Annotated in this window: 52 protein-coding genes and 4 tRNA genes (2 of these 56 cut by a window edge); 14 read left to right on the forward strand and 42 right to left on the reverse strand. The window is 57.1% G+C overall.

Going from position 1 to position 57,127, the window contains the following annotated elements; translation table 11 throughout:
- Both fadB and fadA read left to right on the forward strand, forming a co-directional pair.
- On the forward strand, positions 1-1,901 hold the 3' portion of the coding sequence (gene fadB / locus PU624_RS21560) for a fatty acid oxidation complex subunit alpha FadB (protein WP_283546563.1). Its footprint begins 283 nt before the window's first position; 1,901 of the gene's 2,184 nt are visible here — the last part of the coding sequence; its start codon lies off the left edge, out of view; its stop codon occupies positions 1,899-1,901.
- A gap of 10 nt (positions 1,902-1,911) precedes the next feature.
- Positions 1,912-3,075: an acetyl-CoA C-acyltransferase FadA gene (gene fadA / locus PU624_RS21565; RefSeq protein ID WP_283546564.1), complete on the forward strand. Its 1,164-nt coding sequence runs from the start codon at positions 1,912-1,914 to the stop codon at positions 3,073-3,075.
- Positions 3,076-3,155: 80 nt separating this feature from the next.
- Here the strand turns inward: fadA and fre are convergent, their stop codons facing one another.
- A complete protein-coding gene (fre, locus tag PU624_RS21570) occupies positions 3,156-3,857 on the reverse strand; it encodes an NAD(P)H-flavin reductase (protein WP_283546565.1) in 702 nt (233 codons plus the stop codon).
- 41 nt (positions 3,858-3,898) lie between these two features.
- Positions 3,899-5,383 carry a 4-hydroxy-3-polyprenylbenzoate decarboxylase gene (ubiD, locus tag PU624_RS21575; protein ID WP_283546566.1) on the reverse strand — a complete coding sequence of 495 codons (1,485 nt, stop codon included), beginning with the start codon at positions 5,381-5,383 and terminating at the stop codon, positions 3,899-3,901.
- A gap of 240 nt (positions 5,384-5,623) precedes the next feature.
- Here ubiD and rfaH point away from each other — a divergent pair, with 240 nt between their 5' ends.
- Positions 5,624-6,112: a transcription/translation regulatory transformer protein RfaH gene (rfaH, locus tag PU624_RS21580; RefSeq protein ID WP_090966337.1), complete on the forward strand. Its 489-nt coding sequence runs from the start codon at positions 5,624-5,626 to the stop codon at positions 6,110-6,112.
- On the opposite strand, the gene tatD is transcribed toward rfaH, so the two are convergent.
- The 10 genes from tatD to udp form a co-directional block, all read right to left on the reverse strand.
- Positions 6,109-6,891, reverse strand: a complete 783-nt coding sequence (tatD, locus tag PU624_RS21585) for a 3'-5' ssDNA/RNA exonuclease TatD (protein ID WP_283546567.1) — start codon at positions 6,889-6,891, stop codon at positions 6,109-6,111. The two genes, rfaH and tatD, sit on opposite strands and share 4 nt — an antisense overlap.
- Before the next feature lie 88 nt (positions 6,892-6,979).
- Complete coding sequence (tatC, locus tag PU624_RS21590; protein WP_283546568.1) at positions 6,980-7,738, reverse strand: Sec-independent protein translocase subunit TatC; 759 nt, start codon at positions 7,736-7,738, stop codon at positions 6,980-6,982.
- Positions 7,738-8,439, reverse strand: a complete 702-nt coding sequence (gene tatB / locus PU624_RS21595; protein ID WP_283546569.1) for a Sec-independent protein translocase protein TatB — start codon at positions 8,437-8,439, stop codon at positions 7,738-7,740. The genes tatC and tatB overlap by 1 nt, the downstream gene beginning before the upstream one ends.
- A 3-nt stretch (positions 8,440-8,442) precedes the next feature.
- The gene (tatA, locus tag PU624_RS21600; RefSeq protein ID WP_283546570.1) at positions 8,443-8,697 is read right to left on the reverse strand and encodes a Sec-independent protein translocase subunit TatA; all 255 of its coding nucleotides are present in this window, start codon (positions 8,695-8,697) and stop codon (positions 8,443-8,445) included.
- A gap of 109 nt (positions 8,698-8,806) precedes the next feature.
- Positions 8,807-10,444, reverse strand: coding sequence for a ubiquinone biosynthesis regulatory protein kinase UbiB (gene ubiB, locus PU624_RS21605; protein ID WP_283546571.1), 1,638 nt, complete (start codon positions 10,442-10,444; stop codon positions 8,807-8,809).
- Positions 10,441-11,046: a ubiquinone biosynthesis protein UbiJ gene (gene ubiJ, locus PU624_RS21610; RefSeq protein ID WP_283546572.1), complete on the reverse strand. Its 606-nt coding sequence runs from the start codon at positions 11,044-11,046 to the stop codon at positions 10,441-10,443. Before ubiJ ends, ubiB begins: the two co-directional genes overlap by 4 nt.
- Positions 11,047-11,057: 11 nt before the next feature.
- Positions 11,058-11,816, reverse strand: a complete 759-nt coding sequence (ubiE, locus tag PU624_RS21615; RefSeq protein WP_008926452.1) for a bifunctional demethylmenaquinone methyltransferase/2-methoxy-6-polyprenyl-1,4-benzoquinol methylase UbiE — start codon at positions 11,814-11,816, stop codon at positions 11,058-11,060.
- Positions 11,817-11,891: 75 nt separating this feature from the next.
- Positions 11,892-13,391 carry a DNA recombination protein RmuC gene (gene rmuC / locus PU624_RS21620; protein WP_283546573.1) on the reverse strand — a complete coding sequence of 500 codons (1,500 nt, stop codon included), beginning with the start codon at positions 13,389-13,391 and terminating at the stop codon, positions 11,892-11,894.
- A gap of 67 nt (positions 13,392-13,458) precedes the next feature.
- On the reverse strand, positions 13,459-14,745 hold the full coding sequence (locus tag PU624_RS21625; protein ID WP_283546574.1) for a tetratricopeptide repeat protein: 1,287 nt from the start codon (positions 14,743-14,745) through the stop codon (positions 13,459-13,461).
- 87 nt (positions 14,746-14,832) lie between these two features.
- The gene (gene udp / locus PU624_RS21630) at positions 14,833-15,594 is read right to left on the reverse strand and encodes a uridine phosphorylase (protein ID WP_008926449.1); all 762 of its coding nucleotides are present in this window, start codon (positions 15,592-15,594) and stop codon (positions 14,833-14,835) included.
- Positions 15,595-15,896: 302 nt separating this feature from the next.
- Between udp and PU624_RS21635 the strand changes: the two genes are divergently transcribed.
- Complete coding sequence (locus PU624_RS21635; protein WP_283546575.1) at positions 15,897-16,730, forward strand: dienelactone hydrolase family protein; 834 nt, start codon at positions 15,897-15,899, stop codon at positions 16,728-16,730.
- Between the two features lie 208 nt (positions 16,731-16,938).
- On the opposite strand, the gene metE is transcribed toward PU624_RS21635, so the two are convergent.
- Positions 16,939-19,209: a 5-methyltetrahydropteroyltriglutamate--homocysteine S-methyltransferase gene (metE, locus tag PU624_RS21640; protein ID WP_283546576.1), complete on the reverse strand. Its 2,271-nt coding sequence runs from the start codon at positions 19,207-19,209 to the stop codon at positions 16,939-16,941.
- A gap of 144 nt (positions 19,210-19,353) precedes the next feature.
- On the opposite strand from metE, the gene metR reads away from it, so the two are divergent.
- Complete coding sequence (gene metR, locus PU624_RS21645) at positions 19,354-20,280, forward strand: HTH-type transcriptional regulator MetR (protein WP_003854400.1); 927 nt, start codon at positions 19,354-19,356, stop codon at positions 20,278-20,280.
- An 83-nt stretch (positions 20,281-20,363) separates the two neighbouring features.
- The gene (locus PU624_RS21650) at positions 20,364-20,843 is read left to right on the forward strand and encodes a YehS family protein (protein ID WP_283546577.1); all 480 of its coding nucleotides are present in this window, start codon (positions 20,364-20,366) and stop codon (positions 20,841-20,843) included.
- 438 nt (positions 20,844-21,281) lie between these two features.
- Here the strand turns inward: PU624_RS21650 and PU624_RS21655 are convergent, their stop codons facing one another.
- Positions 21,282-22,145, reverse strand: coding sequence for a carboxylate/amino acid/amine transporter (locus PU624_RS21655; protein WP_283546578.1), 864 nt, complete (start codon positions 22,143-22,145; stop codon positions 21,282-21,284).
- A 375-nt stretch (positions 22,146-22,520) separates the two neighbouring features.
- Between PU624_RS21655 and glpT the strand changes: the two genes are divergently transcribed.
- Positions 22,521-23,861: a glycerol-3-phosphate transporter gene (gene glpT, locus PU624_RS21660; protein ID WP_003854394.1), complete on the forward strand. Its 1,341-nt coding sequence runs from the start codon at positions 22,521-22,523 to the stop codon at positions 23,859-23,861.
- 48 nt (positions 23,862-23,909) lie between these two features.
- Here glpT and yigL read toward each other — a convergent pair whose 3' ends face one another.
- On the reverse strand, positions 23,910-24,710 hold the full coding sequence (gene yigL / locus PU624_RS21665; RefSeq protein WP_283546579.1) for a sugar/pyridoxal phosphate phosphatase YigL: 801 nt from the start codon (positions 24,708-24,710) through the stop codon (positions 23,910-23,912).
- A gap of 52 nt (positions 24,711-24,762) precedes the next feature.
- The gene (pldB, locus tag PU624_RS21670) at positions 24,763-25,755 is read right to left on the reverse strand and encodes a lysophospholipase L2 (protein ID WP_283546580.1); all 993 of its coding nucleotides are present in this window, start codon (positions 25,753-25,755) and stop codon (positions 24,763-24,765) included.
- 112 nt (positions 25,756-25,867) lie between these two features.
- Between pldB and rhtB the strand changes: the two genes are divergently transcribed.
- Positions 25,868-26,491, forward strand: coding sequence for a homoserine/homoserine lactone efflux protein (rhtB, locus tag PU624_RS21675; RefSeq protein WP_283546581.1), 624 nt, complete (start codon positions 25,868-25,870; stop codon positions 26,489-26,491).
- Positions 26,492-26,560: 69 nt separating this feature from the next.
- Here the strand turns inward: rhtB and PU624_RS21680 are convergent, their stop codons facing one another.
- The 4 genes from PU624_RS21680 to pldA all read right to left on the reverse strand — a co-directional run bounded on the left by PU624_RS21680 (position 26,561) and on the right by pldA (position 30,950).
- On the reverse strand, positions 26,561-27,370 hold the full coding sequence (locus PU624_RS21680) for a DUF1460 domain-containing protein (protein WP_283548056.1): 810 nt from the start codon (positions 27,368-27,370) through the stop codon (positions 26,561-26,563).
- A gap of 211 nt (positions 27,371-27,581) precedes the next feature.
- A complete protein-coding gene (rhtC, locus tag PU624_RS21685) occupies positions 27,582-28,205 on the reverse strand; it encodes a threonine export protein RhtC (protein WP_283546582.1) in 624 nt (207 codons plus the stop codon).
- 12 nt (positions 28,206-28,217) lie between these two features.
- Positions 28,218-30,047, reverse strand: a complete 1,830-nt coding sequence (gene recQ, locus PU624_RS21690; protein WP_283546583.1) for an ATP-dependent DNA helicase RecQ — start codon at positions 30,045-30,047, stop codon at positions 28,218-28,220.
- Positions 30,048-30,071: 24 nt separating this feature from the next.
- Positions 30,072-30,950, reverse strand: coding sequence for a phospholipase A (pldA, locus tag PU624_RS21695; RefSeq protein ID WP_283546584.1), 879 nt, complete (start codon positions 30,948-30,950; stop codon positions 30,072-30,074).
- A gap of 194 nt (positions 30,951-31,144) precedes the next feature.
- On the opposite strand from pldA, the gene PU624_RS21700 reads away from it, so the two are divergent.
- Complete coding sequence (locus PU624_RS21700; RefSeq protein WP_115765136.1) at positions 31,145-31,615, forward strand: thioesterase family protein; 471 nt, start codon at positions 31,145-31,147, stop codon at positions 31,613-31,615.
- A 23-nt stretch (positions 31,616-31,638) separates the two neighbouring features.
- Positions 31,639-32,544, forward strand: a complete 906-nt coding sequence (rarD, locus tag PU624_RS21705) for an EamA family transporter RarD (RefSeq protein WP_283546585.1) — start codon at positions 31,639-31,641, stop codon at positions 32,542-32,544.
- Here the strand turns inward: rarD and PU624_RS21710 are convergent.
- From PU624_RS21710 to PU624_RS21750, 10 genes are all read right to left on the reverse strand, one after another.
- Positions 32,509-33,567: an AbrB family transcriptional regulator gene (locus PU624_RS21710; protein WP_283546586.1), complete on the reverse strand. Its 1,059-nt coding sequence runs from the start codon at positions 33,565-33,567 to the stop codon at positions 32,509-32,511. The genes rarD and PU624_RS21710 overlap by 36 nt on opposite strands.
- A 97-nt stretch (positions 33,568-33,664) precedes the next feature.
- Positions 33,665-34,618 carry a magnesium/cobalt transporter CorA gene (gene corA, locus PU624_RS21715; protein ID WP_003854370.1) on the reverse strand — a complete coding sequence of 318 codons (954 nt, stop codon included), beginning with the start codon at positions 34,616-34,618 and terminating at the stop codon, positions 33,665-33,667.
- 178 nt (positions 34,619-34,796) lie between these two features.
- Positions 34,797-34,853, reverse strand: a complete 57-nt coding sequence (gene ysgD / locus PU624_RS22345; RefSeq protein ID WP_502921586.1) for a YsgD/CorL family protein — start codon at positions 34,851-34,853, stop codon at positions 34,797-34,799.
- Between the two features lie 67 nt (positions 34,854-34,920).
- The gene (uvrD, locus tag PU624_RS21720; protein ID WP_283546587.1) at positions 34,921-37,083 is read right to left on the reverse strand and encodes a DNA helicase II; all 2,163 of its coding nucleotides are present in this window, start codon (positions 37,081-37,083) and stop codon (positions 34,921-34,923) included.
- 154 nt (positions 37,084-37,237) lie between these two features.
- Positions 37,238-37,954 (reverse strand): 5-amino-6-(5-phospho-D-ribitylamino)uracil phosphatase YigB, encoded by a 717-nt coding sequence (gene yigB, locus PU624_RS21725; RefSeq protein WP_283546588.1) that lies wholly within the window; start codon positions 37,952-37,954, stop codon positions 37,238-37,240.
- The gene (gene xerC, locus PU624_RS21730) at positions 37,951-38,856 is read right to left on the reverse strand and encodes a tyrosine recombinase XerC (RefSeq protein WP_283546589.1); all 906 of its coding nucleotides are present in this window, start codon (positions 38,854-38,856) and stop codon (positions 37,951-37,953) included. Before xerC ends, yigB begins: the two co-directional genes overlap by 4 nt.
- On the reverse strand, positions 38,853-39,557 hold the full coding sequence (locus tag PU624_RS21735; RefSeq protein WP_283546590.1) for a DUF484 domain-containing protein: 705 nt from the start codon (positions 39,555-39,557) through the stop codon (positions 38,853-38,855). The genes xerC and PU624_RS21735 overlap by 4 nt, the downstream gene beginning before the upstream one ends.
- Positions 39,554-40,378 carry a diaminopimelate epimerase gene (dapF, locus tag PU624_RS21740; RefSeq protein ID WP_090966675.1) on the reverse strand — a complete coding sequence of 275 codons (825 nt, stop codon included), beginning with the start codon at positions 40,376-40,378 and terminating at the stop codon, positions 39,554-39,556. The genes PU624_RS21735 and dapF overlap by 4 nt, the downstream gene beginning before the upstream one ends.
- Before the next feature lie 28 nt (positions 40,379-40,406).
- Complete coding sequence (gene lptM, locus PU624_RS21745; RefSeq protein WP_090966393.1) at positions 40,407-40,607, reverse strand: LPS translocon maturation chaperone LptM; 201 nt, start codon at positions 40,605-40,607, stop codon at positions 40,407-40,409.
- A gap of 147 nt (positions 40,608-40,754) precedes the next feature.
- Positions 40,755-43,313: a class I adenylate cyclase gene (locus PU624_RS21750; RefSeq protein WP_283546591.1), complete on the reverse strand. Its 2,559-nt coding sequence runs from the start codon at positions 43,311-43,313 to the stop codon at positions 40,755-40,757.
- A gap of 317 nt (positions 43,314-43,630) precedes the next feature.
- Between PU624_RS21750 and hemC the strand changes: the two genes are divergently transcribed.
- From hemC to hemY, 4 genes are read left to right on the forward strand one after another with little or no spacing between them, the layout of a single operon-like run.
- The gene (hemC, locus tag PU624_RS21755) at positions 43,631-44,572 is read left to right on the forward strand and encodes a hydroxymethylbilane synthase (protein ID WP_090966677.1); all 942 of its coding nucleotides are present in this window, start codon (positions 43,631-43,633) and stop codon (positions 44,570-44,572) included.
- Positions 44,569-45,297, forward strand: a complete 729-nt coding sequence (gene hemD / locus PU624_RS21760; RefSeq protein ID WP_283546592.1) for a uroporphyrinogen-III synthase — start codon at positions 44,569-44,571, stop codon at positions 45,295-45,297. The genes hemC and hemD overlap by 4 nt, the downstream gene beginning before the upstream one ends.
- A gap of 25 nt (positions 45,298-45,322) precedes the next feature.
- Positions 45,323-46,456, forward strand: coding sequence for a uroporphyrinogen-III C-methyltransferase (hemX, locus tag PU624_RS21765; RefSeq protein WP_283546593.1), 1,134 nt, complete (start codon positions 45,323-45,325; stop codon positions 46,454-46,456).
- Between the two features lie 2 nt (positions 46,457-46,458).
- A complete protein-coding gene (gene hemY / locus PU624_RS21770) occupies positions 46,459-47,655 on the forward strand; it encodes a protoheme IX biogenesis protein HemY (protein WP_283546594.1) in 1,197 nt (398 codons plus the stop codon).
- A gap of 1,032 nt (positions 47,656-48,687) precedes the next feature.
- Here hemY and PU624_RS21775 read toward each other — a convergent pair.
- The 12 genes from PU624_RS21775 to rffG form a co-directional block, all read right to left on the reverse strand.
- A tRNA-Pro gene (locus PU624_RS21775) sits at positions 48,688-48,764 on the reverse strand.
- 20 nt (positions 48,765-48,784) lie between these two features.
- Positions 48,785-48,871 (reverse strand) — tRNA-Leu (locus PU624_RS21780).
- A 16-nt stretch (positions 48,872-48,887) separates the two neighbouring features.
- A tRNA-His gene (locus tag PU624_RS21785) sits at positions 48,888-48,963 on the reverse strand.
- A gap of 98 nt (positions 48,964-49,061) precedes the next feature.
- Positions 49,062-49,138: transfer RNA gene (locus tag PU624_RS21790), tRNA-Arg, on the reverse strand.
- Positions 49,139-49,296: 158 nt separating this feature from the next.
- The gene (gene wecG / locus PU624_RS21795; protein ID WP_283546595.1) at positions 49,297-50,037 is read right to left on the reverse strand and encodes a lipopolysaccharide N-acetylmannosaminouronosyltransferase; all 741 of its coding nucleotides are present in this window, start codon (positions 50,035-50,037) and stop codon (positions 49,297-49,299) included.
- A gap of 25 nt (positions 50,038-50,062) precedes the next feature.
- Entirely contained in the window at positions 50,063-51,406 is a 1,344-nt protein-coding gene (gene wzyE, locus PU624_RS21800) for an ECA oligosaccharide polymerase (RefSeq protein WP_283546596.1), read from the reverse strand.
- Positions 51,403-52,470, reverse strand: coding sequence for a TDP-N-acetylfucosamine:lipid II N-acetylfucosaminyltransferase (gene wecF / locus PU624_RS21805; protein ID WP_283546597.1), 1,068 nt, complete (start codon positions 52,468-52,470; stop codon positions 51,403-51,405). Before wecF ends, wzyE begins: the two co-directional genes overlap by 4 nt.
- Positions 52,467-53,717, reverse strand: coding sequence for a lipid III flippase WzxE (wzxE, locus tag PU624_RS21810; RefSeq protein ID WP_283546598.1), 1,251 nt, complete (start codon positions 53,715-53,717; stop codon positions 52,467-52,469). Before wzxE ends, wecF begins: the two co-directional genes overlap by 4 nt.
- The gene (gene rffA / locus PU624_RS21815) at positions 53,717-54,847 is read right to left on the reverse strand and encodes a dTDP-4-amino-4,6-dideoxygalactose transaminase (RefSeq protein WP_283546599.1); all 1,131 of its coding nucleotides are present in this window, start codon (positions 54,845-54,847) and stop codon (positions 53,717-53,719) included. The genes wzxE and rffA overlap by 1 nt, the downstream gene beginning before the upstream one ends.
- Complete coding sequence (rffC, locus tag PU624_RS21820) at positions 54,834-55,541, reverse strand: dTDP-4-amino-4,6-dideoxy-D-galactose acyltransferase (RefSeq protein WP_283546600.1); 708 nt, start codon at positions 55,539-55,541, stop codon at positions 54,834-54,836. Before rffC ends, rffA begins: the two co-directional genes overlap by 14 nt.
- Positions 55,519-56,400: a glucose-1-phosphate thymidylyltransferase RfbA gene (gene rfbA, locus PU624_RS21825; RefSeq protein WP_283546601.1), complete on the reverse strand. Its 882-nt coding sequence runs from the start codon at positions 56,398-56,400 to the stop codon at positions 55,519-55,521. The genes rffC and rfbA overlap by 23 nt, the downstream gene beginning before the upstream one ends.
- 19 nt (positions 56,401-56,419) lie before the next feature.
- On the reverse strand, positions 56,420-57,127 hold the 3' portion of the coding sequence (rffG, locus tag PU624_RS21830; RefSeq protein WP_283546602.1) for a dTDP-glucose 4,6-dehydratase. It continues 363 nt past the right edge of the window; the window shows 708 of its 1,071 coding nt (coding positions 364-1,071); the start codon falls outside the window, past its right edge; its stop codon occupies positions 56,420-56,422.

A 57,127-nucleotide genomic window follows, 5' to 3' on the forward strand; every position in this document is an offset into this window, starting at 1 on the left:
TCAATCGCCTTGAAGATTTGCCGGTGCCAACTCTGGCCGCCATTGACGGCTATGCGCTGGGCGGCGGATGTGAATGCGTGCTGGCAACCGATCTGCGTATCGCCACTGCGGACGCCCGTATTGGCCTGCCGGAAACAAAACTCGGCATCATGCCCGGCTTTGGCGGCAGCGTGCGACTGCCGCGTCTGCTGGGCGCCGACAGTGCGCTGGAAATTATTGCGGCGGGCAAAGATGTCGATGGCAATGCCGCCCTGAAACTCGGCCTGGTCGATGCGGTGGTCTCTCGCGAGAAACTGCGCGAGGCGGGGATCACGATGCTCAAAGCCGCCGCTACTGATGGCAGCTGGCGCGCGCGCCGGGCACCGAAACTGGCACCACTGAAGCTCAGTCCGATTGAAGCGGCGATGAGCTTCACGATTGCGAAAGCGATGGTGCTGCAGACCGCAGGCAAACACTATCCCGCCCCGCTGATGGCAGTAAAAACTATTGAAGCCGCAGCCAGTCTTGGCCGTGATGATGCGCTGAAACTTGAAACCGCGGCGTTTGTGCCGCTGGCGCAGTCTGATGAAGCTCGCGCCCTGGTCGGCATCTTCCTCAACGATCAGTACGTTAAGAGTCTGGCGAAAAAGCGCGGCAGCGAGAGCGGCGCACCGGCTCAGGCAGCCGTACTGGGCGCGGGCATCATGGGTGGCGGTATCAGCTACCAGTCTGCCTGGAAAGGCGTGCCGGTCAGAATGAAAGACATTAACCCGCAGGCGTTAACCCTGGGGATGAACGAAGCCAGCAAGCTCCTTAATAAGCTGCTGGAGCGCGGCAAAATCGACGGCAGTAAACTCGCCAGTGTCATCGCCACTATCCAGCCCACGCTCGATTACGCCGGTTTTGACCAGGCCGATGTGGTGGTGGAAGCAGTGGTCGAGAACCCGCTGATCAAGGCCAAAGTGCTGGCTGAAACCGAACAGCATCTGCGTGAAGATGCGATTCTGGCCTCCAATACCTCGACCATTCCCATCAGCCAGCTGGCGCAGGCGCTGCAGCGTCCGGAAAACTTCTGTGGCATGCACTTCTTCAATCCGGTGCCGCGTATGCCGCTGGTTGAAGTGGTGCGTGGCGAGAAAACCAGTGAAGCGACCCTGAGTAAAGTCGTGGCCTGGGCCAGCAAAATGGGCAAAACCCCTATCGTGGTGAATGACTGTCCCGGCTTTTTTGTGAACCGGGTGCTGTTCCCCTACTTCGCCGCTTTCAGCCTGCTGCTGCGCGACGGCGCTGATTTCCGTCAGATCGATAAAGTGATGGAAAAACAGTTCGGCTGGCCGATGGGTCCCTCATGGCTGCTGGATGTGGTGGGCATCGATACCGCACACCACGCGCAAAGCGTGATGGCGGATGGGTTCCCGGATCGCATGAAACATGACTACCGTGATGCGATCGACCTGCTGTTTGATGCCGGTCGGTTTGGTCAGAAAAATGGCAAAGGCTTCTGGCGCTGGGAAGAGGATAAAAAGGGCAAGCTGAAGAAAGTGCCGGATCCTGAGGTGGATACGCTGCTGCAACAGGTCTGTCAGCCCGCGCGGGTCTTCAGCGATGAAGAGATCCTGAACCGCATGATGCTGCCGATGCTGAATGAAGTGGTGCGCTGCCTGGAAGAGAAGATTATCGCCTCACCGGCAGAAGCGGATATGGCGCTGGTTTACGGCCTCGGCTTCCCGCCGTTCCGTGGTGGTGCCTTCCGCTATCTCGATACCCTGGGTAACAGCAATGTGGTCGATCAGGCCCGGCGCTACAGCGCGCTCGGCGGCCTGTATGCCCTGCCGACGCTGCTGGTGCAGAAAGCCCATCAGCATGAAAGCTGGTATCCCGTTGCCAAACCGATTGATGAAGCCGCGCTGAAAAGCGCCTGAGGGCAAGAAGATGGAAAATGTGGTGATTGTTGATGCGGTACGCACGCCAATGGGACGCTCAAAAGGCGGAGCCTTTCGGAACGTGCGCGCTGAAGATCTCTCTGCGCACCTGATGCGCGAAATGCTGAGCCGTAACCCGGCGGTAAATCCGGCCTCGCTCGATGATATCGTCTGGGGCTGCGTACAGCAGACGCTGGAACAGGGATTTAATATCGCGCGTAACGCCGCGCTGCTGGCTGAAATCCCGCACTCCGTACCAGCCACGACCGTCAACCGGCTGTGTGGTTCCTCCATGCAGGCGCTGCACGATGCGGCCCGCGCCATTATGGTCGGCGATGCACAGTGCTGCCTGATTGGGGGCGTCGAGCATATGGGGCACGTGCCCATGAATCACGGCGTGGACTTTCATCCCGGCCTGGGCCGCACCGTCGCCAAAGCCGCAGGCATGATGGGCTTAACTGCCGAGATGCTGGCGCGTATGCATCATATCAGCCGTGAGCAGCAGGATGCGTTTGCCCTGCGTTCGCACCAGCGCGCATGGCAGGCCACCCAGCGTGGCGATTTCGCCACAGAGATTGTCGCCACCTATGGTCACGACAGCGACGGCATTCTCAAACGCTATGATTTCGACGAGGTGATCCGCGAGGAGACCAGCGCCGAAGGGCTGGCGGCACTGAAACCCGCCTTCGATCCGGTGAATGGCACCGTCACGGCGGGAACGTCATCCGCGTTGTCAGATGGCGCGGCCGCCATGCTGATTATGAGTGAATCACGCGCCCGCGAACTGGGGCTGACGCCACGCGCCCGCATTCGCAGCATGGCGGTGGTCGGCTGCGATCCGTCGATCATGGGATATGGACCGGTTCCGGCCAGCAAACTGGCGTTAAAACGCGCGGGACTGAGCGTCAGTGATATCGACGTGTTTGAGCTGAACGAAGCCTTTGCCGCGCAGACGCTGCCCTGCATCAAGGACTTAGGTTTGCTGGAGCGGATGGATGAAAAGGTCAATCTGAATGGCGGCGCGATTGCGTTAGGCCATCCGCTGGGCTGCTCCGGTGCGCGCATCAGCACTACGCTGCTGAACATTATGGAACGACGCGATGCCCGTTTTGGCCTCGCCACGATGTGCATTGGACTGGGTCAGGGGATCGCGACCGTATTCGAGCGTGTGTAATACGTTGAGTCTTACTTTGTCAGATTTACCCGCCGTTAACCGGCGGGTTTTTTCTGTCTGCTACAGGCCGCTATCGGCCATCAGATAAAGGCAAAGGCATCGCCATACATCTGTGACTCTACGGCGCCACGCTCGGCACAGAACCGATCGCGGGCAATCTTCGCCATCTCAAAACGTCCGGCGATGTAGATCTCATGCTCGCTCAGCGTGCTGAAGTCCTGCATCACAGCCGTCAGAACCGTGCCTGAACGGCCCTGCCAGCCCGCTTCGGGCTGCTCGACCACCGGGATCACCTTCAGGTTCGGGTGCTTCACCGCCAGCGCATCCAGCTCGTCCATATCGTACAGATGCTTGAGTTCACGTCCGCCCCAGTAAATGGCGATATCGCGATCGGGCTGTTCCGCCAGCGCGGTAAGCAGAATTGAACGGGCATAGGAGAAACCGGTGCCGCCTGCAATCAGGATCAGCGGTTTGGTGCTCTCTTCACGCAGCCAGGCATCGCCGTGCGGCATATCAACCGTGATCTGGCGATCGTTACGGATGCGATCCATCACAGCCATAGCATAGAGGTTGAGATCGGACGCCCCGATATGCAGCTCAATGATATCTTTTTCCATCGGCGTTGAGGCCAGCGAGAACGGACGCTTGTCGCGCTCATCCATCACTACCATCAGATACTGTCCCGCGCGAAAACTGAATTCCGCTTCAGGGATCAGGCGAACGCGATAGACCGTGTCGGTAATCGCCTCAACTGAAGTTACTTTACAGCTTAACGTTGTCATGCGTTCCCTCTGTCGGGTCGTCTTTATGGTTGTGCTCGCCATCAACGCTGTGGCGGCTGATCAAAAATACCTAGCTCATCCCAGATAGCATCAATGCGCGCGGTGACCGCAGGATCTTTAACGATGGGTGTACCCCATTCGCGCTGCGTTTCACCGGGCCACTTATTGGTCGCATCCATCCCCATCTTCGATCCCAGCCCGGAAACAGGCGAGGCGAAATCGAGATAATCGATCGGGGTATTTTCTACTAATACCGTATCGCGGGCCGGATCCATACGCGTGGTGATCGCCCAGATCACGTCGTTCCAGTCACGCGCATTAACGTCATCGTCACACACAATAACAAATTTGGTGTACATGAACTGCCGCAAAAACGACCAGACGCCAAACATGACACGTTTGGCATGCCCTGCGTACTGCTTTTTAATCGTCACAACCGCCAGGCGGTAGGAGCAACCTTCAGGCGGCAGATAGAAGTCTACGATCTCCGGGAACTGCTTCACCAGAATCGGCACCAGTACTTCATTCAGCGCCACACCCAGCACCGCAGGTTCATCCGGCGGACGGCCGGTGTAGGTGGAGTGATAGATAGGCTTGTGACGCTGCGTAATATGCGTAACGGTAAACACCGGGAAGCTATCTACTTCATTGTAGTAGCCGGTGTGGTCGCCGTAAGGTCCTTCCGGCGCCATATCGCCCGCTTCGATATACCCTTCCAGCACGATTTCCGCACTGGCCGGCACTTCGAGATCGTTCGAGAGGCATTTCACCACTTCGGTTTTATTGCCGCGCAGCAAGCCGGCGAATGCATATTCTGACAGCGTATCCGGCACCGGCGTAACGGCACCGAGGATGGTGGCGGGATCGGCACCCAGCGCCACTGAGACCGGAAAACGCTCACCCGGATGCGCTTTCGTCCACTCCAGATAATCAAGCGCGCCGCCACGATGCGACAGCCAGCGCATAATCAGACGATTTTTGCCGATCACCTGCTGCCGGTAGATACCGAGATTCTGCCGCTCTTTGTGCGGGCCGCGCGTCACGGTCAGTCCCCAGGTAATCAGTGGTGCCGCATCGCCCGGCCAGCACTTCATCACCGGGATGCGCGTCAGATCGACTTCATCACCGCTGAACACTTCTTCCTGACAGGGTGCATTGCGCAGGCGTTTGGTCGGCATGTTCAGGACCTGCTTAAACTGCGGCATCTTATCGAACAGATCGCGGAAGCCTTTTGGCGGCTCCGGCTCTTTCAGGAAGGCCAGCAGTTTACCCACTTCACGCAGTGCGCTGACCTCCTCCTGGCCCATGCCCATTGCCACGCGCTTTGGCGTGCCGAACAGATTGCACAGGACCGGCATGTCGTACCCTTTCGGGTTTTCGAACAGCAAGGCGGGGCCACCGGCACGCAGGGTGCGGTCGGCAATTTCGGTCATTTCCAGGTCAGGATCGATCGACTGGGTAATGCGCTTTAGCTCACCGCGCTGTTCGAGCAGCGCGAGAAAGTCTCTTAAATCGTGATATTTCATGCGGCTTTAGCTTTCCGGCCAGAGTGAATCGGCCATTATAGGTCTGATTAAGCGGATATGCTGAGGTTTATATGGCGGCCTCATAAGCTGACCTCTGTTTCCTGCCACCTGTTCTGCTGCCCGCCGGTATGTTAAGAAAATTCTCAGTTTATTTTCGCTGCGGGACGCTTTACCCTGCCCCTGCGCTATAACTCTGTCAGCAGGTTTGCTATTCTTAGCGTCCATTCAATGGGAGCAGTTATGGAATCCTGGTACTTACTCTATTGCAAACGTGGACAGCTATTGCGCGCGAAGGAGCATCTGGAGCGGCAGGAAGTGAATTGCCTTAGTCCAATGATCGCTCTGGAAAAAATCGTGCGCGGAAAACGCACCACGGTGAGTGAGCCACTGTTTCCAAATTATCTGTTTATCGAATTCGATCCGGAAGCAATTCACACCACGACCATCAGCAGCACGCGCGGTGTCAGTCACTTTGTGCGCTTCGGCACCACGCCCGCGACCGTGCCATCGGCCGTGATTGAAGCGCTGGAGACCGATGTCCCGCAAATCCTGCTTGATCCTGAGACCCCACAAAGCGGCGATGAAGTGGTCATCACCGAAGGGACCTTTGAAGGGCTGCGCGCCATCTTTGCCGAACCGGATGGTGAAACGCGCTCGATTCTGTTGCTTAATCTGCTGAACAAGCAGGTGATGCGCAGCGTGGATAACAAGCAGTTCCGCAAGCTTTAAGCCAGTCTGAACAATGTCCGCGCATTCTGATCGATGCGGACCGCCAGTTCCTCAGCATTCTCGCCCCGCCATGTCGCCACCTGATTCACAATATGCGGTAAAAAGCAGGGCTCGTTCCGGCGCGAGGTCGGGCGCGGGCGCATGTCGCGCGGCAGCAGATAAGGCGCATCGGTTTCCAGCAGCAGACGATCGGCGGGAATCAGAGGCAGCAGCTCGCGCAGTTCCAGACCACGACGCTCATCGCATACCCAGCCCGTAATCCCCACCGATAATCCCATTGCCAGACAGGCTTCCAGTTCATCACGCGTGCCGGTAAAGCAGTGGATCACCGCGCCAGGCAGTTTTGGCAGCCAGGGTGCAAGCACCGCCGCGAAACGCGCATGGGCTTCACGACAGTGAAGAAACACCGGCATATTGAGTTCCGCCGCCAGAGCCAGCTGCGCGTCAAAGGCATACTCCTGCTGCTCATGCGCTGACAGATTGCGGTTGAAATCGAGTCCGCACTCACCGATAGCCACCACTTCCGGTTTTTCAGCCAGGCGGCGCAGGGTGCTGGCAATTTCCGTGGACCATTCGCTGGCATGGTGAGGGTGAACGCCCGCAGTAGACCAGCAGAAATCAGGTTGCGCTTCAGCCAGTCGCTGAGCCTGCTGGCTCTCCAGCGCGTTAGTGCCGGTAATAAGCATCCCGGTGACGCCCGCATCACGCGCGCGTTTAACCACCTTTTGCCGATCGGAGGCGAATTGCGTGCTGGTCAGGTTTACACCGATATCAAACATAATTTTTCCCACTGTTTATAAACAAAAACCGCCCATCCGGGCGGTTTGGCTTGATCGCTTCCCGCCTGTGCGGGTAACGCTGTCAGTATCAGGAGTCGCTGTTCTCGTCTTCATCCTGTGCCCGGCGGCCTTTACCCACATAGTAACGGGAAAAGAATACGCCGACTTCAAACAGGCAGTACATCGGAATAGCGAGCAAAGTTTGGGAAAAAACATCCGGCGGTGTGAGCAGCATCCCGACAACGAAGGCGCCGACCAGAATATAGGGACGTTTCTTCTTCAGATCTTCCGGGCTGGTGATCCCGGTCCAGCACAGCAACACAATCGCTACCGGCACTTCAAACGCCACACCAAATGCCATAAACAGCGTCATGACAAAATCGAGGTATTTAGAGATATCCGTTGCGACGGTGACGCCGATCGGTGCGGTCTTGGTGAAGAAACCAAATGCCAGCGGGAAGACCACGAAATAGGCAAACGCCACGCCGAAGTAGAACAGGAAGGTGCTGGAAAAGAGCAGCGGCATAACCAGTCTGCGCTCGTGCCGGTAAAGCGCTGGGGCGACGAAAGCCCAGACCTGATAGAGGATCACCGGCACCGCAAGAAACACCGACACAATAATAGTCAGCTTAATGGGAGTGAAAAACGGTGAGGCCACATCGGTCGCGATCATGCTGGAGCCGACCGGCATCTGGCTGATCAGCGGAGCCGCGACCAGCTGGTAGATGTCATTCGCGAAGTACACCAGCACCAGGAAAATCCCCAGTACGGCGATGATGCAGTTCAGTAGTCGCTTACGCAGCTCAATCAGATGACTGATGAGCGGTTGGGTATCTTCAACGGCCATTATCGTTCATCACTTGCAGAAGAGGAGGGTGCGGAAGTACGCGCAGAATCTGCCGGTCTGGCAACATCAGCGGCGGGTGCCTGTGCTGGTGCACTGGCCACAGCGGCGGGTGTTGCGGAAGAGTGACCTGCCGAGGCGGATGAAACCGCTGGCTGAGCCGGTGCTGGCGCAGTAGTGACTGCGGCAGAGGCAGCAGAAGGTTTCACAGCCGTGACAGAGTCTGAAACCGGAGCGGGGGCCTGTGCCGGCGCGCTGGCCTGATGTTCTGCGGTCGCCGGCGTTGCCGAAGGCTCAGCCTGGCCGGATTCAGAAGCCTGCCCCGTTTCAGAAGCGGGCTGAGGCGCGGGCCTGTGCTGGGCCGAATGAATGGTGTTTGCCTCGTCTTCCTCTTTTTCAATGTCGATGCTCTGACTGACCGAGCGTTTCATTGAATCCGCAGTTTTACGCAGCTCTTCCATTGACTCTTTCAGCTCAGGTGAGAGCGTGCCACGGCTCGCTTCTTCCACCTTTTTCAGGCTATCCTGAAGCTCCTGCAGTTTGAGCTCCTGCGCCAGTTCATGTTGTACATTGGCTGCCAGCGAACGAATCGCCCTGATCCAGCCGACTACGGTTTTCACCGCAACCGGTAAACGTTGCGGGCCGAGTACAATCAGCCCGATAACGAACACCAATACCAGTTCACTAAAACCAATATCGAACACGGTTTACACCTGCTTGTCGTTCTTGGCATCTTCTTTGGTAGCCGAAGTGTGCTGTTTGTCAGCCAGCGTTTTGGCCGCGAAGTCAGCGTCCTGCTCTTTCGGTTGATCCTTTTTATCGTCCTCATCACTCATGGCTTTTTTGAAGCCACGAATCGAAGAACCTAAATCTGAACCCAGATTACGCAATTTATTGGTACCGAACAGAAGTACAACAATGACGGCAATGATTAACAATTGCCAGATACTGATACCGCCCATGAGATAGCCTCTAATATTCTGTGAAAACGATGAGGTAATGCACCACAGAGTGCCCTTTTCAACCGGGCCTGAGCCAGCGACATTACCTTTTTTTAGACGGACGTGACAATCAGTTTGTCTTACGCCAGCCGATTAACCAGGAGACGATTCCCGCCGCCATCAACACCGCCGGGAAGAAGTCCCAATCCGGTCGGGTGAGCAGCACAGCCGTTCCGCTTAACAGCAACGTTGCACCGACGCCAAACAGGTAACGCGCCTGATGATGACGGACGCGCTGCGCGTTCATATCGCCCACTAATTTATCGACGCTATGCCGTAAAAGTTTGTGCTGGCGCATGCTGTCGTAAAACAGTTCTGGCAACTCGGGAAGCTTCTCAGCCCAGAATGGCGCTTTCTCTTTCACCGCACGGATAATGGCGGGCAAACCGACCTGATCCTTGATCCACTCTTCCAGGAACGGTTTGGCTGTCTTCCACAGGTCGAGCTGCGGATAAAGCTGACGGCCGATGCCTTCCACATAGAGCAGCGTTTTTTGCAGCAGGACCAGCTGCGGCTGCACTTCCATATTGAAGCGGCGTGCCGTGTTAAACAGGTTCAGCAGCACATGCCCGAAGGAGATCTCAGCCAGTGGCTTTTCAAAAATAGGCTCACAGACCGTACGAATCGCAAACTCGAAATCTTCAACGTTGGTATCGGGCGGCACCCAGCCTGAGTCAACGTGCAATTCCGCGACCTTACGGTAGTCACGGTTGAAGAAGGCGATAAAGTTTTCCGCCAGATAACGCTTATCTTCTTTGTTCAGCGAACCTACGATACCGCAGTCAATGCCGATATATTGCGGATCTTCCGGATGTTCGTAGCTGACAAAGATGTTGCCCGGATGCATATCCGCATGGAAGAAGCTGTCGCGGAACACCTGGGTGAAGAAGACCTGCACGCCACGTTCAGCCAGCAACTTCATGTTCACGCCATGACGCTCCAGGGTGGCAACGTCTGAAATCGGAATGCCGTAGATGCGCTCCATCACCATCATGGTTTCGCTGCAGTAGTCGGAATAGACTTCCGGTACATAGAGCATGCGGCTGTCTTCAAAATTCCGGCGCAGCTGAATGGCGTTGGCCGCTTCACGTAACAGGTTCAGCTCATCAAGCAGGGTTTTCTCATAATCGCGCACCACCTCGACTGGACGCAGACGGCGGCCATCCGGCAGCAGACGCGGAACCCAGCGGGCCAGGCGATAGATCAGCTTCATGTCCGCTTTGATCACCGGCAAAATATCGGGGCGGATCACTTTGATCACCACTTTCTTGCCGGTCGATTTCAGCGTGGCGGTGTGCACCTGCGCGATGGATGCCGACGCCAGTGGCTTGATATCAAAATCATCAAACCAGGTTTCAATCGGCGCGCCCATTGAGGCTTCAATCTGCGCTTTAGCTTTGACACCATCGAAGGGCGCTACGCGATCCTGCAGGATCGCCAGTTGATCGGCGATCAGCGGCGGGAAGAGATCGCGACGGGTCGACAGCATCTGGCCAAACTTGATCCAGACCGGACCCAGCTGCTCCATCGCCATACGCATACGTGCGCCGATGGGTTCATGCTGATGCAGATTAGGGATCCAGAAAACAGAGCGACGCCACAGGCGAAACAGAAAAGTGAGGCGTGTCTGAGGAATCAGTTCATCAAGGCCATAGGTCAGAAACACCTTCATGATCAGATATAAGCGGCGGATCTCTCCAAAACTCATTTTGCCTCCAGCTGCGCCAGACGCGCATCAAGCGCCTCAAGCGAACGTTCCATCGCGTCGACCTCCTCAGAAAACCAGGCTAATTCCAGCGAGCCAGGCGCAACACGCCACTCTTCGGTAATGGCCTGTCCGAGATAATCCTGGCGACGCTGCACTTCACCTTTGAAAAAGCGTAATGCCTGTTGAGTGCGCTGACTGATGCCCTGTGCGGCGATATCGCCCACCCAGGGAGCCAGATATTCGGCCGGATCCAGCTCAGCCAGATCCATCAGCGCGGAGAACTGCTGCACCACCTGCAGGTCGCCTTCAACCTGCAGCTCACCGCTGCGGATCAGCGGCGTCAGCTGCTGGCGATCGCGCAGTTTCGGCAGGGTTTTCAGCGAAGTGATCACCGTGCAGTCACTGCGATCCTGCCAGTCCGCTAACACGTCCAGCTGCTGTTCACTGAAGACCAGCACCAGCGGATGAGAGAACTCATTCAGGCGCAGCGTCAGCACTTTGCCATTCAGACGTTGCCGTGCCGGTTTCAGGCCACGATCGCGATAGAGAATACGGTTCAGCGCCGTTTCCAGGCCCGCGGTAATCAAGGGCGTCAGGTTCATTACCATCTCACTCAGAACTTAAATCCACGATGCAGCGCGACAATGCCGCCGGTCATATTGGAGTAAGTGGTATTTTCAAAACCAACATCGTTCATCATCGCTTTCAGGGTCTCCTGATCGGGATGCATGCGGATCGACTCGGCCAGATAGCGATAGCTCTCTGCATCCTGCGCCACCAGCTGTCCGATGCGCGGCAGAATGTGGAACGAGTAAGCGTCATACGCTTTGCTCAGCGGATCCAGCACCGGCTTAGAGAACTCCAGCACCAGCAGACGTCCGCCCGGCTTAAGGACGCGGAACATCGAGGCCAGCGCCTTCTCTTTTTCCGTGACGTTGCGCAGACCAAAGGAGATGGTGATGCAGTCGAAATAGTTATCGGGGAAAGGCAGAGCTTCTGCGTTGGCCTGCACGTAACTCACGTTGCCAACCACGCCCTGATTGCGCAGCTTCTCGCGGCCCATCTTCAGCATGGAGCTGTTGATATCGGCCAGGACAACCTGACCGGTTTCGCCCACCAGGCGAGAGAATTTAGCGGTCAGATCGCCGGTACCGCCAGCCAGATCTAACACGCGCTGACCGCGACGTACGCCGCTGCTGTCAATGGTAAAACGCTTCCAGATACGATGGACGCCAAACGACATCAAATCGTTCATCAGGTCATATTTTGCCGCTACGGAGTGAAACACGTCCGCGACTTTGTCAGCTTTTTCGCTTTTGGCGACCGTCTGAAAGCCAAAATGGGTGGTTTCCTGCTGTGATTCATCTGCCATCGGTTTTACCTGCTCCACAAACAATACTTCCCGAAGTGTATCAGAGTCACGGAAGTCAGGCACGCTGCGCCCATACTATTCGTGGAGGCGTCTCACACGCGGCTCACTCTCATCCGCATCCCTGTCGTCATCGGCATCCTCATCCGCCCGGTTTTCCGGCATGGCTCGTTCGGCCAGCTGCGGGTTGATGGGCCGTTTGATCTCGACGCCCAGCGCACGAAATCCTTCCGTCTGGGCGATCAGGTTGCCACGTCCTTCCGACAGCTTTTTCATCGCCTCGCGATAGCTGTTCTGCGCCTTATCCAGGCTGTGACCAATGCCGCTCATGTCATCAACAAACAGCCGCATCTTGTCATAGAGCCGGGTGGCGCGATCGGCGATGCGCTGCGCATTGCGGCTCTGATGCTCATAGCGCCACAGATTATTGATGGTCCGCAACGCCACCAGCAGCGTAGTAGGGCTGACCAGCATGATGTTCTGCTGCAGCGCCTCGCCAATCAGCTCAGGCTGACGGTCAATCGCCAGCAAAAAGGCGGGCTCAACCGGAATGAACATCAGCACATAATCGAGCGAACGCAGGCCGGGCAACTGCTGGTAGTCTTTTCGTCCCAGCAGACGAATATGCGCCCGCATGGCCGCGACATGCTCCTGGATCGCCTGCTCACGCTCGATCTCATCATCCGCATTGAAGTAGCGCTCATAGGCCACCAGCGTCATTTTGGCGTCTACCACCACATCTTTGCCCTGCGGCAGACGGACAATCACATCCGGCTGCATCCTGCCCTGCTGTTCGGACTGAATGCTGACCTGGGTTTCATATTCGTAGCCTTCACGCAATCCGGAGGCTTCCAGTACCCGGCTCAGCACCACTTCCCCCCAGTTACCCTGGATTTTATTATCGCCCTTCAGCGCTTTGGTCAGGTTAAGGGCCTCCTGCGCCATCTGCGCATTCAGCTGCTGTAACTGCCGGATTTCGTGGGTCAGCGTGTGCCGTTCGCGCGCCTCTGCGCCAAAGCTCTCATGCACCTGACGCCGGAAGCCATCAAGCTGTTCCCGCAGCGGGCCAATCAGCCCGTCCAGGCTCTGGCGGTTCTGTTCATCGACGCGACGGCCGCTGTTCTCGAAAATACGGTTGGCGAGGTTTTCAAACTGGGCGCTGAGGCGTTGTTCGCTGTTGGTCAGCAGGCGCTGTTTCTCTTCAGCCGCGAAACGGGTCTCTTCAAGGCGGATGGTGACTTCGCGCAGCTCCGCTTCCTGCGCGCTGTTGACCTCCAGCTGATTGCGCAGTTCACGATTAAGCTGTTCGCTTTCATTGCGCCAGTAATCAAGCTGTTGCAGTCGCTCATTGGCACCACTCAGCGCGCCGTGAAGCTGACGCAGCTCCTGCTCACGCTGCTGTGTCTGCTGCTGAAGCTGTTCGATTTGCTGCTGCTGGCGCTGCTGCGCCTCTTCCTGCAGACGGCGCTCGGTCTGGAAACTGGCGACCTGATGACCGGCACGTAACTGTGCCAGCATCCAGCCAATCCCTAACCCGGCAAGCGCCAGACAGGCGCTGATGATGATGTGCTGATCCATGATTTCCCCGTGACTCAGGCTGCTGAGGGAAAAGGTAGAGTCGCACTGTATGAATGTCCAGACAATTTTAGCCGGACTCAGCGACTGACAAAGCCGCCACCGTCAGCTTTCCAGCCTGCCACTCATCAATCAGGAAAAACGGCATCGGCAGCAGCCATTCCCCCTTTTTAACCTGCGCCAGATAGTGCCAGGTTGTCTCGCCGGCGGTGATCGCGACGGGCTGTCTGCTCCCCTCCTCGGCGCTGGTTTTGCCGGTCATACTGGCAAAGCCGGCATTGCTGCCCACGTGGAAATGCGGCGTCTGCCAGCGCACGGGCGCATGGTCAGGCCACGGCTGAGCCTGATGGAAATGAAACAGCTCATCATGGCTCAGGAGGCTTTCACGCACCGTCGGCCACAACGCGACCTTGAGGAAATACTGATCGGTGAAGCGTTCACTGCCCTGATACTGCGCAATGAAATCGCGCATCGCCTGTTCCACATCCCGGAAGACGCCGTGACAGCCGCCCCACATCCCTGCCAGCAGCAGTTCGGTATGGGAGAAGTAGTCACGCATATGGTGGAACCAGTAAGGCGAGGCCAGCCAGGCGTTAACCGCCGCCGCTTCGCGCTCCGAGAGCAGCGAGTCAGCATCACGCACGATAAAGCGTTTTACAGCCGGATCGTCGAGCACCAGAAAACGCCACAGGGTTGGATATAAGGTTGTTTCGTGGGACATATCGACCAGCTGGACGTGCGGCTGGTCAAGACGCTGCCAGACATGCTGCGGCACGCTGTCATCCAGATAGATGCGGCAGACCCAGCCGGGATAGAACTCAGGCGCAACTTCAACGTTTTTAATCAGGGTTTCGCAGTAGCGCGGCTGATCGCCATACAGGCAGAAGGCGATGACGTTCTGGTGCGGCTGACTGCGATCGACAGGCTCAGGTTGCGGCGCGGGAAACGCCATGCGCTGTCCCTGGCTGAAACGGGCATCAGAGCGCATCAGTGACGCCAGACCGTAACGCGCCACCTCATCCTTTTTATCCAGCCAGCCACACACTTCGGTCAGGCCATCCAGCCAGGTTTCAGAGGCCGTAGCCTGTACAGCGGGCGGTGACTGATAAATCTTCTGGTAGATTTTGTACGCTTTATGGTGCTGACCCAGACGCAGCAGACAGAGCGCGTAGTCGCTCAGCACCTGCATCTGATTGGGCATTGAGCGCAGCACCTCTTCGCAGCACTGGGCCGCCAGCGCATAGTCGCCCTGTTGCATAGCGGCGCGGAAACGTTCGGCACTGCGTTCCAGCCGGGCACCGAGTGCGGCAGGATTAGCGCCAGGGAGAGGACGTCGGACAGGAATGGTATTGCGCATAAACACCCTCAGGTTCACTGATGTTACGCGCCGTTAACTACCGGCAGCAGGTTTTGATTCAGGAGAAAACCTGCTGCCTGACGCGGCCTACAGCAAGCGACGCGCCGCTTCGACCACAATCTTCACTGCGTCACTTTCTGTCTGTTTCATGGTGACCGCATCGGGGATCTCTTTCTGAGTACGGTTCACAATCACGCCCGCCACCATACCGGCCCGCAGACCCTGGCTGGCGCACATGGTTAACAGTGTAGCGGATTCCATCTCATAGTTGAGAACGCCCATCTCCTGCCACTCTTTCATCGATCCTTTGAAACGACTGACGACACGACCGGAGACGGTGTCGTAACGCTCCTGGCCCGGATAGAAGGTGTCAGAAGAGGCGGTGATGCCGATATGAGTCTTCGCGCCACAGGCTTCTGCGGCGGCAACCAGCGCGGTGGTGCAGGCGAAATCCGCCACTGCCGGGAACTCCATCGGCGCAAAATGCAGGCTGGCCCCGTCCAGGCGAACAGACGCGGTGGTCACCAGGACATCGCCGACATTGATATGCGGCTGGATCGCGCCAGTCGTCCCGACACGCAGGAAGGTCCGCACGCCGAGCTGTGCCAGCTCTTCGACGGCAATCGACGTGGAAGGACCGCCAATACCGGTTGAGCAGACCACGACCGGCTTGCCATCAATTTTTGCCAGCCAGGAGGTAAATTCACGGTGTGAGGCGAGATGCGTGGCATCTTCCATCAGTCCGGCAATTTTCTTCACACGCTCCGGATCGCCCGGCACAATCGCCAGGGTGGCGCCCTGCAGATCGGCTTTAGTCAGGCCAAGATGGAAAACGTCAGACTGTGTCATTTCAGACTCCTGTTAAGGGAAGGTAGCACGTCACTCTACGCCAGCACGTCCGATAAATATGTGACAACATTCACTTTAGAAAATGAAAGTTACATTTCACGAGAGATAAATTGTGACTGCAATCACACAATAACATCTTGCTGGTCCGGATAGCCCTTCGCGAGGCTGTGTCTGGGGCAGCGCAATGTTAAAGAGGTGGATGATTTTAGTCGCTGCTGATTCTGTTACCCGACACCTGGCGCGCAGGCTTTACAGCCAGGCTATAGTTACGTGATTGCGCAAATGCTTGCACGGAGAGAATAATGAAACCCAGTGATAATATGGCACAAAAACCGGCGACGGGCGGCTTTGCCCCTGCCGTGCAGCCCACCGCCTCTACAACCATCATTACCGAAAGCCCGGCCATTCACTCAGGTGAAACCTCAGTGCCAAGCCAGGGCGAAAACATGCCGGCATTTTTTGCAAAGCCCCACTCAGCGGAAGGCCCGTTGCCTGTCGTCCTGGTGGTGCAGGAGATCTTTGGTGTGCATGAACACATCCGGGATATCTGCCGTCGTCTGGCGCTGGAAGGCTATCTGGCGATCGCGCCTGAACTCTATTTCCGCGAGGGCGACCCTTCCGAATACACTGATATCCCGACGCTGTTCAGCGAGTTGGTCAGCAAAGTGCCTGACACCCAGGTGCTGGCCGATCTCGATCATGCTGCTAACTGGGCAGCGCGCAACGGCGGCGATATCCGTCGTATGGGCATCACAGGCTTTTGCTGGGGTGGCCGCATCAGCTGGCTCTACGCCGCGCATAACCCACAGCTGCGCGCTGCGGTTGCCTGGTATGGACGACTGACCGGCGAGCGCACGCTGAAGCAGCAGAAGCATCCTATTGATGTTGCGGTCGATCTGAGTGCGCCGGTGCTAGGTTTGTATGGTGGTCAGGATGACGGCATTCCACTTGAGAGCGTCGAGCAGATGCGTCAGGCGCTACATGCCGCCAATGCGACCGCCGAGATCATCGTCTATCCCGAGGCGGGACATGCGTTTAATGCTGACTACCGTCCGAGCTACCATGCTGAATCAGCCAATGATGGCTGGCAGCGTATGCTGGCCTGGTTCAGGCAGTATGGCGTGGCATCAAAATAGCATCACGTGCTGGCAGCAATAGATTAGTTCAATACACAGGTAACACGGTCAGAGGAGGAAAGCGTCCCGCGCCATGGATGGCGGTTTTTGCGTCTTTCCGATCTGACCGTGTTCCCTGTGCCTGCACGATCTTACAGCAGGCTGTAGCAGGATTTATCAAAAACAGGGGCGCTTCTGTGCCCCTGTTTTTTGCCACCCGGCCCCATTCCTACGCCGTCTCACCACGCAGTTTCTTCGCCGCTGTCACCATATTCGCCAGCGCCTGACGTGTCTCCGTCCAGCCACGCGTCTTCAGACCGCAGTCCGGATTTACCCACAACCGCGCTTCCGGAATCCGTTTCGCCGCCTTCAGCAGCAGCGCTTCAATCCACTCCACGCTGGGGACATTAGGCGAATGAATGTCATAGACGCCCGGACCGATTTCATTCGGGTACTCAAAGTCTTCAAACGACTCCAGCAGGTCCATGTCAGACCGTGAGGTTTCAATCGTGATCACATCGGCATCCAGCGCTGCGATGGCGTCCATAATGTCGTTGAACTCGCAGTAACACATATGCGTGTGAATCTGGGTTTCATCCTGGGCGACGGCCGCATTCAGCCGGAACGCCTCCACCGCCCACGCCAGATAGGCTGCCCACTCAGACTGATGCAGCGGCAGCCCTTCACGCAGTGCCGGCTCATCAATCTGAATAATCCCGATGCCCGCCTTCTCCAGATCTTCCACTTCATCACGCAGCGCCAGCGCGATCTGCTTCGCGATGGTTTCACGTGACACATCCTCACGCGGGAATGACCAGCAGAGAATCGTCACCGGACCGGTCAGCATCCCTTTTACCGGTTTATCAGTCAGCGACTGGGCATATCGGGCCCACTCAACGGTAATTGCCTCCGGACGACTGATATCGCCGATGATCACCGGCGGTTTCACGCAGCGAGAACCGTAGCTCTGCACCCAGCCATTCTGTGTAAAAACAAAGCCATCAAGATGCTCGCCGAAATACTCAACCATGTCGTTGCGTTCCGCCTCACCGTGCACCAGCACATCCAGCCCCAGCCGCTCCTGCTCGGTGATCGCCTGCTTAATATGCTCCGCGATGCCGGTGCGGTAATGATGACTATCGAGACGGCCCTGCTTAAAATCAAGGCGCAGGCCGCGAATTTCAGGGGTCTGTGGAAAAGAACCGATCGTCGTGGTGGGCCAGGCGGGCAGATTGAAACGCTGACGCTGCAGCACTGCCCGCACCGTGTAAGCGCTCAGACGTTCACTGTGCTGTGGCGTAATGGCCTGCAGACGCTGGCCTACCGCGGCATTATGCACACGGCGGGAGTGAGCACGGGCGCGCACCGGTGCGCTCCAGGTCTCCAGCGAGGCCGCATCATTCGTGTTCAGTGCGTGACTTAGCAGCGAGAGCTCTGCACATTTCTGCAGCGCAAAGGCGAACCAGCTTTTAACTTCATCATCCAGCCGGGTCTCAGCGCTCAGATCGATCGGGCTGTGCAGCAGAGAACAGGAAGAGCCAATCCAGACCTGTTCACGCTGGGCGATCAGCGGTTGCAGGCGACTGAACCAGCGGCTCAGATCGGCACGCCAGACGTTACGTCCGTTGATCACGCCAAGCGACAGCAGCCAGCTGGCGGGCAGTTGCTGATTCAGCTGCTCAATATCATCGCGGCCATGAACCAGATCGACATGCAGGCCCTGCACCGGCAACGCACGAATCACATCAATGTTCTGTCCGATGCTGTCAAAATAGGTGGTCAGCAGCAGCTTACTGTTACCCTGCAGCGCGTCATACGCCGGTTGAAAGGCTTCGCGCCACGCCTGCGGCAGCTCCAGCGCCAGGGCGGGTTCATCAATCTGAACCCATTCGATGCCGCGCGTGGCCAGTTCCGCCAGCACCTGCTGATAGACCGGCAGAATCGCCTCCAGCAGTGACAGACGATCAAACGACTCGCCTTTGACTTTACCCAGCCACAGATAGGTCACCGGCCCCAGCAGCACCGGCTTGATGTTATGGCCCAGCGCCAGCGCCTCATCAACCTCTTCCAGCAGCTGAGTCCAGGCCAGTTTAAACGTCTGGCCCCGGGTAAATTCCGGCACGATGTAGTGATAGTTGGTGTTAAACCATTTGGTCATTTCTGCCGCCGCCGCAGGCTCGCCGGTCGGCGCACGCCCGCGCCCCACGCGAAACAGCGTATCCAGATCAACAGTGCCCGCTTTGTTCTGATGACGTGCAGGCACGTTGCCCAGCAGCAGGCTGGTGGTCAGCACATGATCATACCAGGCGAAATCACCGACTGGCAGCAGATCGACGCCCGCCTCTTTCTGTTGTTGCCAGTGTCGCGCACGCAGCTCGCGGCCCGTCTCCAGCAAGGCCTGCTGCGTGCTGTCGCCCGCCCAGTAACGCTCCAGTGCTTTTTTCAGTTCACGGCGCAGGCCAATTCGGGGAAAGCCGAGGGTATGGTTGAGGATAGTCATGTGCTGTTCTCCAGATAATCTTTCACTTTGGCTGAAATGGGCAGCCAAAGATGTTTAGCCGTCCAGATGTTTACACTGCTATACTCTGCGGGTACTGTATGTTGCTCAAGCGCAATATGTTCACTTTCGATGTGAAGGACTCTCATGATCGAACTCAAGCACCTGCGGACGCTTCAGGCTCTGCGCAATACGGGATCGCTGGCGGCGGCGGCGGCCCAGCTTCATCAGACGCAATCGGCGTTGTCTCACCAGTTCAGCGATCTGGAGCAGCGGCTGGGATTCCGCCTGTTCGTCCGTAAAAGTCAGCCACTGCGTTTTACGCCGCAGGGCGATATTCTGCTGCAGCTGGCGGAGCAGGTGCTGCCGCAGATTCAGCAGGCTTTGCAGGCCTGCCATGAGCCGCATCAGACCACGCTGCGGGTGGCGATCGAGTGTCATAGCTGCATTCAGTGGCTGACGCCCGCGCTGGATAAATTCCGTCAGAGCTGGCCGCAGGTGGTGATGGATTTCAAATCAGGCGTGACCTTTGATCCGCAGCCTGCTCTGCAACAGGGTGAGCTGGATGTGGTGCTGACCTCCGACATTCTGGCGCGCTCGGGCCTGTTCTACTCACCGATGTTTGATTATGAAGTAAGACTGGTGCTGGCGACGGATCACCCGCTGGCGCAGGTTGAGCAGATTTCGCCGGAAGATTTAGCCGATGAAGTGTTGATGATCTATCCGGTGCAGCGTCAGCGTCTGGATATCTGGCGTCACTTCCTGCAGCCCGCGGGTGTCAGTCCGGCCCTGAAAAGTGTGGATAACACCCTGCTGATGATTCAGATGGTGTCGGCGCGGATGGGGATTGCCGCACTGCCGCACTGGGTGGTGGAGAGTTTTGAGAAGCAGGGCCTGGTCGTCACGCGCACGCTGGGTGATGGGCTGTGGAGCCGTCTTTATGCAGCCGTGCGCGAAGGGGAACAGCGTCAGCCGGTGCTGGAAGCCTTTATCCGCTTTGCCCGACAGCACGCCTGTGAGCATCTGCCGTTTGTGCGCGACGCCGCGCTGCCTGGTGCGGTGTTACAGCGGTAATCCGGCGGGCACAAACCTGCGCGAACGCGGTCAAAATCCCCTATAATGCGCAGCCTGTCGACTGACCATGAGAAGATCTCACCATGACTAACAATGATATTCTGCGCAGCGTGCGCTACATGCTCAACCTGAGCGATGCCAAAATGGTGGAGATTTTTAAGCTGGCGCAATGTGACGTGCCAGTGGCGGATATTCAGGCGTGGCTGAAAAAAGATGACGATGCGGCGTTCCGTCCCTGCCCCGATGTGCTGATGGGTTATTTCCTGAATGGCCTGATCTTTTACCGTCGTGGCAAAAGCGAAGATGCACCCGCACCGTCGATTGAGCGCAAAATGACTAACAACATCTTCATGAGAAAGCTGCGCATCGCTTTTGATCTGAAAACCACCGACATCCCTGATGTCCTGAAACGCGTGAATTTTACCGTTTCACAGGCCGAAATCGGCGCGATTTTCCGCAAGCCTGATCATAAAAACTACCGCGAGTGCGGCGACCAGATTCTGCGTAACTTCCTGAAAGGGCTGGCGATGATTCAGCGCCCTAAGAGTGAGAAGCCTGCTTAATTTCTGATCGCTTCTGACCCCTGCGTGGTCAGAGGTGGCGCATCTGATCGCAAAGAAAGCCTGCATCCATGCAGTACGGCCTCGCCATCCCTGGCTCGGACGCTTTGCTCCTCAGCTGCGCCACCCCTTCCCTCCCGCTTCATCAGGGCTTTGACAAGAGCAGCACCGGGCCAGCCATGCGGCGGACGCTTTACTTCTCAGCCCGCCATTCCCTCCTTCATGCTCGCGCTGAGCCACGCATTTAACAGCGATGAGGCTGTCGCACCTCATGGGCTGGCGCGTCAGAAGAGCGAAGCGTCCGGGCCAGGGATGGCCCGGCCGATCGACAGGGAGGTGAGATTCCTTCGCGATCGGACGCGCCAGCCCGGGAGGCGGCACCCATTCAACAGCCACTTTTCAAAGCCTGTTTATGGTCTGTGGCAGCGCACCCCATTCACCTTATGACCGGTCACCGCGCCCCACCACCCAGCGTTTATGCACCCACAGCGAGGCGATGATCACCAGCGCGCCCGCAATAAAGCTCGGCCAGTGCGGTTTCTCCTGCCAGATAGCCAGATTCACCAGCAACCCGGCGGGCACGTGCATGTTATTCATAATGCCCAGCGTGCCGGCATCGACCTGCGTTGCACCGTAGTTCCACATGAAATAGCCAAGACCGGAAGCCGCAACGCCCAGCCAGACCAGAATGCCCCACTGCAAAGAGGTGGTGGGTAACTTCTGCGGATTGCCCCAGGCACACCAGGCGATCACTGCAATCAATACCGCACCCAGATAAAACCAGGAGAAGGCCGTGTGCTGCGGCATCGGACGGGTCTCCTGCAGACGCTTATAGCCCACCATTCCCGCCGCAAAGCAGATATTTGCCAGCTGCACTAACAGCAGACCAAACCAGAAATGATCGCTGACTTTGTCATAGCGAATAATGGCCGCGCCAGCCACCGCCAGCAACGCACTGAAGATATATCCAATGCGCAGCGGACGACGGCTAATCAGATCGTAAATCAGCGTCACATAAAGCGGCGTCATCACCGTAAACAGCAGGAATTCCGACACGCTAAGGTAGAGATAGGCTTCGAAGCTCAGCAGATACATCACCCCCAGTTGCAGCATCCCCACCAGCATATAAAGCAGCAGCGTTGAAGGGCGATGACCCCGCCAGCGCAGGAACGGTAAAAACACCAGCGCAGCCAGCGCCAGACGCATCAGTACAGAAAACCAGCTGTCCACCTGCCCGGCAAGGTATTCGCCAATCAGGCTGAACGAAAAGGCCCACAGAATGGTGGTAATAATCAATAAAAACACGGCGACGACCCCGAAATTAACAGGCCGTCAGTGTAAACAATGTGCCGCCGTCAGGCTGTGAAATCTGGTTGACATCTGATTACAAACCAGGCGATCAGAAAGTCATCTGGATAGCCTGCTTACACTCCCTGACATAACTGGCGACAGAATGGGTTTTCAGCCAGATAAAATGCGCGAAATGATCCATTGCATGATCACTTTCGCTCTCAACTGTAATAAAACTGTAACAATTGTGTCACTCATCACAGTAACGTTGCGCAACTACCACTATTCTTTGCGCGAAATGGAACATCCTGCGTCCATTTTGTTCTGCTCTTTTTCTGCCCCAACCTGCTGGGAATTAAAAACCATAATGTGCCCTGGAGGGCCTCACTGATGCTGAGCATTTTTAAACCTGCACCACGTCAGCCGCAGGTGGCGGAGGATCATGTCGATCCGCTCTACCGTCGTCTGCGCTGGCAAATTTTCATCGGGATCTTCTTTGGTTATGCGGCCTACTACCTGGTCAGAAAAAACTTCGCACTCGCCATGCCCTATCTGGTGGAGCAGGGTTTTTCACGTGGCGATCTCGGGTTTGCCCTGTCCGGCATCTCCATTGCCTACGGCTTTTCAAAATTCATCATGGGCTCGGTGTCTGACCGATCAAATCCACGCGTCTTCTTACCGGCCGGTCTGATTCTGGCTGCGGCAGTGATGCTGATAATGGGATTCGTCCCCTGGGCGACCTCCAGCATCATGGTGATGTTCGTGCTGCTGTTTGTCTGTGGCTGGTTCCAGGGCATGGGCTGGCCACCCTGTGGGCGCACCATGGTTCACTGGTGGTCGCAGAAGGAGCGCGGCAGGATCGTCTCAGTCTGGAACTGTGCGCACAACGTGGGCGGCGGTATTCCGCCACTGCTGTTCCTGCTGGGTATGGCGTGGTTTAACGACTGGAAAGCGGCACTCTACATGCCAGCGTTTGGCGCGATTGCCATTGCGATTCTGGCCTTTGCACTGATGCGCGATACCCCACAATCCTGCGGTCTGCCGCCGATTGAAGAGTATAAAAACGACTATCCGCCCGACTACGATGCCAGCCACGAAGAGGAGCTGACGGCAAAACAGATCTTCATGAAATATGTGCTGCCGAACAAGCTGCTGTGGTACATCGCGCTGGCCAACGTGTTTGTCTATCTGCTGCGCTACGGCATCCTCGACTGGTCACCGACCTATCTGCGCGAAGTAAAACACTTCACGCTGGATAAATCGTCGTGGGCCTACTTCCTCTATGAATATGCAGGGATTCCTGGAACGCTGCTGTGCGGCTGGATGTCGGACAAAGTGTTCCGCGGTAATCGCGGTGCGACCGGCGTGTTCTTTATGACGCTGGTGACCATTGCGACTGTGATCTACTGGCTCAACCCGGCGGGCAATCCTGGCGTCGATATGGCCTGTATGATCGTCATTGGCTTCCTGATCTACGGTCCGGTGATGCTGATTGGTCTGCACGCGCTGGAACTGGCACCGAAAAAAGCGGCGGGAACGGCGGCGGGCTTTACCGGCCTGTTCGGCTACCTGGGTGGATCGGTGGCGGCCAGCGCCATTGTCGGTTACACCGTCGATTATTTCGGCTGGGACGGCGGCTTCATGGTGATGATTGCAGGCTGTGTGCTGGCGGTGATTCTGCTGTTACTGACCATGGTCAGCGAACACAAACACAAAAAGACCCTCGCCTGACGGCAATAAAACAAGGGCCGGATAACCGGCCCTTTTTACGCTGACGGCTTAAGCCAGATAGAGCGTGCGCAGGGTCTGCGGCACCGCATCATCGGCATTCGAACCAATCACCTCCAGCTCCGGCAGCGTATCTTTCAACCGCTGATGGGCGTTCTGCATGATATAGCCCTTACCCGCCATGCTCAGCATCTCCACATCATTCATGCCGTCGCCAAACGCAATGCAACTTTTCAGCGTGTGGCCCAGCGTCTTCGCGACTGCTTCCAGCGCATGCCCTTTCGACACGCCGCCCGCCATCACTTCCAGACAGGTCGGCAGCGAGAAACTGACGTTAACCCGATCGCCCCAGCGCGCTTCAATCGCCTGCTCCATCGGAATCAGATGCTCGGGATTTTCACAGGTGAAGAAAACCTTACTGATGTTATCGGTGGGCAGCAGGCCCGGCTCATAAACCTGATAGTTGAAGACCGACTCGCGGAAATAGTCCTGCTCAGCCGGACTTGAACGGCTGACAAACCACTCATCGTCGCGGTAAACGTGCGTCAGAATATCGCTGTGATGATATTGCAGGCCAAACAGATCGCTGGCGATATCCTCATCCAGATTATGGCTGAACACCAGTTCGCCTTCTGCGTTGTGCACGCGCGCGCCGTTTGAGGTGATCATATAGGCCGGGATCGCCAGGCTGTCGCGCATCTGTCCGACATCGATATGATGACGGCCGGTGGCGAACACAAAGTGAATATCTTTCGCAACCAGCTGCTGCAGCGTTTCACGTGCAAAAGGGGTCAGACGATGTTCGGGAGAAAGCAGCGTGCCATCCAGATCGGATGCAACGATGTGATACATGAAAACCTCGGGTATCTGGTTCTGCCGGTTTAAACCGGTCGGATAAATGACGTCAGTGGTGCGATGAAAAAAAGTCGACCACTGCATTGAGTGCTTCGGCGCGCATCTCATCCTTTTCAAACAGGATCTCATGACGGGCACCGTCGATCACCCGTGGCTTATTGCCCTCACACGGATGACCCGCCGCGGCCATCGCGGCACAAAACAGGTCCTGCGAACGATTGTCGACCACCCGATCATCGCTGGCCTGTAACAGCAGCAGCGGCGTGGTGATCTTATCGACCTGACTGATGATGTTGCGCCCCGCATGGATGCCTTCACGTACCCAGTGGTAGGTCGGCCCGCCCACGCGAATCGCCGGATCGTCCGCATAAAAACGCAAGTTTCTCCGGTAACGCTCGGTGCTGTGCGTCAGCCGGTTTATGCCAAACGGATGTGCGCGCCAGCGTCCGGTGCCGAGTGCATAGCCATCGCGCATGGCCGGACGTTTCTCCGCCCAGTCCAGGATGCGGTGGGCCAGAAATGAGGGCAGCGGCAGGGCGATGCCAAACATCGGTGCCACCAGCGCGACGGCATGAAACGCCTGTGGCTGACGCGCCAGGAACAGCGTCAGGATTGCGCCACCCATCGAATGAGCCAGCGCATAGCGCTGCTGATAATGGCCGCTGACAATCTCTTTCAGATAGAGCGTTTCAAGATCGTCGACGTAATGCGTAAATTCCGCCACGTGGCCCCGGTGTGAATCTTCCAGCAGGCGATCGGAACGCCCCTGACCGCGATGGTCCAGGATTACCACATCAAATCCGCAGTGAAACAGATCGTACGCCAGCTCAGGGTATTTGATGTAACTCTCGATGCGTCCTGGCACAATCAGGATCACACGCTTGTGTTGCGGCGATGTGAAGCGAACATAGCGCAGCGTCAGATTACCCACGCCGGTAAACTCACGCTCTTCACGACTGTGCCAGAAATCGAGCAGCGGCCCGGTGGCGAACGCAGCAAAGGCTTTTTCCCGTCGCAGCCAACTGGCTTTGTGTTGATTCATTCGCCCTCCTGATGACCGGATACAGAGTCCTGAATGCCCTGCGCAGGCCATAGCGCCGCGCTTATTTCTGGCGTATTGTGTCACAATTCCGCGACTAAAGAGAGCCTGACCCATGACCATCGAATGGTGGCTGACCTATCTGATTACCACCACAATCCTGAGCCTGTCGCCCGGTTCCGGCGCAATCAACACCATGAGTACCGGCATCAGCCACGGCTATCGCGGCACGGTCGCGTCTATCTCCGGTTTGCAGGTCGGCCTGGCGCTGCATATCGTGCTGGTCGGCATCGGTCTGGGCGCGCTGTTCTCTCAGTCGCTGCTGGCGTTTGAAATTCTGAAATGGGCCGGTGCGGCCTATCTGGTCTGGCTGGGTATTCAGCAGTGGCGCTCAGCGGGCGGCATTGATCTGGATGCGGTCGCCAAAGCGATGCCGCGTCGTCGCCTGTTCAAACGCGCCGTGCTGGTTAACCTGACCAACCCGAAAAGCATCGTCTTTCTGGCTGCCCTGTTCCCGCAGTTTATCCAGCCGCATCAGCCGCTGTTTATGCAGTATCTGGTGCTGGGCGTCACCACCGTGGTGGTCGATATCATCGTGATGATTGGCTACGCCACGCTGGCTACACGCATTGCGGGCTGGATTAAAGGGCCAAAACAGATGAAGTTGATGAACCGTATTTTTGGCGGGCTGTTTATGGCCGTGGGCGCGCTATTAGCAAGCGCCAGAAAAATCGCCTGATGGTTTACGCGCCGACTCACTGGGGTCGGCGCGACGACGCCCTGTTTAATCCCTTCCCCTCAGGCGCCGCTACGGCCCGGTCAGCGGCACCGCACGCAACACAATGATGCCAGGCTTCGACCGCATATATTCCCTGAAGGGCGCATCGACAACTTTGCGATTAGCGGCCAGCGAAGAGGCGTTCCTGAACCACAACCGGCCATCATGCCGCACGGCAATCCCGGCATGGGAGACATCCAGCCCCTGGGTGGTGGTGTAAACCCCAATGTAATCGCCGGTCTGAATCTGCTTCATCACCCGGACATTTATCGCGCGGCCTGGAATATAAGTGATGCGGCGAGGAAATACCCCCAGGCCGGGCAGCCGCTCTTTTCCGCTGGCCTGACGATTCAGTTGCTTCACTACCGTCACCGCATCCGGGCTGAGCGTGCGGGTTATGTCATCGGCATTGCGCGGGCTCTCAGCGAACCAGTCGGTGAAAAAGTGGCGACGCTTCAGGTAGCTGACTTCACCGTCAGCGTAGCGGGTCCGAATCAGGCTGGCCTCAAAGCTGGCGCGATCGTGGCTGCGGCTCAGCGCCTGTACGTAATCAAGCAGCGTGAAGCAATCCACCCCACTGAAATTGATCACCAGCGCTTCTGGCGTATCGGGCGAGCCGATTAGCGTATCCGCCTGGTAGGGGGTACCGAGAAAAGTGGCAGAGATTTGGCTGATCCTTTCACCCTGTGACTGCTCTGACGCCGGAGGTGTCTGCGCCAGAATAGCCGACACGCTATCCCCTTGTGCCGGTTCAGGGACACGGTGATTTGCCGCCTCAGGCGAGGCGCAGGCGCTGATGCAGGCCGTGATTAACAGCAGTAACAGGGGTTTTACTCTCATCATCTTCTTCATGAAAAAAAGTCCGTTGGTACGACCATACCGGAGGTGATGTTTTCTTTAATTAAGGAATGGTGACTATTTATCTGCGGTTGTAACAGAGCGGCATCAGCAGGCGCAGATTGTGACAGTCGTCACACAGGCGACGTCAGGAGGGAAGCGACAGGACGTGACATGACTGCCGGATGCGCAGCGCGCGCTCCGGCATAAGGGCTTAACGCGAAATAATCAGGTGGATACCAAACCCGGCAAACAGGACGCCTGCCATGCCATCGACCCATTTCGCCAGCCGCTGATAGCGGGTGCGGATCCACGGCAGCGCAAAGATGGCCGCCACCAGGGTAAACCAGGCAAAGGTTTCACCGACAATCAGCAGGAACAGACCCCAGCGCTCCACCGAACCGACATCGTCGCCGACAAACAGCGAAAAGACGCTGCCGAAGTAGATAATCGCTTTAGGATTCGACAGGTTGGTCAGCAGGCCCTTGAGAAAGCTCATGCCGCGTTTCGGCAGCTCCACCACCGGCTCATCCTGCTGCGGCTGTTTGTGACGCTGACGTGCCGAGCACATCAGCTGCCAGCCCATCCACAGCAGATAAAGTCCACCGCCGACCATGATGATCTGGTGCAGCCAGGCCATTTTTTCCAGAATCAGATGCAGCCCCATCAGCGCCACACCCGCCCAGACGACAATGCCAAGCGTAATACCCAGCACGCCCATCATCGCCTCCTTGCGCGAACGGCTGGCGGCAGTTTGTGACACGAAAAAGAAATCGGGGCCGGGGCTCATCAGCGCCACCAGATGAACCAGCGCGACGGTTGCGAATAACATCAGCATGATTAGTATCCTTTACTCTTCATCATCAAGATGCTCTTTGATCATCACCAGGAAAGGTTTGCCAAAGCGCTCCAGTTTGCGGTGACCCACGCCGTTGACGCTGAGCATCTCCGACGCGCTGACCGGCATCTGTTCTGCCATCTCTATCAGTGTGGCGTCATTGAACACCACGTAAGGCGGAATATTCTCTTCATCGGCGATCGCTTTGCGCAGCTTACGCAGCTTGGCGAACAGTTTGCGATCGTAGTTACCACCGTGGAACTTCGCCGGACTGCTGCTTTTCGTTTTCGCGGTAATCAGACGCGGCACCGCCAGCATCAGGGGGACTTCACCGCGCAGCACCGGACGCGCCGCTTCAGTCAGCTGCAACGCTGAGTGCATAGCAATATTCTGCGTCACCAGTCCCAGATGGATTAACTGACGTAGCACGCTGACCCAGTGTTCATGGCTCTGATCTTTGCCCAGTCCATAGACCGGCAGTTTGTCATGCCCCTGCTCACGGATACGCTGATTATTGGACCCGCGCAGCACCTCAACGATGTAGCCCATACCAAACCGCTGCCCGACGCGATAGATGCCGGAGAGCGCTTTTTGCGCTTCAACCAGGCCGTCATAACGTTTAGGCGGATCGAGACAGATATCGCAGTTATCGCACGGCTGCTGGCGACCCTCGCCAAAATAGTTCAGCAGCACCAGACGACGGCAGGTCTGCGCTTCCGCAAACGCGCCCATGGCGTTGAGTTTGTGGCGTTCAATATCCTGCAGCGGTCCCGGCACTTTCTCTTCCAGGCATTTACGCAGCCAGGCCATATCGGCCGGATCGTAGAGCATCATCGCTTCGGCGGGCAGGCCATCACGTCCGGCTCGCCCGGTTTCCTGATAATAGGACTCGATGTTGCGCGGAATATCGAAGTGAACCACAAAACGGACGTTGGGCTTGTTGATGCCCATGCCAAAGGCTACCGTCGCCACCACGATTTGCAGATCGTCACGCTGGAATGCTTCCTGCACCCGGCCACGCTGTTCGCTGTCGATTCCGGCATGGTACGCCCCGACGCTGAAACCCCGGCTTTGCAGTCGCGCGGCGGTGTCTTCCACCTTCGCCCGGCTGTTGCAGTAGATAATGCCGCACTTGCCACGCTGATCCTGCACGTAACGCAGCAGCTGATCGGTGGGTTTGAACTTCTCCACCAGCGTGTAGCGGATATTGGGACGGTCGAAGCTGCTGATCTGGATCAGCGGATCCTGCATATGCAGCAGGTTAACGATGTCGTTGCGGGTGGTTTCGTCGGCGGTCGCGGTCAGCGCCATCACCGGCAATTCCGGGAAACGCTGACGCATCTTCCCGAGTGCGCCATATTCCGGGCGGAAATCGTGGCCCCACTGGGAAATACAGTGCGCTTCATCCACCGCCAGCATCGCCGGTTGCCAGTGCGCCAGACTGTCCAGGAAGTTATCCATCATCAGGCGTTCAGGGGCGATATAGAGCAGCTTAACCCGACCGGTGCGACAGTCAGCCATCACCGTCTGCTGCTGATCGCGCGTCATGGTGGAGTTGAGATAGGCTGCCGCCACGCCGTTCGCCAGCAGCTGATCGACCTGATCTTTCATCAGCGAGATCAGCGGCGACACCACCAGCGTCAGCCCCTCGCGCACCAGCGCCGGGATCTGATAACAGAGCGATTTACCGCCGCCGGTGGGCATCACCACCAGACAATCACGTCCGCTCAGCGCCTCATTAATGATCGTCTGCTGACCGGGACGAAACTGCTGGTAGCCGAAGGTATCCTGCAATACCTGCTGCGCCAGCGCTTCCTGATTAAGAACTGCCGAGGTTGCCACGCGATTCCTGTCTTTCGTTAGGGATTAGAACAAGTCGTTAAGTGTTACACCCACACCCAGACGCGTCTGGCGATGGTTGTAATCGATCAGTGATTCACCGTAGCCGCTAAACAGCTGAGTATAGAAACGAACATGCTCAGTGATAGGGTAGCTCCAGCCCAGCGTCGCGCCGCCATAACCGCTGTTCCAGTTATAGTTGCCCTCTACGCTGAAGATATTGTCGCCGAGCTTATAGCCCAGACGGGTGCGGTAGTAACCCATGTATTTGGTGATATCCGGGTTATCATCGCTGCTCGCGCCTTCAGGGATGCGATACCAGGGTTTGATTTCCGCCAGGAAGTTACCGTTCTCTGCCATCAGACGCGCATAGACGCGGTTCCAGCTGCGCGAGGTCGGGTCGCTTCGTCCGTTGGATTCGTGATTCAGACCCAGTTCAACATCACGCAGCGTCCAGCCACCCAGCGAATAGTCGGTCGCCCAGCCGAGGAAAATCTGCGGCTCATAGTTGGTCTCACGGAATGGCGATGACTCCGCGCTATTCGACAGCTGCCACCAGGAACGCTGAGTATAAGAGGCTGCCAGCACCGAGTTGTCGCCCAGAATACCGCGCCACAGCGGAAACGCCAGGCTGAGCTGGAATTTCACTTCATCTTTGCGCGCATTCTCTCCCCAGTTATAGGAGGAGATCGCCTCTTTATTGAGATCGCTGGTATAGGTGTAGAGCAGATAGTTGTTCTCGTAAGGATAGAGAACAAACGGGTTATCATGCTTCTCCAGCAGGTTAGCAATAATGCTGCCCTGCACCTGTGGCGCGTCATGAACCTCTTTAATCCGGGCTTCATCCGCCTGCGCCAGCGCAGGAAATATCAACATTGCCGCCAGCAAGGCGCGATGCTTACGCATATAATTCTCCGGTGAGCAGCTGCGTATCAGAATAACTGAAAGGGTGTCGTAAAAAGCAGGCCATTCTACACGCAAATGGCAGTGAGCATGAGTGCTGATTTCTTAAACTGGAAACACCCTCGCAGGCGGAATAGAATACACAACTCGTTCATGTTACGCGCCCCTCTGGCCCGATTTTTTCAGGACACATCATCATGTCATCACCCATGCTGACACAGCAGGACGCTCGCCAGCTGGTCGGCGAAATTTTCGTTTATCACATGCCATTTAATCAGGCGCTGGGTCTGGAGCTGATGCGCCTCGACGCGGATTACGCAGAGATCAGCTTCAATAACAAAACCATGCTGGTGGGCAACCAGGCGCAGCAGATTCTGCACGGCGGCGTTATCGCGTCGGTTCTGGATGTGGCGGCGGGTATGGTCTGCGTCAGTAATGCGTTAACCCGTCAGGAGAGCATCAGCGAAGCGGATCTGCGCCAGCGTCTGTCGCGCATGGGCACCATTGATATGCGCGTTGACTATCTGCGTCCCGGACGCGGCGAACGCTTCACCGCCACCAGCAGCCTGCTGCGCGCCGGTAACAAAGTCGCCGTGGCGCGCGTGGAGCTGCATAATCAGCAGGGCGACTATATCGCCACGGCAACTGCCACCTATCTTATCGGCTAACCACGCCACTGAATGGATCGCATATGGATACGCAACAAACCCGCCAGGGCGTTGGCTTTGCACTGGGTGCTTACTTTATCTGGGGCATCGCGCCCGCCTATTTCAAGCTGATAAAACAGGTTCCCGCCACAGAAATCATGACGCACCGGGTGATCTGGTCGGCACTCTTTATGGTGTTGCTGATTACCCTGAGCCGCAGCTGGCCGGGCGTGCGCAGCGTGGTGCGCCAGCCCAAAAAAGTGCTGATGCTGGCGCTGACGGCAGTGACTGTCGGCGGCAACTGGCTGCTGTTTATCTGGGCGGTCAACAATCAGCATATGCTGGAAGCCAGCCTGGGCTACTTTATTAACCCGCTGATCAACGTGGTGTTCGGCATGCTGTTTCTGCGCGAACGTTTTCGCCGCCTGCAGTGGCTGGCCGTGCTGCTGGCAGCCGTCGGCGTGCTGGTGCAGCTGTGGCAGTTTGGGTCGTTACCCATCATTGCGCTGGGTCTGGCGCTGAGCTTTGCCCTCTACGGTCTGTTGCGCAAAAAGATTCAGGTCGATGCGCAGAGCGGCATGCTGATTGAAACCCTGTGGCTGTTTCCGCTGGCGGCGATTTACCTGTTTGGCTTTGCCGACAGCAGCACCAGCCACTTATCGGCTAACCCGCTGAGTCTTAACCTGAAGCTGATCGCGGCTGGCATTGTGACCACCATTCCGCTGATGCTGTTTGCGGCGGCCTGCAGCCGACTGCGACTCTCTACCGTGGGCTTCTTCCAGTACCTCGGCCCGACGCTGATGTTTGTGCTGGCTGTGGTGTTTTACGGGGAAACCATCACGCCAGACAAGCTGGTGACCTTTGCCTTCATCTGGCTGGCGCTGCTGGTCTTTGTCTGCGATGCGGTCGCGTTTTCATTCCGTTCCCGTTCCCGTGCGCGCGTAGCGTGAAATAAAGCGCGCTAAAGCCGGGCCGGTCAGCAGGATGGTAAAGAGACGCAACGTCTGCATCGCCATTACAAACGCCATGTTGACCTGGGTTCCTGCAGCAATAATCGCCACCGTGTCCAGGCCACCTGGACTGGTGGCGAGATAGGCCGTCATCAGATCGATATCCAGCATTCGCGTCAGCATCCACGCCAGCCCGCCACACAACAGCATCAGCCCGAAGATCGAGGCCAGCATCTGCGGCAGCGTGCGCAGCGCCAGCAGAAAGATCGGGCGGGTGAAACGTAATCCCACGCTCCAGCCAATCAGCGCATAGGCCACGGCCAGCAGCCATTCCGGCACCTGTAACACTGCGATATGACTGCTGTTCAGTGCCGCACCCGCCAGCGCGGGCAGCAGCAGCGCGCCAGAAGGAATGCGCAGTCGGGTGCCCAGCCATGCGCCCGCCAGCATCACCACCAGGGTAATAGCAAAGCCGCGATTCAGCGCGGGGAACCAGAGCAGCGAAACGCTGTGGGCTTGATCACCCAGCCCGATGCGCGCCACCAGTGCGGCCGCCGAGGCGACAAACAGCACCCGCAGATACTGCATAAAAGCGACCAGCCGGACGTCAGCGCCAAAGTCCCCCGCCATCGCCACCATGGCCGATGCGCCACCGGGTGACGATCCCCAGGCGCCGGTCGGGCCGGGCAGATGACTGAAGCGCACCAGCAGAAAACCGGACACGCCGCTGGCCGCCAGCGTCAGCAGCAGCACCGCCAGCACGATCGGCCAGTCCTGAATCAGCGGTGTCAGAATCGAGGGCGACAGGCTCTGGGCAATCATGCAGCCCAGTACGGCCTGCGCCAGCAGGAAGAACCGTCTGTCGATGCGCAGCGTGGCACCTGACAGCCCCATCACCACACCCACAATCATCGGTCCCAGTAACAGCGCGGCGGGCACGTGAAAATAGTGCAGCACCGCACCCAGCAAGACCGAGATCAGCAGCAGCAGCGTCCACTGCGCGCGTAACGAAAAAGCGTCCATAAGAAGTTAATTATTTGTAAAAACAGGAGGGTCAGAGTACGCAGAAATGGGGACGGGAGCCAGCAGAACGGGCCATCTGAGATGGCCCGCGCGTGTTTTAAAGCCAGTTTTTACGCTTGAAGTAGAGATAAGGCGCCAGTCCGGCCAGAATCATCAGGCCGATGGCCGCAGGATAACCAAAGCTCCACTTCAGTTCCGGCATAAACTCGAAGTTCATCCCGTAGCTTGAAGCGACCAGGGTCGGCGGCAGAAATACCACGGAGACCACCGAGAAGATCTTGATGATGCGGTTCTGTTCGATGTTGATAAAGCCCATCGCCGCCTGCATCAGGAAGTTGACCTTCTGGAACAGGGATTCGTTATGCGGCAGCAGCGATTCGATATCGCGCAGAATTTCCCGCGCCTGCTCCAGCTGATTGCCCGGCAGACGGGCTTTACGCACCAGGAAGTTCAGGGCGCGCTGGGTATCCATCAGACAGAGACGCACCTTCCAGCCGATATCTTCCAGTTCCGCGAGCCGCGACAGCGCCTGATCGTACTCTTCGCCCTGCTGACCTTCCATGATCACCCGGCTGAGTTTCTCCAGCGCGCTATAGATGTTCTCGATTTCGTCCGCCAGCTGTTCGATTTTGGTTTCAAACAGGTCGAGCAGCAGCTCAAAAGCATTGCCGTCGATCAGGGTCTGGTTGCGGGCGCGCATACGATAGAGACGGAAAGCGGGCAGCTCACGTTCGCGCAGCGTGTAGAGGCGGCCTTCACGGATGGTGAACGCCACGGTGGAGTTACCGGCGTGATCGTCAGCATCTTCATAGAAGAAGAAGGAGTGAATATGCAGACCATCTTCATCTTCGAAGAAGCGTGCCGAGGCCTCGATATCTTCCAGCTCAGGCCGTGTTGCCAGGCTCTGACCCAGCTCCGATTGTACGCGGTCACGTTCGCCCTCTTCCGGCTCGATAAGATCGACCCAGACAGAGGTGGTCAGTTTGTCGTTTTCGTCTTCCAGCTCCAGTCGCGTCAGGCGGCTGTGATCCAGTTTAAATGCGCTCAGCATAGCAATACTCCCCATTGCAGACTAAATGGGACAAGGCAGTCCGCCGTTCCTCAACATGGAACGTGCGGCCTGAACACGGAAACAGAGTTTCAGAGATAAATCAGTGCTGACTCGTGCGACGGAATCAAAAAGGGAGGTCGCTGATAACCGCTAAGGCTACCCGCGTAAAGAGGTAGCCTTAGATGTTATTCCTGGTAACCAGGTCATTGAGCCAGCATCGACTGGGCGTGTCCAAGGCATTGTCCTCTCATGATAATAGTGGGCGCATGTTACGCTGAGACGAAAAAGCCGTCAACCGCACGCTAGAGCGTTTCCAGCTTCGCGTAAGCCGCCACCAGCCACTTAATTCCCTGCCCCTGGAACGCTACCTGCAGGCGGCTGTGCTCACCGCTGCCTTCCAGATTAATGATGGTGCCTTCGCCAAATTTTGCGTGATGAACGCGCTGACCCAGCGCGAATCCGCTGTCATTTTTGGTCACCGGCGCACCCATCCGCTGATGGTTCACCGGACGGCTGACGCTGGCGCGCAGACGCACCTCTTCGATGCACGCTTCAGGCAGTTCGCCGATGAAACGGGAAGGCCGGTGATACACTTCCTTACCATAGAGTCGGCGGGTTTCAGCGTAGGTCAGTGTCAGCTTCAGCATGGCACGGGTCACGCCGACATACGCCAGACGACGCTCCTCTTCCAGACGCCCACCTTCATCCAGCGACATCTGGCTCGGGAACATGCCCTCTTCCATACCGACGATAAAGACCTGGCTGAACTCCAGCCCTTTGGCCGAGTGCAGCGTCATCAGCTGAACCGCATCCTGCCATTTGTCGGCCTGACCTTCACCCGCTTCAAGGGCGGCATGGGATAAGAAGGCCTGCAGCGGCATCAAATCTTCATCTTCGTCCTGATAGCTGAACTGGCGTGTTGCCGTCACCAGCTCCTCAAGGTTTTCGATACGCGCCTGGCCCTTCTCGCCTTTTTCCTGCTCATACATCAGCCACAGGCCAGAGTCTTTGATGACCCGGTCGGTCTGAACATGCAGCGGTAAATCGGCGGTTTCGGTCGCCAGTGAATCGACCAGCTCACAGAAGCGCTGCAGCGCAGAGGCGGCCCGACCCGCCAGCGCGCGGCTTTGCAGCAGTTCGCGCGTTGCCTGCCACAGCGTCATCTGACGTTCACGCGCCGTCTGACGCACTACGTCGAGCGTGCGATCGCCCACGCCGCGCGTCGGGGTATTCACCACGCGCTCAAACGCGGCGTCATCGTTGCGGTTAGCCATCAGACGCAAGTAAGAGAGTGCATCTTTGATCTCCTGACGTTCGAAGAAGCGCATGCCGCCATAAATACGGTACGGCATGCTGCTCTGCAGCAGCGCCTCTTCCAGCACACGCGACTGGGCGTTACTGCGATAGAGAATGGCGCAGTCGTTCAGCGCGCCACCGTTCTCCATCCAGACCTTGATGCGGTTCACTACAAAGCGGGCTTCATCCAGCTCATTAAAGGCGCAGTAGATAGAGATCGGTTCGCCATCGCTGCCTTCGGTCCAGAGCTCTTTCCCCAGGCGGCCATTGTTGTTGGCGATCAGGGCGTTGGCGGCTTTCAGGATGTTATTGGTCGAGCGGTAGTTCTGCTCCAGACGGATGGTCTCTGCGCCGGGGAAATCCTGCAGGAAGCGCTGAATATTCTCGACCTGCGCGCCGCGCCAGCCGTAGATCGACTGATCATCATCGCCCACGATGATGACCCGGCCGCTGTCGCCCGCCAGCATCCGAATCCAGGCGTACTGAATGTTGTTGGTATCCTGAAACTCATCCACCAGCACGTTGGTGAAGCGTTCGCGGTAGTGATTAAGAATGTGTGGCTTGTTGAGCCACAGCTCATGAGCGCGCAGCAGCAGTTCGGCAAAGTCGACCAAACCGGCGCGGTCACAGGCTTCCTGATAGGCCTGATAGATGCGCAGCCAGGTCTGCTCAATCGGGTTGCCATAGCTTTCGATATGCTTTGGCCGCAGGCCTTCATCTTTTTTGCCGTTGATGTACCACATGCCCTGACGCGCAGGCCACTGCTTGTCATCAAGGTTCATGGATTTGATCAGGCGCTTGAGCAGACGCAGCTGGTCTTCACTGTCGAGGATCTGGAAATCCTGCGGCAGACCGGCGTCAAGATGGTGGGCGCGCAGTAAGCGATGCGCCAGACCGTGGAAGGTCCCGATCCACATCCCGCCCTGGCTGGTGCCGATCAGATGCTCGATACGGTGACGCATTTCCGCGGCCGCTTTGTTGGTAAAGGTCACCGCCATAATCGAATAGGGTGAGCAGTTCTCCACTGACATCAGCCAGGCAATGCGATGCACCAGGACCCGCGTTTTACCACTGCCCGCGCCTGCCAGCACCAGCAGGTTACTGCGCGGAGCCGCAACGGCAGCGCGCTGATTGTCATTCAAACCATCGAGCAGTTCAGAAACGTCCATAAGCACCGTTTACCAGAGAAAAAGCGTCGTCGTCGCGTTGTTTATTCCGCCTGCCGCAAGGGAGTGTCGCGGCCAGTCAGGCGGCGACACAGATGCCGGATAAGGGACGGCGGCAACGCAGAGAAGAGGAGACGACTGGATAAATTTACAGCCATTATAGCAGTGAGGTGAGTGATGCCAACCGCGAAATTTCGACATGGGGCAACAGGCGCGCATCCGGGATATGCATCAGGTTGCCCTGCCGCAGGTTAATCCAGCAGGCCTGCAGTCCGCAGCGCAGCGAGCCGGCTACGTCGGTGGTGAGGTCATCACCCACATGCAGAATGTGGTGTGGGGCGATATTAAGGCGTTGTGCGGCAAGCTGATACATATCCTGCCACGGCTTGGCGCGGCCATCCGGCCCGGCCCGCAGCGTGAACCGGAAGTATTGTGCAATGCCCATTTTTTCCGGGCAGGCGTTGCCGTTGGTGACCGCCACCAGCGGGATTTTTTCCGCCAGCGCCTTCAGCGTCTCATGCGTCTCATCCGGCATCTCGACCTGACTGCGCCACTGATGGAAAACCGCCATCACGTCTGCCGCGCCCGCGGTCGCTTCAGCGGCAGAGAGGCCGACATTCAGCATCGCCAGTTCAACCGAACGGCGTCGCCACTCCGAAACATCATGATAGATCTCCGGCTCCTGCAGCAGCAGTTCATCGCGCAACTGCTGATAATCCTGCGGCGTGAAGTCACGCAGCGCCGGATGATAAGCCTGCAACGCTGCATGGGACTCCAGCGTGGTGCGACGAATCACCGGATAGTTATCATAGAGCGTGTCATCAAGGTCGAAGGTCATGGCTTTTATGGCCGACAGCGGACGATAAAACTTCATTCGTTCTTTCCTCGTTTGGCGCGGGGATGCGCAGCGTCATACACCGAAGCCAGATGCTGGAAGTCGAGATGGGTGTAGATCTGGGTCGTAGACAGGTTCGCATGCCCCAGCAACTCCTGCACGGCGCGCAGGTCGCCGCTGGATTCCAGCAGGTGCGTGGCAAAGGAGTGCCGCAGCTTATGCGGATGGATATGGCTCGCCAGCCCCTGACGGATGCCCCACTCGGCAAAGCGTTTCTGCACGTTACGGGGCGAGATGCGGTTGCCGCGCGTTGACAGAAACAGCGCATCATCCTGGCCATTAAAGGTTTCACGCAGCGGCAGCCAGTGCTGGATCCAGGTGACCGCCGTGCGGCCAATCGGTACGCGCCGCTCTTTGCTGCCCTTACCCACGACCCATACTTCACCGGAATCGAGATCGACGTGGCGGCAATCCATATTCACCAGTTCGGAGAGACGCAGACCGCCGCCATACATCACTTCCAGCATCGCCCGGTCGCGCACCGCCAGCGGATCGTCAAGGTCGATCTCCAGCAGCTGATTCACTTCATCAACATCAATATTTTTAGGCAGATGGCGCGCTTTACGCGGCGTCATCACCCCTTTGGCCGGATTAGCGGAAAGCAGACCCTGGCTCACCTGCCAGTCGAGAAAACTGCGCAGGGCGGAAAGGCGCAGCGCAAGGCTGCTGGCGGAGAGTCCGGCGCGACGGCTGCGTGCCGCCATGCTGCGCACCTGCGCCGGTTCCAGCTGTGCCCAGCTGCTGAGTTTCATTTCATCCGCAATCGCCACCAGCGCGGCAAGCTGTCGCGCATAGCTGCTCTGGGTTAACGGACTGAGCTGGCGCTCCACTTTCAGGTAGCGCAGAAATCCGTCGACGGCCTCCTGCAGCGCGCTACTCATGCGCGTTCAACCCAGCGGGAAAGCAGATCGGGCATCATCTGAGACAGATGCTGCAACAGCAGTGTCCCCATGCCCGACTGGTAGTGCTGGCTGTCGCGACTGCTGAACACCAGCACGCCGAGATCGCCCTCTTCGCCCATCAGCGACATTGCAACCGAACCGATCGCTTTGGCCTGTGGCAACAGCAGCAGCAGTTCCGGCCCATTAATGTTGCCGAGATAGTGATGCTGGTTGCCGAAGCGCTGAATACGCAGCGGTTCAAATGCCTGACGCGACAGGCTCAGCTGGAAGAAATCGGAGGGCGCGCCCAGCAGCCATTTATCACTGAACAGACGCACATTAGCACCCGCCAGGCCCAGCTCACGCGCCCAGCGATGCAGGCGGTTGAGCATATCCTGCAACGAGTCAGCCGCGGCCAGATGGCTTTCCAGCGACAGCAGACGGTCAAACAGTTCGTGGTTAGCGCTGGCCTGCTCCATCAGCAGCGTGATCTCTTCTTCCAGCCGCTGGATATGGTTGCGTTGCCGCGCCATATGCCACTCGACCAGCGAGACGCTGCCGCGCACCGGGTGCGGCACGGCCATCTGTTCCACTTCGCGGGCATTACGGATGAAGAAATCGGGATTCTGCCGCAGATAATCACTGACGGCCTGATCGTCCAGCAGAACCGAACTGTCAGCCTGCTCTTCGATATTTTTCATAGATGAATAAACCCATCGTAGACGTGTGTCGCAGGTCCGGTCATGTAGAGCGGCTGACCGGCACCTTTCCAGGAGATATGCAGCGTTCCGCCAGGCAGATCGACTCGCACTTTCGGTGCCAGGATGCCCTGCTGAATGCCGCATGCAACGGCAGCACAGGCGCCACTGCCGCACGCCTGCGTTTCACCCGCTCCGCGTTCGTAGACGCGCAGCCGGATATGTTCGGGATTGATGATCTCCATAAAACCGACATTGACGCGATCCGGGAAGCGCTCGTGGCTCTCCAGAATCGGGCCCAGCAGTTCAACCTGCGCGGTTTTAACGCTTTCCACCTGGATAACGCAATGAGGATTCCCCATCGACACCGCGCCCAGCATCACCGTCTGCTCGGCCACGCGCAGCAGATAAAGATTTTCGGCTTTATTGGCGCGGAACGGCACCTGCTGAGGCTCAAAGTTGGGTTCGCCCATGTTCACGCGCACCTGGTCGTCAGGCGTCACGGTCAGGACCATGCGGCCATTCTGGGTACTGACCCGGATGTCGGTTTTGTTGGTCAGCCCTTTCAGCTGAACAAAGCGGGCAAAGCAGCGCGCACCGTTGCCGCACTGGGCCACTTCACTGCCGTCGGCGTTGAAAATGCGATAGTGGAAATCAAGATCGGGATCGTAAGGCGGTTCAACAATCAGCAGCTGATCAAAACCGATCCCCAGATGACGATCGGCCAGCCGGCGGATCAATTCCGGCGAGAAGAAGACGTTTTGTGTCACCGCATCCACAACCATAAAATCGTTGCCGAGACCGTGCATTTTGGAGAACTGCATTTTTTGCTCCGCCGGATAAGCCATCAGATTAGTTCGCTTGTGCGCCTGAATTGCCGGTCACCAGACCGCCAACATCGGCTTTCGTCGCATCCGCTTTCTGGCTTTCGGTCGGCGCTTGTTGTTTCTTCGGCTGATCCTTCGGCGGGAAGTAGAGCGGTCCTTTCAGACCACAACCTGCAAGGCTGGTTACTGCCAGTGTCATGGCCAACAGGCTTATTACTTTCTTCATTCTTTATGCTCTTCATGTCCTTTACCTGGATGCTTATCATCGCAGTTGAAGGTGGAAAAGCAACAGGAAATCCCCGCTAATAGCGTGAACCGGATGACAAGCCAGAAAGATAGCGGCCACCTGCAGAGCGCAGGCAGCCCGTCAGCATCAATGCACCTGATAGCGCGGTTGATAGTCGCTGTTGTCGTTGTCAGGCTGCGTCGTGCACAGCTGCGTCAGCGTCTGACTACGGAACGGAATCACCTGGAATCGATCACCGGTGTTCACAATCTGGTAGAACTGCGGCAGGTTGAAGTTGATAAAGCTCGATCCGTAAGTGAAGCGATCGTGCGATGAGGAGTAGAAGCGGCTGACGTCGCGCACCAGCTCCTCTTTACTGCCTTCACAGTGATGATAGACCTCAACCCGATTGGTCTCATCGAGAATATAGATATTGAAGCCGCGCTCATCCGTGGTGTTTTCAAAGAAGAACTGAATGATGCCTTCGCTGGCATAGCCGTTCACCACCGGGGGCAGCGGCGTCTGATTCGTTTCGACTTTGATCGACAGTCCATGCAGCTTGTTGTTGGAGATCGCGCCATAAAATTCCACCGCGTTTTCCAGCTTCTGCACAGAGACGCTCATGCGTTCAAAGAACAGGCCCCAGGTCTCGCCCGCCATGCGCAGCGCTTTAAAGCGGCCCGGCTCCTGACGTGTGCTGGAGAGGCGCAGTTCAATGCATTCTGAGACCAGCTGTTGCACGCGCGTGCGAATCAGTCCGCGCAGATGCTGGCTGTAACAGAAAACTTCCACCGTATCCGGCGGTGCGGCATCCTGATGCATCTTGCCGAGAATGGTTTTCAGCCCTTCGATCATCGCCTGTTCGCCGCTGAAGTGCAGCGTACGCACCTCATTCCAGGAGTTGCGATAGAGCAGATCGATGCTGCCAATCAGGCACTGCTGCTGCTGACCAAAGCTGAAGACATCCAGCTTGCGGAAGTCGAAGTGCACCACCTGATTGCGGAAGGCCGCCGTCGGGTCATGCTCAAGGTTAACAATAATCGCCAGATGCCGGATTTCGCACGGGCTGTAGAGCGCTTTCGGCGTCGGCGAAGGCAGGCGCAGTGGGAAGTGGCTGGAAACATCGTTAACCAGCTCCTGCAGACGCGCCAGATCGCAAATCTCATTGCCTTTAATATGCAGCCGGGTTTTGCGGGTCAGCAGACCATTAAACCACGCCCACGCCACCAGCTTGTTCAGGTAGCGGTTATATTCCAGCGGCTGATGGCTGATGATCGAATCCATATCCGGCGCCTGGTTATAGAGATACCAGCCAGAACGGTTGGCGCGGCCAGGCGGCACATGAATAAAGGTCAGATTCGGTTCAGAGAGATCGGGCGAAATCTGCGGGTTCACCAGCGTCACTTTGCCCGGCAGCGCTTCAAACGCGGCATACAGTTTACGGGTCAACACACCGATATCCTGCGGGCTGGCGCTGACGCTTAAGTTGTTGCGGCGGGCAAAGCGGATCAGGTTGCGATAACTCTGCATCATCGCATCCAGCAATTCGTTATGGGCTTCACGCACCCGCTCGATTTTCCACCCGGCGCGGTTGTCCAGAATGGCGATCTTCTCTTCGTTCCAGCCCCACTCTTTCACCAGCTGCGATAAAATCTCGCGACGCCAGCCGGTGCGATGCTGATGATCTTCGGTGCTGAGTTTTTCACACACTTTGAGATAGAAGCAGCGGCGCACCAGGTCAAGGCGCGGCTGATCGTCAACGCTGGTCAGATAGTGCGTGACGCGCTCCAGCATCATGCAGTAAGGATCGAGTCCGAAGCAGATGATTTCGCCGTCGTGCAGGCGCTGTTTGATATCCATCGCCAGCAGTTGTGTGTTCGGGTATTCCCAACTGTAGGCTTCCAGCAGCAGCGTTTTCAGTACGGCTTTATACGGTGAGTCGATGCTTTTATAGAGCTGCCACAGGCTGGCACCGAAATACTCTTCCGCCGACAGCGTGCCGAGGCCGCCCAGATCGAGCCACTCATTGGGAGTCAGCACGCCTTTGGCGTACAGCGACATCACGTAGTCGTCGTAATGGTGCTCTTCTTCGCCCGGCACCATATTCCACAGGAGGCGTTTACCCGCCATACGAACCGCGGTACGGTAAAACTCATCCAGCAGTAAAATGTGTTGGGTTGAGCCGCAGTCTTCACCGCCCAGGCTGCCGCTTTCGTTATGACGGAAGCGGTTCTCATCAATCAGGAAGAAACTCACTTCCACGCCCATCGAGACGCACCACTTCTGCAACAGCGTACATTTACGCTGCAGATTCAGGCGCTCTTCATTATCAAGCCAGGATTGATGGCAGACCCAGATATCGAGATCCGAGACGCTGTTCTGACCAACCGAGGAGGTGCTGCCCATGGAATAGATCGCCGTAATCGGCATTTCGCCTTTCGGCGCATCGGCATGGCGCAGGTCGCTGTCGCCGGTAAGGTCGGCCAGCAGCTGGCGCTGATTTTCATCAGGCGTGTAGAAGCTGATGCCATGTGGAACGCTACCTTCAAGGTAACCCGGCATCTGAGGATGTTGATAATGTAATAAGGTTGGCAGCAGACTGTAGACGCGCTGAAAAGCGGGTCCCATGGCAGCCAGCGCACGGTCAACGCGCAGCTGGTTAATTGCATCCAGTCTCTGTTTCAGTGTCTCAATGTAGAGGTACAAGACGTTTCGCCTGATTGTCCCAGTGTTTAAGCACCCTGTTTCCACGCTCTGCCGCTTATTAAAATAAAAAAGTGGGCAGATAATTGCTGGAAACGTGATCAATCTAACACTCGCCAGATTGACCGTAAAGAAAGTTGCGCTACTTAACAGTTTAGCACGTTCTTACCCGCTTCCCGCTTTTTCAGCACGAGTTCCCACGTTATGGCTTGATAAACCGGGCCTGAAACCGCGCGCAGGCCGTTTTCAATCCGTTGAAACTGACAGTATTCACCCAGAGATGATAGGATATTCAGTGAACGATAAAAATGGTTAACAGCATGTTAGACAAAATTTTCAGAATTGCTACAAGACAAAGCCCGCTCGCATTATGGCAGGCACATTATGTACAGCAACGCCTCATGAGTGCCCATCCGGGACTGCGCGTTGAGCTGGTGCCTATGGTCACGAAAGGTGACATTATTCTTGATACGCCGCTGGCAAAAGTGGGCGGCAAGGGTCTGTTTGTCAAAGAGCTTGAGCTGGCGATGCAGGATGGCCGTGCCGATATGGCGGTGCACTCGATGAAAGATGTGCCGGTCAGTTTCCCTGAAGGTCTGGGCCTGGTGACCATCTGCGAGCGCGACGATCCGCGCGATGCGTTCGTTTCTCATCATTATGACTCTATTGACGCACTGCCACAGGGTGCCATCGTCGGTACCTCCAGCCTGCGTCGTCAGTGCCAGATTAGCGCGCGCCGTCCGGATCTGGTGATCCGTTCGCTGCGTGGCAATGTGGGCACCCGCCTCGGCAAGCTCGATGCTGGCGAGTATGACGCGATTATTCTTGCCGTTGCCGGGCTGAAACGCCTGGGGCTGGAAGATCGCATTCGCCAGGCGATGCCAGCCGAAGTGTCCCTGCCCGCCGTGGGACAGGGTGCAGTCGGCATTGAATGCCGTCTGGACGACAGCGTCTTAATTGACCTGTTACGGGCGCTGAACCACGATGACACAGAAGTCTGTGTCAGAGCGGAACGCGCTATGAATACCCGCTTAGAGGGTGGCTGCCAGGTCCCTATCGGCAGTTTCGCGGTGCTGGAAGGCGATGACCTCTGGCTGCGCGGCATGGTCGGCGCACCGGATGGCCGGGTGATGGTCAGCGGCGAACGCCGTGGTCCACGCGCGCAGGCTGAACAGATGGGCATTTCACTGGCCGATGAACTGCTGAATGGTGGCGCACGTGAAATCCTGAAAGAAGTTTACCAGGGGCAGCCGCCGGCATGACCATCCTGGTGACGCGCCCGGAACCCGCAGCGGCAGAGCTGGTGTCACGCCTGCATGCCCTTGGCAAACAGGCGTGGAGCCTGCCGCTGATCGAGTTTGCGCCGGGCGCTGACCTCGCCACTCTGCCCCAGAAGCTAGCCGGACTTCGTACCGGCGACCTCGTTTTTATCCTTTCTCAGCAGGTTATTCACTACGCGCAACACACGATCAAAGCATGGCCCACAGAGCTGGACTATTATGCAATTGGTCGTAGCACCGCGCTGGCGTTTCACACCGTCAGCGGGCAGCAGGTGACCTGGCCTCATGCTCATGAAACCAGTGAGGAATTGATCAAGATAAACACGCTTCAGCAGGTGGCCGGTAAACGTGCGCTGATCCTGCGTGGCGATCCCGGTCGCGAATTGCTGGCAGAGACATTAACCCGGCGAGGTGCTGAGGTGACGTTTGCTGCCTGCTACCAGCGCTGCCAGAAGCATTATGATGGGCCTGTTGAAGGCCGCCGCTGGCGCGATCGCGGCGTCTCTGTGCTGGTGGTGACCAGCGGTGAAATGTTACAACAGCTCTTTTCGCTGTTCCCCGCGGTTGATCGCGAGGAATGGCTGCTCCACTGCCGACTGATTGTCGTCAGTGAACGTTTGGCTACCCTGGCCGCTGGATTAGGTTGGCAGGATATTCAGGTAGCCGATGGTGCCGATAACGATGCGCTGCTGCGCGCGTTACGCTGAACTTTAACAATGGGATGTGCCACATATGACGGAACAAAAAGACTCCTCCGCCATGGTTGAAGAAACCACCCCAGCGGTCGACCGCTCTCCTTCCAGCAACAGCACACCACCGCGTAATGCGAAAAATGGTGGCATGGTGTTGGGAGCAGTGGCGATTGTCATAGCGCTGGCGATTGGTGCGGGTTTATACCTTAACGGGAAACATCAGGCTGATTTACAGGCACAAACCAATCAGAAGCTGAGCGATCAGTTAAGCGCGTTGCAGCAGCAGGCCAGCAGCGATAAACAGCAGCTGACACAGCAACTGAGCGGCGCTGAAACCGCGTTACAGACCGCGCAGCAACAGCAGAATGCATCTGCAAAAGAGCTGGAAACCCTGCGTGAAAAAGTGGCGGTGATCTCTGGCAACGACGTGCGCAGCTGGCTGCTGGCACAGGCGGACTATCTGGTGAAACTGGCTGGCCGCAAACTCTGGAGCGATCAGGATGTCACGACCGCTGCGGCATTGCTGAAAAGTGCCGATGCCAGCCTGGCCGACATGAACGATCCCAGCGTCATGAATGTACGTCGTGCACTGACCCAGGATATCAGTAACCTCTCTTCCGTTACGCAGGTCGACTACGACGGCGTGATCCTCAAGCTGAATCAGCTTTCGAACAACGTCGATAATCTCCGTCTGGCCGACAACGACAGCGATGATGCGCCGATGGACAGCGATGGCGGCGAACTCTCAGGTTCCGTGCGCGAATGGCGTCAGAATCTGGTGAAAAGCTGGCATAACTTTATGGATGACTTTATTACCATCCGCCGCCGCGATAACACCGCACAGCCGCTGCTGGCACCGAATCAGGATGTTTACCTGCGTGAGAATATCCGCTCGCGTCTGCTGATCGCGGCGCAGGCCGTACCGCGCCATCAGGATGAGATTTATAAACAATCTATCGACACCGTGTCCGCCTGGGTTCGCGCCTGGTATGACACCAATGATGCCGCGACCAAAGCCTTCCTTGCCCAGCTGGATGAGCTGAGCCAGCAGAACATCAATATGGATCTGCCGGATAACCTGGAAAGTCAGCCATTGCTGGAACAGCTGATGCAGACCCGGGTGCGGAACCTGTTAGCGCAACCTTCTGCCGCTGCTAATCAGCAGGGAGGCTAAGCATGCTTAAGGTATTTATCCTCTTTATCCTGCTGATTGCTGGCGTGGTGCTGGGACCGATGATTGCCGGTCATCAGGGCTATGTGCTGATTCAGACCGATAACTGGAATGTCGAAACCAGCGTAACCGGCCTGGTGATTATCCTTATCCTGAGCCTGCTGGTGATTCTGGCCGTGGAGTGGCTGCTGCGCCGCGTGCTGCACACCGGCGCGCGGACCCGTGGCTGGTTTACCGGTCGTAAACGCCGTCGCGCCCAGCGTCATACCCAGTCGGCGCTGATGAAGCTGGCAGAAGGCGACCACCGTCAGGTGGAAAAGCTGCTGTCTAAAGATGCCGATCACGCCGATGTGCCGGTAGCCAACTATCTGCTGGCAGCCGAAGCCGCACAGCAGCGTGGCGATGAAATTCGTGCCAATCAGCATCTTGAACGAGCTGCTGAGCTGTCGGAAAGCAATACCATCCCGGTGGAAATTGCCCGTGCACGTATTCAGCTGGCCCGTAACGAAGATCACGCTGCGCGTCACAGCATTGATCGCCTGCTGGAAGTGGCACCGCGTCACCCTGAAGTGCTGCGTCTGGCTGAACAGGCGTATGTCCGCACCGGTGCCTGGAGTGCCCTGCTGGATATTCTGCCTGCTATGCAGAAGTCACAGGTTGGTGATGAGCTGCATCGTGATGCATTGCAGCAGCAGGCCTGGCTGGGTCTGATGAATCAGGCAATGGCCGATCAGGGCAGTGATGGCCTGAAACGCTGGTGGAGCACGCTGAGCCGCAAAACCCGTCAGGATACGACACTGCAGGTCGCTATGGCGGATCATCTGATTGAGTGCGACGATCACGACACCGCGCAGTCGATCGTGCTGGAAGGCCTCAAGCGTCATTATGACGATCGCCTGGTGCTGCTGATGCCTCGCATCAAAAGCGGCAATCCGGAAGCGCTGGAGAAGGCATTACGCCAGCAGATCAAACAGCATGGCGCAACGCCGTTGCTGCACAGTACGCTGGGACAGCTGCTGATGCGTCATGGTGAATGGCAGCAGGCGGCTGACGCACTGCAGCAGGCGCTGGCACAGCGTCCTGACGCGTTCGATTATGCATGGCTGGCGGATGTTTATGATCGTCTGCATCGTCCGGAAGAGGCCGCGAAAATGCGCCGTGAAGGATTGCTGCTGACGCTGAAGAATAATCCCAACGTCTGATGCGGTTGTCAGACAGGATAAAGCCGGGCTTACCCGGCTTTTTTGTGCCCGAAATCTGCCATCCTGTTCTCGCGGGCAAAAAAAAAACACCTGCCATTGGCAGGTGTAAGATCAGGTCGGTAAGACAACCGGGAGGTACCTGACTCAACGTGGTGTCTGTTAACCCTGTAAGGCTTTCGCGATACAGGCAGGCAGACAACAGGTACCTAAAATTGGCTCTGCATCATTCCCAGGTTTATGTAGCTTCAGCAGACATAAGAGGTGGAATGAGCATCTACAGCAGAAGTATTGCACAAGCCGTGCCAGGTTAAGGTTTATTTTTAAAGTTGCTATAAATCAGTAATTTAAAAAAAATTACCAAGTCTTACCTCAGCGAGGTGCTGCAGGAAGTGTCGGTATCAGGCGACAGCTGGCATTTTCTCTGTCTCTGAATGGAGACAGCGAGGTGATTCTTACGGTAATTTCAACAATAACAATGGTTTATTTGTCGGCGATTCACGACGCTATTGATTCTGCTAATATTGCGTGCGGAATCAAAGCAGAGTGATTCAGCAGCAATGAAGAAGCCCAACGCGTAGGGAACACGGTCAGAGGAGGAAAGCGTCCCACGCCAGGGACGGCGTGGGCCGAGCGGCCATGGATGGCTTAAGCGCCTTTCCGATCTGACCGTGTTCCTTTCGCCAGCGCGCACTCACCGCAGTGCGGGCTTCAGGGAGCATACGCCTTTCGCAAAGACGCAAAAGACGCCATCCCTGGCGGGCTCAGCGCGGGCCGTCCCTGGCCCGCGATGCTTTGCTACACGCGTTTGCTCCCTTCGCTTCACGTATGGCAGACGCATCGGGAACTTACATGGACGCTTCAGACTGGTGAAAGATCTAAAGCCGGATTCATCTGACCGTGTTCCCTTCGCAGGCTCGAACTCACAGCAACATTGTTCCAAAGCACCCAACCCAGCCCATATCTCCCGCAAAAATTCTAATCCACTTTTCTACAGACGAAAAAAAACCCGTCTTTTCAGACAGGTTTCAAAAATGGTCGGCGAGAGAGGATTCGAACCTCCGACCCACTGGTCCCAAACCAGTTGCGCTACCAAGCTGCGCTACTCGCCGATTTTTTTAACTGTTTTGCCTGGTGCGAAGAGAGGGACTTGAACCCTCACGTCCGTTAGGACACTAACACCTGAAGCTAGCGCGTCTACCAATTCCGCCACCTTCGCGTTTCCCAGCAAAATCTGGGGTGGCTAATGGGACTCGAACCCACGACAACTGGAATCACAATCCAGGGCTCTACCAACTGAGCTATAGCCACCACAATTCGTCATGTTACAGATTTAAAACCTGCAGCATTTAAATCTCTACTGCCAACCGCGGTAAATCAACCACCGAAGCTCATGCGCACAAACGATATGGCGCGCCCGACAGGATTCGAACCTGAGACCTCTGCCTCCGGAGGGCAGCGCTCTATCCAGCTGAGCTACGGGCGCGTAGCGCCGTTGCGGATGTGCATACTAGAGATAAGCGCCCATCGTGTCTAGTGCTTTTTAAATAAAAAGACGCGTTTGATTACGCTTTGTGCACTTTCTCGACAAATAGTGCATTTCCTCTCTCACAACGCCTAAAAATGCGGCATTTATCAGCAATATCAGAGATCGCCGCGCCAGTGATAGCGCAAATATTTAAGCAGTTTTAATTGCCTGCGCAGGCGGCTCGGCTGCCGAATCAGACGATAGAGCCATTCCAGACCCAGACGCTGCCAGATCTTAGGCGCACGCTTCACATGGCCGGTGAAAACATCATAGGTTCCGCCAACACCCATATAGAGAGCATCAGGCCAGTGCGCACGGCACGCCAGCATCAGCAGCTCCTGACGTGGCGATCCCAGCGCTACAGTCACCAGCTTCGCACCGCTGGCCGCAATACGGGCAAACAGCGCATCCTGATCGGCTGGCGCAAAATAGCCATCCTGCGCGCCAACAATATTCACATTCCACTGACGGCGTAACTTATTGCAGGTTTCATCCAGTACCTGCTGGCGGCCACCGATAAGAAACACCGGCGTCCCTTCCCGCCCGGCGCGTTCCATCAGCGCTTCCCATAAATCGGCCCCCGCAATGCGCTGCACCGACGCCTGCGGATACTTTTTACGAATTGAACGCACAATGCTGATGCCATCGGCATACGCATATTCCGCTTGTGCTAACAGCGTACGTAATCCCTCATCCCGCTCAGCGGTCAGGATCTTCTCCGCATTGATCGCCACTAAAATACCGCTGCGAACACTCTGCGGCGGCATCAGGAAATTTACCGCCGACGGCATGTTTTCGAAGCCATACAAATCAACGCCGCGAATACGGTACTGCGGCGTCTCAGTTAACGTTGTCATATCTTCCGTCAATCCCAGAGGTTAATCAGAGCGGGCTGTGCAACACCCGCCTGCTGCGGTCGCGAATCAAACCTGCGCGATCCAGTAACCAGAAAAGTAATTTAGCCATGCCCAGACAGGCAGCAAAAATGATGCAGAAAAACACCACACGAGAGCCGAATGCATCGAGACCTTCGCGGGCCAGCACGATCATGTTAAACACCGCGCCAAAACAGAAGCTTTGCAGGATGGCGCCGGTGTACCGGTTGGTCTCAAGGCAGCCACGCTGATAGATCGCATCAAAGGCTTTAATAATCATCCCTACCGCGACAGCGCCAATCGGAATCGCCCAGACGCCGCCCATCACCACCAGTGACCCGATGAGCGTGGGGGAGATCGCCAGGCCAGAATGGTTATTCAGCACTTCCCAGGTGAAGTAGTTCGCACTGTTTAACACCGTCAGCGGCCGATCCGGCCAGAGCCAGGTCGGAATGAAAACGTAGAAATCACGCCAAAGCGGTGCCAGTCCCTGAAACTCAATTCTGGCGTAGTTATCCAGCAGCAGGGCGAGATTCTCCCACGGCGAGAAGGTGTCACGCGTCAGATAGAGGAAGGTATAAAACGCTTCATCACCCATCACGTCGAGGTTGTAGCGACGCAGCGCCAGCCAGAACATCCCCGCAATCGCCAGTACGCCCGCCGTTGCCAGCATCCACAACGTAATCCAGCCACGGGTAATCCCGATGAACAGGAACAGGGCAAACGCAATGATGATATTGGCGCGGGTGCCGCCCACCAGGGCGTAAGTCAGTAAACCAAAGGCTACCGTCACGACCAGGAACAGCAGCCAGTTGCGGCGCGTCGGACTTAAGAAGTAGGGGATCAGCATCGCCGGGATGAAGAAATAGAAGAAGCGCTTAAGCGCCACGCCCGACACTTCGCTGGAGAAAATCTGGTTATAGGCGGTCAGGCGGAACAGCAGAAAACCATTGTGGATGAAGAACACCGTCACGGTTCCCAGCGCCACCAGCGCCAGAATCACGCAGGTCAGGTGGGTTTCAACCCGATTCATCTGCAGCCAGGGCTTCGCCGGAGGCGCACCGACGGGTTTCAGCCGCACTTTATAACTGACGTAATAGATAGCGTAAAACGCCGTCGCCGACAGCAGCGCCTCCAGCAGATTCTCCACCGGCACTACTTCAACATTAAAGCGAAACACCAGCACGGCGGTCAGCGGGAAGCCGAAATAAAAGGTCAGCAGGAACAGCAGTGTGAAGAACAGATGGAAGTTAAAACGGACGCGCTTAAACTCCCGCCAGGTCAGGGTCAGAATAAAAACCAGCGACAGCAGATAGACCACCAGCAGGCCGCCAAACTGCATAAGACTCATGACAACTCCCCTTCGCTGAGCTGTAACGCTGCCCGCCAGCCAGCCAGATAGCCCGGCGCAAAAAAGGCAATCGCCTGTTTATCACAGCCCATCAGCTGACGGCGTGCCTCGGCGATGACCGCAGGCGACAGCGTATCTTCGCTGAACAATACCGGAAGCTGCTGCTCAGCAACATCACGCCAGAACGGATTTTTGCGGGTCAGGACAAACGGCACATTGGCCTGGATCAGCAGACAGAGTGTTCCCACCCCCTGCTGACGTTCAAACATAAAATAGCCGACATGGCAGCGTGCCAGCAGCGCTAAGTAATCATCAAACGCCAGATTTTCACGCATCAGATTCACCTGACCGTCAGGGAACAGCGTCTCTGCTGCGGCCTGAATCTGACTGATGTACGCCTCATTGCCTGGCGGATAGCCCAGCGGCACCTCAATACGCACCCGCTCGCCAAACTGTGCGTGAATCGCCTTTAAGCCTTCAATGTGCCGGTTACTCGGATCGCCTGAGTTACCCAGCAGCAGCGTAAACGGCTCTGACGGCGCAGACTCAACGGCGGCGGCTGGCATCCGGGTCGGGAAATAGAGCAGTGAACCGGGCACCCGGCGATGACGCTGCTGATAGTGATGCAGGTCGCCACGGGTCGCGAAAACCTGAGCAACCCGTCCCTGCGCTATACGGCGCACCAGATAGAACAGGCGGAACTTCAGGCTGCGCGAATCTTCATAGAGATCGGCGCCCCAGACATGCCAGAACAACTGTGAACGGCGCAGCTTACCGCTGAGTAATCCCAGCCAGATCCACGGGTTAAACTGACCGTGACAGAAAAACCGCTGCTGACGATTCCTGGCCCGCTGCAAAACCGCCTGCGCCAGCGCTTTCTTGCTGGTAAAGCACTCGATCTGCAACGCACTGAACGGAGCCAGGCTCTCTGGCTGCTGCGTCACCACCATAAAATGGCGTGGCGAAGCCACAGGCTGCTCAACGCTCAATACGTCGTTGAAAAAGCGCAGCACCGTAAGATTGTGGTGGGGAATGTCCGATCCCAAAACGTGAATTAAAGTCATTTTTTCCGGCAGTAAACAATAAAAGCGCCACAACACAGGGCAAAGTAAGCCATATAGGTAAACATATAGGCCTGCGCCGCACCCGTCGCGCCATGTAACGGGATCAACCAGCGTGAGAACAGGGTCAGCAACAGAAACTGGCTGATCTCAGTCAGAACATAAAAGCGCAGCGAGGCTTTGGCGATAACCAGATATCCGAAAACATAGGCACCGACTTTAAAAACATCGCCGCACAGCTGCCAGACAAACAGATCGCGCATCCCGCGAAAAGCCTCAGAGAACAGCAGGCTGATGGCGAAATCGCGCAGCACCCAGACACCAAAGCTGGCAACCGCCACGGCGGGCAGGACAAAGCGCAGCGCCCGGCCAATCTCGCGCGCGATGTCACTTTTGTTGTCGAGCCGCGCCAGCGTCGGCAGCAGCCAGACGCTAAACGTCGCGGTGATAAACTGCAGATAGGCATCGGAAATGCTGGTGACGCCCTGCCATAATCCGACCTGCGCCCACCCTTCCTGCTCTGCCAGCAGGTTACGCATCAACACCCAGGCGACCGGCAGGGTCACGGCCGTGATCAGCGCCATCAGGGTATATTTTGCCAGATTGCGCGCCAGCTCAGGGTGCCATTGCGGGCGCAGCCAGCTCAGCGGCAGCGGCGCGCGGCGTTTCAGCATCAGCAGCGCAGGCAGCAGCAGTAAGGCCGGCACCAGCGCGAGGCCAATCAACGCGCCCTGATAGCCACCCAGCCACCAGCAGAGCAGATAGCCTGCCACACCAATCAGGCTGCCGAGAATCAGTGCCAGCGCATTCCCGCGCGCATCGCGATAGCCCTTCAGCAGCGCCAGGGTAAAGTTGGCCCAGGCGATGCCGAGCTGAAGAAAGGCGACGACGCGGATAACGCCCTGATAGCGGTCATGACCAAACAGCGCGGTGCTGATGGGTGCCGCCGCCAGCAGAAACAGCAGCGCCAGTACGCCAGAAAAGCCGAGCACCATAGCCGATGCCGTGCCCACCATCGCGCGCAGTTGTCCGGGCTGCTGCTGATACTGCGCCACATAGGTGGTGACGCCGTTGAAGATGCCCGCGCCCGCCAGCACACCCAGTACGGTGATCAACTGACGGAAGTTCCCCGCCTGGCCGACACCCTCGGGACCGAAGCTCACCGCCAGCAGTTTGACCACCAGCAGACCGGCCACAATTTTTACCAGCGTGGACGATGCAGTCCACACTGAGGCTCTGGCTAATGACATCAGGAAAAGAAGCTCAGCAGTGAGCTGATAACCGTGCTCTGATTATTATCGGACAGGTTATAGAACAGCGGCAGGCGCAGCAGACGTTCACTTTCCTGCGTGGTAAAGCGATCGTCGCCGACAAACTGCGAGAAACGCTCACCGGCTGGCGAACTGTGCAGCGGAATATAGTGGAACACCGTCAGTATCTCGGCTTCTTTCATCCAGTTGATCAGCGCCTGGCGATCGTCCTGATCGCGCAGTTTGATGTAGAACATATGCGCATTGTGTTCGCAGCTGGCGGGGATCACCGGCAGGCTGATACGTCCCTGAGCCGCCAGCGGCTGAAGTGCGTCGTAATAACGCTGCCAGATGCGTAACCGCTGCTGATTGATGCGTTCAGCGGCTTCCAGCTGCGCCCAGAGATAGGCCGCCTGCAGATCGGCCATCAGGTAGCTCGAACCCATGTCCCGCCAGGTATATTTATCGACCTGACCCCGGAAGAACTGGCTGCGGTTGGTGCCTTTTTCACGCACGATCTCGGCGCGCTCGACCAGGCTGGCGTCGTTAATGAGCGTCGCGCCACCTTCGCCACCGGCGGTGTAGTTCTTGGTTTCGTGGAAACTGAAGCAGCCAATATGACCGATGGTGCCCAGCGCACGACCTTTGTAGCGTGACATCACGCCCTGCGCCGCATCTTCGATCACAAACAGCTTATGCTTTGCCGCCAGCGCCATAATGGTGTCCATTTCACAGGCCACGCCTGCGTAATGCACCGGCACAATGGCGCGGGTTTTTTCAGTGATGGCCGCTTCGATCAGCGTTTCATCGATGTTCATGGTGTCCGGGCGTACATCGACAAACACGATGCGCGCGCCGCGCAGCACAAAGGCGTTGGCGGTAGAGACAAAGGTGTAGCTCGGCATGATCACTTCATCGCCGGGCTGCAGATCGATTAACAGCGCCGCCATCTCCAGCGAAGCGGTACAGGAGGGCGTCAGCAGCACTTTTTTGCTGCCAAAACGCTGCTCCATCCACTGCTGACAGCGACGGGTAAATCCACCGTCACCGCACAGCTTGCCGCTGTTCATCGCCGACTGCATATACTCGATTTCTGTGCCCACGATCGGGGGCGCATTAAATGGAATCATGACTTTTCCTGTAAAACCAGTAGGCGGTGCTGTCGAGCCGGGCACCGCTGCGTAAATAGAGGCGCATCGCCGTGAGATTACTGAGCTGGGTGGCAACCCGAAGCTGAGCCAGCTGTCTTACCCGCGCCCAGTCCGCCGCCGCCAGCAGCAGTCGCTGACCCAGTCCCTGGCCCTGCGCGTCAGGCAGCACGCCCAGCAGGCCAATGCGGGCATCGCCGTCCACCGCGCGCAGCGAAACAAAGCCCTGCAGCTGACCCGTGGCGTCACTGGCCACCAGGCACTGATCGTCAAAGGTTCCGCGCACGGCATTTTCGATCCACTGCGCATAGAAGCGGCCGCTGGCGTCTGGTGCATACCAGGGCGTGCGAAAACGACTCTGGCTGAAGAGCTGAGACGCTGCATCACGCAGCTGCGGGATTTGTGCTTCGCGCGCAATGCGAATCCCCGCCTGCCGTTCGGTCTCGTTAACCGCCAGTGTCAGGTCCGCCTCGCCTTCTGCCAGCCGGAACTGATGCTGCTGCAGCATATCAATCAGCGCCGTTTCGCTGGCCGCGACTTTCATCTGCATCAGCGCACAGGGATGACGCAGCGCCTGCTCCAGTGGCGTGTCGCCCTGCGGCTCCAGCCGCACGGTCTCAACACCGAAGAACGCACTCTCCCAGCTAAGGGGATTAATACTGACGTGGACGGGCATGTAATAAATCCAGCAGGTATTGGCCGTAGCCGGTTTTTGTCAGCGCTTCACCGGCGGCCCGCAGATGGTCATCACTGAGCCAGCTGTTACGCCAGGCGATCTCTTCCAGGCAGGCAATTTTAAAGCCCTGACGTTTTTCCACCGTCTGCACAAACATGCTGGCTTCCACCAGGCTGTCGTGTGTGCCGGTATCCAGCCAGGCAAAGCCGCGTCCCAGCAGTTCGACGGTCAGCTCACCGCGCTCCAGATACATCTGGTTAATGGCTGTGATTTCCAGCTCGCCCCGCGATGAAGGCTTAACCTGTTTCGCGAATTCGATAACCTGATTGTCATAGAAATAGAGTCCGGTTACCGCCCAGCGCGATTTCGGCTGCTGTGGCTTCTCTTCAATCGAGATCGCCTTAAAGTTATCGTCAAACTCCACTACACCGAAACGTTCCGGGTCCATAACCTGATAGCCGAACACCGTTGCGCCACGATTCTGTTCGACGACTTTCCGCAGTTTGGGGCTGAAACCCTGACCAAAATAGAGGTTATCACCCAGCACCAGGCAGCAATTGTCCTCGCCGATAAAGGATTCGCCGATGATAAAGGCCTGCGCCAGACCATCAGGACTCGGCTGCACCGCATAGCTGAGGCGTATACCAAATTCACTGCCATCGCCCAGCAGCCGTTCAAACTGCGCCCGATCTTCCGGCGTGGTAATTAACAGAATGTCGCGAATACCCGCCAGCATCAGTACGGAGAGCGGATAGTAGATCATCGGTTTGTCGTAAACCGGCAGAAGTTGCTTTGATACTGCACGGGTTATCGGGTGTAACCGCGTCCCCGATCCTCCCGCTAAAATGATGCCTTTCATCGCTGCTCCTTACGCGGGTTTATTGCGATAAGCCAAGGCGTTCGCCCTGATAGCGACCATCCAGAATGGCCTGCCACCAGGCCGGATTGGCCAGATACCATGCCACGGTTTTACGCATGCCGCTTTCAAAGGTTTCCTGCGGCACCCAGCCAAGTTCATGCGCAATTTTACTGGCATCGATGGCGTAGCGCTGATCGTGACCCGGGCGGTCAGTAACATAGGTAATCAGGTCGCGATAATGCGCCAGCCCGGCAGGTTTCTGCTCTGCGGCCAGCTCTTCAAGCAGGCTGCAGATGGTTTCAACCACCTCGATATTGCGACGCTCATTATGACCGCCAATATTGTAGGTTTCGCCTGGCTTGCCCTGACTGACCACCTGATAGAGCGCGCGGGCGTGATCTTCCACGTAGAGCCAGTCACGAATCTGCTGTCCGTTGCCGTACACCGGCAGGGCTTTACCGGCCAGCGCATTGATGATGGTCAGCGGGATCAGCTTCTCCGGGAAATGGCAGGGGCCGTAGTTATTTGAACAGTTAGTGACCAGCGTGGGCAGACCGTAGGTTCGCAGCCAGGCCCGCACTAAATGGTCGCTGCTGGCCTTGCTGGCAGCGTAAGGACTGCTTGGCGCATAAGGGGTGGTTTCGGTGAAATAAGCCTGACTGTCATGCAGATCGCCAAAGACTTCATCGGTCGAGATATGGTGGAACAGAAAGGCCGTTTTGCGCGC

The organism is Pantoea sp. Lij88, assembly GCF_030062155.1.
Classification (GTDB): domain Bacteria; phylum Pseudomonadota; class Gammaproteobacteria; order Enterobacterales; family Enterobacteriaceae; genus Pantoea.

Excerpts from the sequence above, each read along its gene's own strand:
- fadA (WP_283546564.1), top strand. The coding sequence starts at position 1,912 with ATGGAAAATGTGGTGATTGTTGATGCGGTACGCACGCCAATGGGACGC.
- fre (WP_283546565.1), bottom strand. The coding sequence starts at position 3,857 with ATGACAACGTTAAGCTGTAAAGTAACTTCAGTTGAGGCGATTACCGAC.
- ubiD (WP_283546566.1), bottom strand. The coding sequence starts at position 5,383 with ATGAAATATCACGATTTAAGAGACTTTCTCGCGCTGCTCGAACAGCGC.
- rfaH (WP_090966337.1), top strand. The coding sequence starts at position 5,624 with ATGGAATCCTGGTACTTACTCTATTGCAAACGTGGACAGCTATTGCGC.
- tatD (WP_283546567.1), bottom strand. The coding sequence starts at position 6,891 with ATGTTTGATATCGGTGTAAACCTGACCAGCACGCAATTCGCCTCCGAT.
- tatC (WP_283546568.1), bottom strand. The coding sequence starts at position 7,738 with ATGGCCGTTGAAGATACCCAACCGCTCATCAGTCATCTGATTGAGCTG.
- tatA (WP_283546570.1), bottom strand. The coding sequence starts at position 8,697 with ATGGGCGGTATCAGTATCTGGCAATTGTTAATCATTGCCGTCATTGTT.
- ubiB (WP_283546571.1), bottom strand. The coding sequence starts at position 10,444 with ATGAGTTTTGGAGAGATCCGCCGCTTATATCTGATCATGAAGGTGTTT.
- ubiJ (WP_283546572.1), bottom strand. The coding sequence starts at position 11,046 with ATGAACCTGACGCCCTTGATTACCGCGGGCCTGGAAACGGCGCTGAAC.
- ubiE (WP_008926452.1), bottom strand. The coding sequence starts at position 11,816 with ATGGCAGATGAATCACAGCAGGAAACCACCCATTTTGGCTTTCAGACG.
- rmuC (WP_283546573.1), bottom strand. The coding sequence starts at position 13,391 with ATGGATCAGCACATCATCATCAGCGCCTGTCTGGCGCTTGCCGGGTTA.
- PU624_RS21625 (WP_283546574.1), bottom strand. The coding sequence starts at position 14,745 with ATGCGCAATACCATTCCTGTCCGACGTCCTCTCCCTGGCGCTAATCCT.
- udp (WP_008926449.1), bottom strand. The coding sequence starts at position 15,594 with ATGACACAGTCTGACGTTTTCCATCTTGGCCTGACTAAAGCCGATCTG.
- PU624_RS21635 (WP_283546575.1), top strand. The coding sequence starts at position 15,897 with ATGAAACCCAGTGATAATATGGCACAAAAACCGGCGACGGGCGGCTTT.
- metE (WP_283546576.1), bottom strand. The coding sequence starts at position 19,209 with ATGACTATCCTCAACCATACCCTCGGCTTTCCCCGAATTGGCCTGCGC.
- metR (WP_003854400.1), top strand. The coding sequence starts at position 19,354 with ATGATCGAACTCAAGCACCTGCGGACGCTTCAGGCTCTGCGCAATACG.
- PU624_RS21650 (WP_283546577.1), top strand. The coding sequence starts at position 20,364 with ATGACTAACAATGATATTCTGCGCAGCGTGCGCTACATGCTCAACCTG.
- glpT (WP_003854394.1), top strand. The coding sequence starts at position 22,521 with ATGCTGAGCATTTTTAAACCTGCACCACGTCAGCCGCAGGTGGCGGAG.
- yigL (WP_283546579.1), bottom strand. The coding sequence starts at position 24,710 with ATGTATCACATCGTTGCATCCGATCTGGATGGCACGCTGCTTTCTCCC.
- pldB (WP_283546580.1), bottom strand. The coding sequence starts at position 25,755 with ATGAATCAACACAAAGCCAGTTGGCTGCGACGGGAAAAAGCCTTTGCT.
- rhtB (WP_283546581.1), top strand. The coding sequence starts at position 25,868 with ATGACCATCGAATGGTGGCTGACCTATCTGATTACCACCACAATCCTG.
- PU624_RS21680 (WP_283548056.1), bottom strand. The coding sequence starts at position 27,370 with ATGAGAGTAAAACCCCTGTTACTGCTGTTAATCACGGCCTGCATCAGC.
- rhtC (WP_283546582.1), bottom strand. The coding sequence starts at position 28,205 with ATGCTGATGTTATTCGCAACCGTCGCGCTGGTTCATCTGGTGGCGCTG.
- pldA (WP_283546584.1), bottom strand. The coding sequence starts at position 30,950 with ATGCGTAAGCATCGCGCCTTGCTGGCGGCAATGTTGATATTTCCTGCG.
- PU624_RS21700 (WP_115765136.1), top strand. The coding sequence starts at position 31,145 with ATGTCATCACCCATGCTGACACAGCAGGACGCTCGCCAGCTGGTCGGC.
- rarD (WP_283546585.1), top strand. The coding sequence starts at position 31,639 with ATGGATACGCAACAAACCCGCCAGGGCGTTGGCTTTGCACTGGGTGCT.
- PU624_RS21710 (WP_283546586.1), bottom strand. The coding sequence starts at position 33,567 with ATGGACGCTTTTTCGTTACGCGCGCAGTGGACGCTGCTGCTGCTGATC.
- corA (WP_003854370.1), bottom strand. The coding sequence starts at position 34,618 with ATGCTGAGCGCATTTAAACTGGATCACAGCCGCCTGACGCGACTGGAG.
- uvrD (WP_283546587.1), bottom strand. The coding sequence starts at position 37,083 with ATGGACGTTTCTGAACTGCTCGATGGTTTGAATGACAATCAGCGCGCT.
- yigB (WP_283546588.1), bottom strand. The coding sequence starts at position 37,954 with ATGAAGTTTTATCGTCCGCTGTCGGCCATAAAAGCCATGACCTTCGAC.
- xerC (WP_283546589.1), bottom strand. The coding sequence starts at position 38,856 with ATGAGTAGCGCGCTGCAGGAGGCCGTCGACGGATTTCTGCGCTACCTG.
- PU624_RS21735 (WP_283546590.1), bottom strand. The coding sequence starts at position 39,557 with ATGAAAAATATCGAAGAGCAGGCTGACAGTTCGGTTCTGCTGGACGAT.
- dapF (WP_090966675.1), bottom strand. The coding sequence starts at position 40,378 with ATGCAGTTCTCCAAAATGCACGGTCTCGGCAACGATTTTATGGTTGTG.
- lptM (WP_090966393.1), bottom strand. The coding sequence starts at position 40,607 with ATGAAGAAAGTAATAAGCCTGTTGGCCATGACACTGGCAGTAACCAGC.
- hemC (WP_090966677.1), top strand. The coding sequence starts at position 43,631 with ATGTTAGACAAAATTTTCAGAATTGCTACAAGACAAAGCCCGCTCGCA.
- hemD (WP_283546592.1), top strand. The coding sequence starts at position 44,569 with ATGACCATCCTGGTGACGCGCCCGGAACCCGCAGCGGCAGAGCTGGTG.
- hemX (WP_283546593.1), top strand. The coding sequence starts at position 45,323 with ATGACGGAACAAAAAGACTCCTCCGCCATGGTTGAAGAAACCACCCCA.
- hemY (WP_283546594.1), top strand. The coding sequence starts at position 46,459 with ATGCTTAAGGTATTTATCCTCTTTATCCTGCTGATTGCTGGCGTGGTG.
- wecG (WP_283546595.1), bottom strand. The coding sequence starts at position 50,037 with ATGACAACGTTAACTGAGACGCCGCAGTACCGTATTCGCGGCGTTGAT.
- wzyE (WP_283546596.1), bottom strand. The coding sequence starts at position 51,406 with ATGAGTCTTATGCAGTTTGGCGGCCTGCTGGTGGTCTATCTGCTGTCG.
- wecF (WP_283546597.1), bottom strand. The coding sequence starts at position 52,470 with ATGACTTTAATTCACGTTTTGGGATCGGACATTCCCCACCACAATCTT.
- wzxE (WP_283546598.1), bottom strand. The coding sequence starts at position 53,717 with ATGTCATTAGCCAGAGCCTCAGTGTGGACTGCATCGTCCACGCTGGTA.
- rffA (WP_283546599.1), bottom strand. The coding sequence starts at position 54,847 with ATGATTCCATTTAATGCGCCCCCGATCGTGGGCACAGAAATCGAGTAT.
- rffC (WP_283546600.1), bottom strand. The coding sequence starts at position 55,541 with ATGCCCGTCCACGTCAGTATTAATCCCCTTAGCTGGGAGAGTGCGTTC.
- rfbA (WP_283546601.1), bottom strand. The coding sequence starts at position 56,400 with ATGAAAGGCATCATTTTAGCGGGAGGATCGGGGACGCGGTTACACCCG.